Raw genomic sequence first — 57671 nt, forward strand, 5'->3', positions numbered from 1 at the left:
ACGGTCAAGTTGTTAAAGTTGCTTCATGGTATGACAATGAATCAGGCTTTACAGCTCAAATGATCCGTACATTAGAAAAATTTGCAAGCATGCTTTAAGATAAAGCTTGTTAGTAAGTTTTAATTTACGAATTTAAAATCTAAAAAAGATTTTTTAGAGGCGAGAAGAGGGCTTAGCCTCTGCTCGCCTTTTATTATAGTGAAATTAGCTTCAAATGCTGATCTCCACTACCAAAACTATTATTTATGGAGGGTTTTACATATGGCTAAACTTATGGTTTCTGATTTAAAAGATGACCTTAAAGGTAAAAAAGTTTTAGTTCGTGTAGATTTTAACGTTCCTTTGAAGGACGGCGAAATTACAGATGATAACCGGATGACTGCTGCTTTGCCAACAATCAACTACATCATCGATAACGGCGGAAAGGCAATTTTATTCTCACACCTTGGCCGTGTAAAAACAGAAGAAGACAAGAAGGCTTTGACATTAAAACCAGTTGCTAAGCATTTAGCAGAATTATTGAACAAGCCTGTTACATTCGTTCCTGTAACACGTGGTCCTCAATTGGAAGAAGCTATCAACAATATGAAAGACGGCGATGTATTACTTGTTGAAAATACACGTTTTGAAGATTTGGACGGCAAGAAAGAATCAGGTAATGATCCTGAATTAGGCAAGTATTGGGCTTCATTAGGTGACGTTTTCGTAAACGATGCATTTGGTACAGCTCACCGTTCACACGCATCAAATGTTGGAATTGCATCAAATATGGAAAAAGAAGGTAAGAAAGCCGCTGCTGGTTTCTTATTAGAAAAAGAAATTAAGTTCTTAGGTAACGCAGTTGACAATCCAAAACATCCATTTGTTGCAATCTTAGGTGGTGCTAAAGTATCAGATAAGATTGGTGTTATCAACCACTTATTAGACAAAGCCGACAAGATCATTGTTGGTGGTGGGATGGCATACACATTCTATGCTGCTAAGGGCATTAAGATTGGTAATTCATTAGTAGAAAAAGATAAAATCGAATTAGCTAAGGAAATCATGGAAAAAGCTGGCGACAAGTTAGTACTTCCAATCGACAACGTTTGTGCTGAAAAATTCGATAACGATGCTCCAACAAAAGTTGTTGAAGGTGACATTCCTGATGGCTGGATGGCATTAGATATCGGTCCTAAATCAATTGAATTATTCGAAAGTGTCTTGAAAGATGCTAAGACAGTTGTATGGAATGGACCTATGGGTGTATTCGAAATGCCTAACTTTGCTAAAGGTACATTAGCAATTGGTAAGTTCTTAGGTACATTGACAGACGCTACAACAATCGTTGGTGGTGGTGACTCAACAGCTGCTGTTAAGAAATTAGGTGTAGCTGACAAGTTAACACACATCTCAACTGGTGGTGGCGCATCACTTGAATATCTTGAAGGTAAGACATTACCTGGTATTGCCGCTGTATCTGACAAATAATTAAATGATACACAAGAGGTTGGGTTTGTTCACAACCTCTTTTATAATGAAAGGATGAAAAATATGCGTACTCCAATTATCGCAGGAAACTGGAAGTTAAACAAAAATCCAGAAGAAACAGCTGAATTTGTAAATGCTGTGAAAGCACAATTACCACAAAGTACAGATGTTGAAACATTAATCTGTGCTCCAGCAGTTGATTTACCAGCATTAATTGAAAGTGCTAAAGGTTCAGAATTACGTGTTGGTGCTGAAAACTGCTACTTCGAAAATGAAGGTGCATACACAGGTGAAACATCACCAATGGTATTAAAACAAATGGGCGTTGACTATGTAATTATTGGTCACTCAGAACGTCGTGAATACTTCCATGAAACAGATGAAGACATTAACAAGAAAGCTAAAGCAATTTTTGCTAATGGAATGACACCAATTCTTTGCTGTGGTGAAACATTAGAAACACGTGAAGCTGGTAAAGCAGAAGAATTTGTTGAAGGTCAAATCAAAGCTGATGTTGAAGGTTTAACAGCTGATCAAGTTGCTAATTTAGTAATTGCTTACGAACCAATCTGGGCAATCGGTACAGGTAAAACAGCTACTGCTGACCAAGCAGAAGAAATGTGCCGTGCAATCCGTAACACAATTGCTGATTTATATGATGAATCAGTAGCTGAAAAAGTTCGGATTCAATATGGTGGTTCAGTAAAACCTGCTAATGTAAAAGAAATTATGTCAAAAGAAGACATCGATGGTGGTTTAATCGGTGGTGCTTCATTACAACCAGACTCATTCTTACAATTAGCACACTACAAAGACTAATTTTTCAAACAATTTACGTTGAAAGTTAAGCTTAAAACAATTAAAATAGAATCTGAGGACAATTTCTAAATTGTTTATCAAAGTTAAAGGAGAGTAGAAAATATGTCTGCTATTACAGAAATTTATGCTCGCGAAGTCTTAGACTCACGTGGTAACCCAACAGTTGAAGCTGAAGTTTACACAGAAGCAGGTGCTTTTGGTCGTGGAATCGTTCCTTCAGGTGCTTCAACAGGTGAACACGAAGCTGTTGAATTACGTGACGGTGACAAATCACGTTACATGGGTAAAGGTGTTACAAAAGCTGTTGCTAACGTAAACGATGTTATTGCAAAAGAAATCATTGGTTACGAAGTTACAGATCAAGTTGCTATCGATAAAGCAATGATCGCTTTAGATGGTACACCAAACAAAGGTAAATTAGGTGCTAACGCTATTTTAGCTGTTTCAATCGCTGTTGCACATGCTGCTGCAGATGAATTAGAAATTCCTTTGTACAACTACATCGGTGGTTTCAACGCTCACGTTATGCCAACACCAATGATGAACGTTATCAATGGTGGTGCTCACTCAGCAAACAAGGTTGACTTCCAAGAATTCATGATTATGCCAGTTGGTGCAAAATCAATGAAGGAAGCTGTTCGCATGGGTTCAGAAACATTCCATCACTTGCAAGCAATCTTAAAAGAAGCTGGCAAGACAACTGCTGTAGGTGACGAAGGTGGTTTTGCTCCTGACTTTGCAAACAACGAAGAACCATTACAATACCTTGTACGTGCTATCGAAGATGCAGGTTACAAGCCAGGTAAAGACATTGCAATCGCAATGGACGTTGCTGCTTCAGAACTTTGGAACAACGAAGACAAGAAGTACAAGTTACGTTGGTCAACAGGTGAAGAATTCACAACTGCTGAATTTATCAAGTACATCGAAAGCTTAGTTGAAAAATATCCAATCATTTCAATCGAAGACCCAATTGATGAAAACAACTGGGACGACTGGGTAGCAATCACAAGCGAACTTGGTAAGAAAGTTCAATTAGTTGGTGATGACTTCTTCGTAACAAATACAGAATACTTACGTAAAGGTATCAAGATGGGTGCAGCTAACTCAATCTTAATCAAGGTTAACCAAATCGGTACATTGACAGAAACAATGGAAGCTATCGAAATGGCTAAAGAAGCTGGTTACACAGCCATCGTATCACACCGTTCAGGTGAAACAGAAGATACAACAATTGCTGACTTAGTTGTTGCTACAAACGCTGGTCAAATTAAGACAGGTTCAATGAGCCGTACAGACCGGATCGCTAAGTACAACCAATTAATGCGTATCGAAGATCAATTGACAAGCAACGTTGCAGAATATAAGGGTATCAATTCATTCTACAACTTAAGCGAACAAGCTCGTCAAGATATCATCAACAAGTAATGTTGATAAGTGAATAACCATTTGGTTTGTTCACAAAAGAGGTTGCAATTTTAATTGCACCTCTTTTTTTGGTTTTAAAAAAATGCTATAATTTTTTAAATAATGTTAATATGTGAAGAGGAAGAATTGTGTTAAAAAAAAAAGATGAATTTTTAGATTTAACGCGCTTCAAATTTATTGCCAAGGGGTTTATCGTTGGCATTATTGTTGGATTTGTAGTCAGTTTATTTCGATTTATAATTGAATTTGCATTGCACTACGTGTTAACGGCTTACCATTTTATGCGTAGTCATCCCATATATTTATTTCCATGGCTTTTATTAATGCTATTAATTGCTTTGATTAATTCACGATTAATTAAAAAAGATCCTAATATTATGGGGTCAGGAATTCCTCAAGTTGAAGGCCAACTTGCAGGTGAAATGGAAATGAATTGGTGGAGTGTGCTTTGGCGCAAATGGATTGGCGGCGTTTTGTCAATTGCCTCGGGATTGTTTTTAGGAAGAGAAGGACCTTCGATTCAATTAGGAGCAGCCGTTGGTCAAGGCATTGCTGAAAAAACGCATCATCGAGGGGCTGGAAAACGAGTATTGATTGCCGGTGGAGCAGCCGCCGGATTATCTGCTGCCTTTAATGCCCCAATTGCTTCATCATTGTTTGTTTTAGAAGAAGTTTACCATAACTTTTCGCCATTAATTTGGACAACCGCATTAAGTTCAGCGATTGCATCTGATTTTATTTCAATGAACTTTTTTGGATTAACTCCAGTATTACATTTGCATTATTTTGAATCTTTTCCAATTAAATATTATTTTCTTTTGATTTTCTTAGGGGTCTTTTTAGGATTCTTAGGGAAATTATATTCATATATGACGTTAAATATTGATAAAGTATATGCCAAAATTAAATGTTTGTCCCGAAACTTAGATTCAATTATTCCACTTTTATTAGTAATTCCCTTAGGTTTATTTTGGCCTCAAGTTTTAGGTGGCGGTAATAGTGTTGTTTTAGGAATTAGTAATTTTTGGTCAAGTACGTGGCTTTTAATTTTGCTATTTGTTGTGCGTTTAGTTTTTTCAACGATTTCATATGGATCAGGATTGCCTGGAGGAATTTTTCTTCCTATTTTGACATTAGGTGCAATTTTTGGTGCACTTTTTGGGAAAATTTGTGCTGATTTGGGTTTAATGCCAAAATGTTTAATCATTAATTGTGTAATTTATGCAATGGCTGGATATTTTGCATGTATTGGAAAGGCTCCATTTACTGCAATTCTATTGATTACTGAAATGGTGGGATCATTAAGTCATTTAATGCCACTGGCGCTTGTTTCTTTGATTTCATATACAGTTGTTGATATTATGCGTGGACGCCCAATTTATGAAGCGATGCTGGATGCACTTTTACCTGAACCAGAAGAACAAGCACAAACATCTACTTTTCAAGATCGCATCGAAGTGCCTGTTTTTGCAGGGTCATTTTTGCAAGATACTCAAGTACGTGATTTTAAGTGGCCTAAAGAATGTCTTTTAATCGCAATTCGCCGAGGTGAACGTGAACTAATTCCGCATGGTGATACGGTGATTCGAAGTGGTGATACGTTAGTAATTTTAACTTCACATGAAAATCGTGCATGGATTCGTCATCGAATTGAAGAAATTGCAAAAGAAGTTGAAAAAAAGAAACAACTGGAAAAATCAGATAATGAATGATAAAATATAAAGTGGTTTTATATAGCGGAAGAGTGAGGAGGATAAGTGAATTGTATAATACGCTCTTAACGTTACTTGTAATTGTATCAATTTTAATTATTATTTCAGTTATGATGCAACCTGCGAAGACTGATAATGCGTCATCAGCTCTTTCTGGCGGTGCAGCTGATCTTTTCAGTAAGCAAAAGCCAAGAGGATTTGAAGCCTTTATGCAAAAGGTAACTGTAGTTTTAGGAATCTTATTCTTTGCGATTGCTTTAGCTTTGGTTTATATTTCATCAAAGTAGCCCCAAAAAGAAAGGCTGTGACGTAGTTGTCGCGGTCTTTTTTTATGAAAAATAATATTTACGTGAAGATAGATGAGGAAACGAATGGAAAAACAAGAAATTATTAATGCACTATTTAAAAAATTTAACGAAGAACCTGATAAACACTTTACAGTTCAAGAATTAGCTGAATACCTTGATATGAATAAAGGTGCTCAGTTTAAATTTGTAGTACAAGCACTCACCCAAATGGAACATGATGATCAGTTAGGTTTTGATGAGGATGATCGTTTCTTTTTAAAGAAACCAATGCCACATTTTGATGGAGTTTTCCATGCAAATGACCGTGGGTTTGGTTTTGTAACGGTTGATCCAGAAGAACCTGACTTTTTCATCAATCCCCTTAATACGATGTCAGCATTAAATGGGGATGAAGTTGAAATTGAAATGGTGACTCCTGGGGATCCAGCAAAAGAAATTCGCCCAGAAGGTAAAGTTGTTGCGATTAAAGGACATGCTTTAACTCAAGTAGTTGGAGAGTTTAAGGGTGATGATGAACAAAACTTACCTACTGGTATTATTGGAACAATTCATTTAACAGATAAAAAAATGAGTAACTTACAAGTCTTTGTTGAAGACAAAGGTTTACATCCAGTTCCAGGAGAAGTTGTTTTAGCTGATATTACAGCTTATCCAAGTGCTTCATTGCCTGGAATTTTAAAAGTAGTTCCAGTTAAGGTAATTGGGAATGTAAATGATCCAGGTGTAGATATTTTACAAGTTGTGTATAAACATGATATTCCAACTGAATTTCCAGAAGAAGTCATGGAAGAAATTAGTCATATTCCAGATTATGTAACTGATGAAGAAAAAGCTGGTCGAGTAGATTTAACTGATCAAAAATTAGTTACCATTGATAGTATTGAATCAAAAGACTTAGATGATGCAGTTAATGTTTGGCAATTACCAAATGGGAATTTTCATTTAGGTGTACACATTGCTGATGTTTCACATTATGTTACTCCAGGAAGTCCATTAGATAAAGAAGCATTTGAACGGGGCACTTCAGTATATTTGACGGATCGAGTAATTCCAATGTTACCACATAAATTATCAAATGGGATTTGTTCACTAAATCCACATGTGGAACGCTTAGCAATGACTTGTGAAATGGAAATTGATCCAAATGGAAATGTAGTTGCCCACAAGATTTTCCCAAGTGTGATTAAGTCAACAGAACGAATGACCTACGTTGCTGTTAATAAAATTTTAGAATCACATGATGAACAAACTATGGAACGTTATCAAGAATTGGTTCCAATGTTTGAAGATATGGCACAATTACATAAAATTTTACTTAAAATGCGGAAGCGACGGGGCGAAATTGAGTTTGAAGATGATGAAGCAAAAATCATCTTAGATGATGACGGTCATCCAATTGACATTCAATTGCGGCAACGGGGAACAAGTGAACGCATGATTGAATCATTTATGTTAGCCGCAAATGAAACAGTCGCAGCTCACTATAATAATTTAAAAGTTCCATTTGTTTATCGGATTCATGAACAACCTAAAGAAGAAAAAATTACAGTATTCTTAGAAACACTTTCTGCTTTAGGAATTGAAGTGACGGGTCAAAAGGGTGATATTAAACCTAAGATGTTACAAAATATCTTGAAAAAAGTTGCAGGTAAACCAGAAGAAGCCATGGTTTCAACAATGCTTTTACGATCAATGCAACAAGCTAAGTATGATGTTAATCCAATTGGACACTTCGGATTAGCGGCTCGAGATTATACGCACTTTACTTCACCAATTCGGCGTTATCCAGACTTAACGGTTCACCGGTTAATTCGTTACTATGCTGAAAATGGAACTAGTCCAGAAGCACAGGAAAAATATAAAGAAAAACTTCCTGAAGTTACTAAGCATAGTTCTGAAATGGAACGACGGGCAATTGATGCTGAACGGGAAACGGATGATTTGAAGAAAGCTGAATATATGGCTGATCATGTTGGAGAAGAATTTGATGCGGTTGTAAGTTCAGTAACTAAATTTGGAATGTTCATTTCATTACCAAACACAGTTGAAGGATTAATTCATATTAGTGAAATGAAAGATGATTTCTATGTCTTTGTTGAAAAGCAAATGGCATTAGTAGGACGACGTTACAAACGGACTTTTAGAATTGGACAACCCGTACGAGTTAAGTTAATGGATGTAAATGTTGAGTTGCATGAGGTCAACTTCAAATTATTGAATCCAAAAGATGCTCCTAAAACTGATTTACTTGAAGGCGTTGAATTACCAGAATTCAAGAAGAATTTTAACCGGAAAAATGATCGCAATAAACGTGATCATCATAAACGCAACTTTGATCGTAAAGGTGGTAAAGGAAATTCACGACGTCATGATAGTAATCGTAAACGAAATAATCAAAATCGTTTTCACCACTAAAAGGTAAGAGGCGATCATTATGAAAAAACAAGCGAAAGATAATGTGCTTGCACAAAATAAAAAAGCACGGCATGACTATAATATTTTAGAAACGATTGAAGCAGGGTTAGTTTTAACAGGAACAGAGATTAAATCTGTCCGGGCTAGTCGTATTAATTTGAAAGATGGTTACGCTCAAATTCACAATGGTGAAGCTTGGTTAATGAATGTGCATATTTCAGAATATGATCAAGGTAACCGGTTTAACCATGATCCGTTGCGACCACGAAAACTGCTTCTTCATAAAAAACAAATTAATGAACTTACAGGTAAAACAAGTCAACAAGGAATTACCATTGTTCCTTTAAAAGTTTACCTAAAAAATGGCTTTGCAAAAGTTTTACTTGGAATAGCTAAAGGTAAACATGAATATGATAAGCGGGAAACGATTAAACGGCGCGATCAAGAACGCGAAATTCGCAGAACGTTAAAAAATTATGGTTAATAAAAGTAAAAGAGGCTGTGACGTAAGTCCAGCCTCTATTTCTATATCCATATAATCGTGCTCCAAAACAAACGGGCATACCCGTTTCTAGTGTTTTGTCACAACTTCTTGTTTTAGGTACAAATGGGATTTTTATCAAGTGGTGTACTTGGATCTAAAAAGCGAGTTTGTGCCCAGTAATTTAAAATTGCTAAAATGCATAAACATAAAGGTTCATGCTCGACTTGATCGATATTAATGGCTAAACGTTGGGGGACTTCCTTTAACACTTGAGTACGCATGATTTGATGATTAATCGTTGCGATTTTATATGTCATGTGTTTTAAATTTCCCCGAACAATCCAGTTCAATTTTGGTAAATAAAAAATTTCATTAGTGATGTTAAGTGGTCGGATAAAGGTACAAATTCTTTGGTGAGCTTGAATTAATTCAAATTTAGGAAACATTCCAAATTTTAACTGGTTAATGCGTGCAAGCTCATCACCATATACGGAATTGACAACAAATCGGCCATAAGAATTTCCCCAGTGACCAGTGACTAAATATACAACTTGATGATCATTATTTCTAACTGTCAGCGTGCTATTAGCGATTAAAGTTTCTATATTAATATACAATGCACGCATATCAATCACCTGTTTCAAATATTATTTTTGTGCAAGTTGTTCAAGAATTGCTTTACCAACACCATTATTGACATTTGAATCAGCTAAATGATTAGCAATTTGCTTAACTTCATCAGTTCCATTTTGCATTGCATAACTTATACCAGCAACTTTAAGCATGGAAACATCGTTATTATTATCACCAATTGCCATCACATTATCCATTGGAATGTTAAGCATATCAGCATAGCGTTGAAGAGCAATCCCTTTTTGAGCATTGATATGATTAATTTCAATATTACGTTCACCAGAAGAAGTGACGACTAATTCTGGATTGGCATTAAATTTATCTTTAAAAGGAGCTAATGCGGTTTGTCCTTTTGAACTAAAAGCGACAATTTTATAGATTGGATTATGAACATCTTCTAAAATTTCGCGGTAATTTTTAACATAGTGAATGTTAACTAACTCCATTCGTGCGGAAGCTAAACTTACGGCTAATTTAAATGGGGTATCTGGCTGAATTGAAGATAATAATTCAGCAAAGTTTTCAATTCGTTTGGATTTATCATCAGATACTACCCCTTTTTTAGTAACAACTTCAAAGTATAATCCTGCTTTTTTAAATGTTGCCATAATTTGACTAGCAACATCCGTTGGAATTGGGGTGGAATCGATCGTATGACCATCTTGATCTAAAATCAAAGCACCATTAATGGTGATCATTGGACATTTGATATTAAATTTATCAAGTAGTGGTTTTACTTCTGGATATGACCGTCCAGAAGAAACAATGAAGTGAACTCCTTGTTGTTGAGCTTTTTTGATGGCATCAGCGTTGAACTTTGAAATCGTCATTTCGCCATTTAATAATGTTCCATCCATATCAGATGCAATTAATTGAATCATGAAAACAAACCTCACTTTTGCTTATTTATCCATATTTTATCACGGACAAGTAAGGGTGACAAAGACATTTAACGAGAAAAAGAATAGGATCAATTAACATTTCCTATTAGATTATGATTTATGGTAGAATGAAAAATGATAAATGAGGTGAAAAAGATGAAAACGTTAATTCACAATGACTGGCAACAAGTATTGGAATCTGAATTTGAGAAACCATACTATGCAAAATTACGTCAGTTTTTAAAAAATGAATATCAACATCATTTGATTCATCCTGATATGTACCATATTTTTCAAGCATTTGAATGGACACCATTTTCAAAGGTTAAAGTTGTGATTTTGGGTCAAGATCCATATCATGAACCAAATCAAGCTCATGGTTTGAGTTTTTCGGTTTTACCTGGCGTTCCAGTTCCGCCATCATTACAAAATATTTATAAGGAACTGTACAATGATTTAGGAATTAAACCTGTTCATCATGGCTATTTGAAAAAATGGGCAAAGCAAGGAGTATTGTTGTTAAACTCTGTATTAACGGTTCGTGATGGTCAAGCTTTTTCTCATCGAAATAAAGGATGGGAGCAATTAACTGATGTTGCGATCCAAAAATTATCAGAGCGTCCCAAACCAGTAGTGTTTATTTTATGGGGCAAAGCTGCTCAGGCTAAGGAAAAGTATATTGATACTTCTAAAAATATTGTAATTAAGTCTGCACATCCCAGTCCATTGTCAGCCAATCGAGGATTTTTTGGGTCAAAACCATTTTCAAAAGCGAATGCGGCACTTAGAGCAATGGGAGAAAAGCCAATTGACTGGCAATTACCGGAACATGTAGATGCATCTAAAGACTAGGAGGACTAATTTATGGATTTAATTGAAAACTTAAAGGCAAAAATCAAAGGGAAAAAGATTAAAATCGTTTTTCCAGAAGGTAATGATGAAAGAATTATAAAGGCTGCAGTCCGGCTTGCACAAGATGATTTATCTGATCCAATTATTTTAGGAACTAAGGAACAAGTTGAATCAATCTTAAATGCAAATCAAATGAATTTACCTGAAAATATTGAAATCATTGATCCTAAAACTTACCCAGAAGAACAATTCAATGAAATGTTACAAGCATTTCTTGATCGCCGGAATGGTAAGAATACAGCAGAACAAGGTCGTGAATGGTTACGTAACGTAAATAACTATTTTGGCACCATGCTTGTATACATGAAAAAAGCGGATTGCATGGTTTCAGGTGCAAGTAATCCAACTGGTGATACTGTGCGTCCAGCATTACAAATTATTAAAACCAAACCAGGCGTTTCTAAGACAAGTGGTTCATTTATTATGACACGAAATGATGGTAAAGAAACTTATGTGTTCGCAGACTGTGCAATTAACATTGATCCTTCAGCACAAGATTTAGCTGAAATTGCAGTTGAAAGCATTAAGACTGCACGTTTATTTGACATCGATCCTAAAGTTGCAATGTTAAGTTTTTCAACTAAGGGTTCAGCACAATCTTCCGAAGTAGCTAAAGTAATGGAAGCAACTCAAATTGCGCAAAAATTGGCTCCAAATGAAATGATTGATGGTGAACTTCAATTTGACGCAGCCTTTGTTCCAAGTGTTGGTGAAAGTAAAGCACCAGGTTCAAAAGTTGCGGGCCACGCCAATGTATTTGTTTTCCCTGATTTAGAAGCCGGAAATATTGGTTATAAGATTGCGCAACGATTGGGTAACTTTACAGCCATTGGACCAATTTTACAAGGATTAAATCAACCTGTTTCAGATTTATCACGGGGAGCGTCTGAAGATGATGTATACCAAGTAGGAATCATCACTGCAGCACAAACCACAATGGAGTAATTCAATGCTAGAAGTTAAAGTTAATTCGGCAAATGAAACCCAAGCACTTGCTCAACGTCTTGCCAAGTTCCTTCAAGCAGGCGATGTCTTGCTTTTAGATGGAGATCTTGGAGCTGGTAAAACGACTTTTACTAAAGGATTAGCTGAAGGTTTAGGAATTAAACGCAACATTAAAAGTCCTACATTTACAATTATTCGCGAATATCAAGAAGGATGCCTTCCACTTTATCACATGGATGTGTATCGTTTAGAAGAAACTGGTGGGATGGACATGGGATTAGAGGAATACTTCGAAGGTGATGGAGTGTCAGTTGTAGAATGGTCTCAATTTGTTAATAGTGAATTACCAGCAGAGAATTTAGTGATTCACATAAAAAAAGATGAGTATCATGATGATGTGCGTTACTTAATCTTTGAACCCCATGGAAAACGATATGAAGATTTAGTGAGTGCTCTTAAAAAATAAATAATATTCTTAAAAAGATCATAACATTTGTTATGATCTTTTTGATTTTACTAAGAAACTAATCTTCCAACTTTATTCATTTTTTTGTCAAATAATTGAAAAAAGTGCAACTTTTTCATCTTAATAAAAATTTAATATTTGTAAACTATCCAAAATTAATTAGTTTGAAATGGTTAATTTTTATTTTCTAATATCTAACTTGAAGTACTATTTTTATAGTAATATCAATGTTTATACATATAAAAACATTAATTTAATAAATATTTTGAAAATCGAAATAAAGTCAAAATTTTAATATGGTATCTAAAAATATAAATATTTATCACAAAAACTATATTTGTCAACTTTGACGATTTAATGAAAAAGTGGTACTATGCTTCTGAAATTACTCGGGGTGAAAGTAATTTCAAAATTTAATTATTTTATTTTTATTAAAGGAGGAATTGATCATGGCAGGATTAATTAAGATGACACCGGATCAAATGCGTCAATATGCGCAACAATACTCAAACGGCTCACAAACAATCAATGATTTATTAAATCAATTAACAAGTTTGCAAAGCCAAATCGAAGCTGATTGGCAAGGTTCAGGTTTTGATCGTTTCAACGATGAATTCAACCAACTTCGTCCAAAAATTCAACAATTTTCACAATTGCTTGATGAAATCAATCAAAAACTTAATCAATCAGCTCAAGCAATGGAAGACACAGATAGTCAAATTGCTTCACAATTTAACTAATATTGGTTAGTTATCAAGATCATCAGTTGTCAAAGGCTGATGATTTATTACAACTTATAGTTGTTAAAAGGAAAGTAGTAGATTGTGCGGGGTATTTATTATTAAGGAGGGAAATTTATGAGTGCACCGAGAAAACACAATGTGCGCAATGTTATAATTTTGGTGGTAAGTATTGTCTTACTGCTAGTTCTTATACTTTTTGGAAGTCAAAATTTCAAGCAAAAGGCAACAAAATCTAAACACACAGCCCCTTTAAATATGGCGATCGTTAATGAAGATAATGGGGCTACATATCGAAATAAGCATTATTTGCTTGCTAAGGATTATTTGAATGGTTTAAATGTTCCAAAGGATGTCTCAATGGTCGTAGTACCTCGCGGGGTAGCTGAAAGTGGCCTTAAGAATAATACATATCAATTAGTTGTTTACATTCCCACCAATTTTTCAGCTAAAATTGTGGATGTAAATAATCCCGATCCGAAAAAATTAAACATTCAATATAAAATCAATGCTAAGAGTCAAGCGATGAAATCACGGTGTAAAGATGAAGCCCAAGATATTATTCGCGGATTAAATCAAAAGTTAGTTTCTATTTATAATCTTGGAATTATGAGTAATTTATTTGATGCACAAAATCAAGTTGCAGGAATTTACTCACGTCAAGGACAGCTAGCAGCAGCATACCGCAATGGATTGGCAAGTCCAATTTCAACATTAAGTGAAGGTTTCCCAGATTTGCAAAGTGGAACTAATGCAATTATTAGTGAAGGAAAAGCATATCAAGAAGGAATTAAGCAGGCTAATCAAGCAACTGCATTGGCTCAAGCACAACAAAATCAAAGTTTAAATACAACGCTTGCTCAAGTGATGCAAGAACAAGCGCAAAATAATCAAAATAACGCTAAGTTGGTTCAACAAATGATGGAAGTTAGCCAACAAACTACTAATGAAGAAATTCCACAAATTTTAAATACATTATCAGAACGCAATCAACAGTTAAGTCAAAGTGTTGGAAACTCAAAGGATGCTTCTGAACAATTAATCAATGGCTTTGAAGCTTATAGCAAAGGATATGAAGAGAAGATTGCAGCATTGAAGCAAGTCTTAGAAAGTACAGAAGGACAAATTAAGCCTGATGAAATTAAACCAGGTGATAGTTCAAATGCTTCAAGTGCTTCAAGTGATTTTTCTTCAGCTTCATCATCAAGTCAATCAAGTTCAAATAGTGAAATTACATTTGGTGAATATTTGAAACAAAATGATCCTGAATTGTATCAAAAGATAATGAAACAGTTAAATGATGTAAGTGATTTGAATGAACTTTATGCACAGTTATCATTTAATGGCACTATTCCAGATGAAGTGAAAAAGGGATTATCGAATGCGGATTATCAAAAAATTAAACAAAGTATTTCTGAAATTAATAGTGCTAATCGCATTTTAGAAAATAACGGATTAACAGTGAACTTTGATGGTAATTCAACTGAAGCTGATCAATTTAAAGCAGCAGTTGCTGAAGCTGAAAAAGATCAAGGAAGTCAAAGTGACGAAGTTCAAACTCAACAAATTACGTTAAGTAATTTAAATAATGTTGAAGGTGATAAGTTTACAATCGAAGTTCCTAAAAATGTAACGGTTGTCGGTGCAACTCAAGTAGCAAACCAAACTTATGAAGTAACTGGCGGAAATTCTACTTTAGATTTGAAATTGCAATTTAAGCCAAGTGATTTAAAGGGTGAAAATACTCAAATTAAGGTGACTTATAATCATAAGGAAGCTGAACCAAAGAAAGTCACGGTAACAAACCAAACAACTCAGCAAGTTACTCAAACAGTTCAGGCAGCACCAACAGAAAGTTCAAAAACAAATGAAGATTCACAAACTTCACAAGCACAGTCTTCATCAGAACAAAAATCAACTGCAAGTCAACCAGCAGCAACCTCATCGAAGACAGATACTAAAACTGAAACAGAAGAGGTTTCTAATGATAAAGATCGAAGTTTTACAATTACATTTGATTTAGCGGGAGTTTCTGAAAGTGCAATTCCAGGAGATGCTAAAGTTGCTAAAATTACTGGAGAATGGGTTGCACGTTATGAAGATGCAGCTCAAATGGCAAATGCACGCGTAAAATTAATTAAAGCAGGTGGCATTCAAGATTTAATGAATCGCAAGTTAAGTGATGTATTAAGCGATTTAGTTAACCAAGCAAATGATCAAAATAATAAAGATAATCAAAGTTTATTAGCAATTTTGAATGAAAATGAGGAACAGTTGAAACAACAAAAAGCAGAGTATGAAAAGAAACTGCAAGAAATTGGTTCAAATTCTGCTGATACTTTGGATAATGTTGATCAACAATTACAAAGTTTGGAACAGGCTCAAGATCAATTGAAACAGGCTGTTGAAAAAATGCCAAGTGATTCTCAAAATGAGTCAGCAACTTCAGCAAGTGATGATTTAACTTCAGCATTATCTGATTTAGGAAATGATGCAAGTGAAACGAATGCAAGTGCTAATGAAGACGATACAGCATTTGATAGCATTTATACGCAATTAAGTGAATTAAATAAATCACTTGGAAGTGTTCAAAATAGTGGTAAAAGCTTAAATGGTAAATCAATGAATTTACAAAAGGCATTCCAAAATGAATTAGCTAAAAGTGGCGACTTTGCCCAAGCATTTATTAACGTTTTAAATGCTGCATACAAGAACGGAGTACCAAACCAAAAATTATTAAACTTTATTACTAATCCAGTGGGTGAAAACGCAAATGAAGTTATTTCAGAACATACTCAATCATACAATATGGGATTGTGGACATTGGTATTAACAATTTTGTCATGGTTCATTGCATATGCAGTGGAAACAATGAAATATTTCCAAAGTGGCAAGTACTTCTCTAAAGCAAAGACAAAATTAAATGAGCATGCGCGCCGGTTAATTTTCTTAGTAATTAGTAGTTTAGTTACTGGATGGGGATTAGCAAAAATTTCAGTTAAACAGTTCCCAATTATTGATGCTAACCGATTACTTTGGTACTTAAGTTTTATCTTCTTGAGTATATGTATGACATTGATGTTTTACGTAATCATTCATCAAGGAAAGGTTTTCGGAACAAGTCTAATTGTAGCTGCAATTTTGAACTTTATGCTCAATCAAACTCAATTCTTGAAAAATGTAGTTTTGCAAAAACTCAATGTACTTGCATTAGTAGGTAAACAGTTGCTTAATGTTGCAATGTTTAGTTCAAGCAATGCCATTTTAGGATTAGTAGTTATGGGAGTAGTGATCATTGCCAGTGGATTGATGATTCTCTTTTTACCAGATAGAAAGCAGGAACAAATGAATGAACAAGCAATGGTTTAGAATACTTTTAAGTGCTTTGATTTCAATGGTTTTCTTGACAGGAGTAGTAACTGCAGAAACAGTTGAACGAGATCATTACAGTAATCAAAATTTAGATTTACCGCTTGATCAAATGGGGCAACAAGACAAAAAGCAACAAACTAAAAATAATAATAATCAACTTTTTCAAACCAATGAAGTTGGCGATATTGGCAAAGAACGCAGTGAATTAAAAAAGCAAGGTAAGAAAACCGTTTTTCAAAGTAAAAGCAAAAAAGTAAAGTCATATGATCAAAAGGATGTTTTTGTAAAAAAGGTAAAGTCAGCCAAAAAAACAGTTGATTATACTAAGCAAAAGCAAACTAAAAAGAAGTGGCATTTTAGTTACAAATATGTCATTTTGATCGGAATTTTAATTGGCTTAGGAATTACTTTTTGGATGGTAAGGAGCGAAAAGCGTGAACAACGAAATTCAAATCACGATCGAATTACCGAATAAAAATCAAGTTGATATTAGCGTTTCTCCAGAAATTCGCATGGATCAACTAATTGACCAAATTCAAGATATTTATGGATTGGCAAAGCGACCATATACAGTTTTAGTCACTACAAAAAACTTGGTAATTCGCGAAAACCAAACACTCGAGAAACTAAAAATTACAACGGGCGATATTTTACATTTTACGGAGGATCTCAATGAACAGTCAGCGGATTAGTTATCAATTTGATAAACAAGCATACCAATATGAATATAACCAAAAAACAAAATTATTAATTCAAAAGATTAGTCGAGCAGACATTAGTACTCAAGATTTGGATGATTTAATGTTGCTCCAATTAAAGAATGATTTGTTTTTACCAGTTGAATTAGATTGGCAAGAAGATGTTCTTAAGATGAAAAGCGAATTGCCGGTTGGATATTTTGCGCCTGAAGTACGTGAACAAAGTACGAGTCAGAAGTTGAAGTTATTAATGAATTTATTACCTTTGCAACGAATTTTATCTGACGGTAAGATTACTACTTTTGTTCATCCTAATAATATCTACTTAGATTATAATGGTAATCCGAAATTGATTTATCGGGGAATTGTCGGCTTAATGCCAGGAACAACTCCAAGTAACCAAGAACTTTTACGTCAATTGAAGTGTCTTGCGGGCTATTTGTTTACAAAATATTCATTTGATGATTTGTATAATGGATTGTTGCCTGAAATCAGCAAGCAAAGTAAGTTTTTACAAGATTTACTCGCAATTGATGACTTTGCGACTTTAGAGCAATTTTTAACTACGACTTATGCTAAGTTAAGTGCAGAAGAAAAACGTAAAGAAATTAAAGTTCCTCGGAAAAAATTCATGCTTTTTAAACAATTAGCGTTATGGTTAGGAATTGCCTTGATTTTAACTTTGATTCCATTGGGATACTTATTAATTAGTAAAGTTCCTACTGATACGGCATTTTTAAATGCTAACCGTGATTTTTTGGCACAAAATTACGATAAAACCATCACAGATTTAGAACATGTCAAGATTAGCAAACTTGGCAAAACACAAAAATATGAGTTGGCATATTCTTATGTTCAAGGTAAGGGATTTGATAATACCCAACGGAAAAATATTATGAAAAACATTACCTTGCAATCAGATTTAAATTATCTTGATTTTTGGATCATGGATGGACGAGGAGACTTAGATGATGCACTCGCAACAGCTAAGCAATTACAAGATTCAAACTTAATCATGTATGCATTACTTGAAAAAATGGACAGTGTCAAAAATGACAAGAAATTAGATGCAACTAAGCGAGAACAACAACTTGAAAAGTTGCAAAAAGAATATGATAAGTACAATAAAAAGTTAAACAGTAAACAAAATTCAAGCAGTACGACGGCAACAACCCCAAGCGCGGGTGAATAAAATGGAAGGAAAGATAACTGATGAAACTATATGATTTCTTCATTGCGAAAGAATTATATATTGCTAATCAAGTTGGAGCGGATATTCAAGTTGAAGAACCAGTTCAACTTACATTGACACGAAAAGATGTAAAGGATAATTGGACATTACACATTTTAGATGGGGATGTAATTGTTAACTATTTTTATCCTGAAGAAAAGAAAGTTGAATTGGTTTCAGGTTCAATTTTACAACTAGGTGATACGACTTTACGCATTTATCCTGATGAATTGCATGTTGTGGAAGGAAATGTGGAAACAAACTTGACTGAAATTAAAAAATCAAGTCATGTTTTACCAAATGAGTATCCAGATTATCATCGCTCACCTCGGATTATCAAATTGCCACCTGAAGAAAAGGTAACTGTTGAAAATCCGCCAGCACCGATTCAAAAGAATAGTCAAAGTCTTTTAAAGACGATTATTCCACCATTAGTAATGGTTGGAGTCAGTATCGTGATGGCATTAATTCGGGCAAATGCGCTTTTCATGTTGATGTCATTAGCAACAACGACAGTTACAGTAGTTTTTGCAGTTATCGAATACTTTAAAAATAAGAAAAAGTATAAGCATGATACTAAAGAACGGGTTATTAAATACAATGAATACTATGATCAAAAGGTAAAAGAAATTTACCAGTTACAACGAAAACAACGTGAAAATGCTTTTTACCACTATCCATCACCACAAGAATTATTTAAGATGGTGGATCAATTTAGTTCACGAATTTATGAAAAAAAGGCAGATGATTTTGACTTCTTAACTTACCGGCTAGGTTTAGGTGATGTTGAAACTTCAGCTAAAATTACCAATAGTAGTAACGGTTCAATTGATTTAGATGATCCGTTAATGGCTAAAACATATAAATTAATCAATACGCACCAAATTTTACATGACATGCCAATTACTACTGATTTAATGCATCAACCAGTAGGATATATTGGACCTAAAAACTTAGTAATTGAACAGTTGCAATGGATGCTATGCCAACTAGCAACATTTCAAAGTTATCATGATGTACGGTTTATTTCAGTTTTCAATGAAAATGATTTTGAAAAATGGGCATGGTTAAGATGGCTTCGCCAATTTGAATTACCAGAATTAAAAATGCGTGGTTTTGTATTTGATCAAAAGAGTCGTGATACAATCATGAACTACTTAAATCAAGTATTAAAAGACCGCCAAAATGAATTAAACCAAACTAATGAAAATGAACAAAAGAAAATTAAGTTTGCTCCACAATTTGTATTGATTGTTGAAGATGAACAATTAATTTTAGATCACGGTATCATGGAAATTTTAGGTGATGAACCTGAAAAACTAGGTGTTAGTTTAGTTTATGTTAAAGATGTTATGAGTAGTTTGCCAGAAAATATTAAAACCGTAATTGATATTCGCGATCGACATACTGGTGAATTAGTGATGGAACAAGGTAAACTTTTGCAAAAGAAGTTTAAGTTAGATCACTTAACATCAAGTAAACAACGCTTAATGCCACGGCAATTAGCAAGTTTAAATCACTTAGAAACATTAAAGAGTGCTGTTCCTGAAAAGCTAACTTTCATGCAAATGTATGATGTTAAATCAGTTGAAGAGTTACACATTGAACAAAGATGGCAAGAACATTCTCCATATAAAACTTTAGCGGCTCCTTTAGGTGTAAGTGGACCTGATGAAATTGTTGATTTAAACTTGCATGAACGGGCACATGGACCTCACGGATTAATTGCCGGAACGACTGGTTCAGGTAAATCTGAATTGATTCAAAGCTACATTTTAAGTTTAGCAGTTAACTACCATCCATATGATGTCGCCTTTCTTTTAATCGACTACAAAGGTGGGGGAATGGCTAACTTATTTAAAGATTTACCACACTTAGTAGGAACAATTACTAACTTAGATAAAAATCAAAGTTTGCGGGCATTAGAGTCAATCAATGCAGAGTTGAAGAAACGACAACGTTTATTTGCAAAATATGAAGTTAACCACATTAACGCATACCAAAAGAAATTTAAAGAAGGAATTGCTAAAGAACCAATGCCACACTTATTTATGATTTCTGATGAGTTTGCGGAATTAAAATCTAACCAACCAGACTTCATGGATGAGTTAATTTCAACCGCACGGATTGGACGTTCTTTAGGGGTTCACTTAATTTTAGCGACTCAAAAACCAGCTGGGGTTGTTAATGACCAAATTTGGTCAAACTCAAACTTCAAGATTTCTTTGAAAGTTGCTGACCGCGAAGATTCAATGGAAGTTTTGAAAACGCCTGATGCTGCAAGCATTACATTGCCAGGACGGGCATATTTAGAAGTTGGTAATAATGAAATTTATGAATTATTCCAAAGTGCTTATAGTGGAGCGGCTTATCGTCCAGATGAAGACGAAGATAGTAATCAAAGTTTCTTGATTAAAAAAGTTGATCGCATGGGACAAGAACATGTGATTAGTCAAGATTTAAGTGGACTAGATCAAACGGGACATGTTGATAAGGTACCAACTCAATTAGAAGCAGTGGTTGGTCAAGTCAATAAGCTTTTCACTGAAAGCGACGCCCAACCACTTGCACAACCATGGTTGCCACCATTAAGAAAACGAATTAAGTTATCTGATTTACGTGAAATTAAAGAATCAACTGGCAAAAACTTAAAAGTTACGGTTGGACAAGTTGATATTCCAAGTGAACAAGCGCAACGATCAGTTGAAATTGATTTAAGTGAAGACGGTAATATTGGTTTATATTCAGCTTCTGGATATGGTAAATCTACATTCTTACAAACATTAGTTATGGAATTAGTTCGCCAAAATACTCCAGAAGAAGTCAACTTCTATTTACTTGACTTTGGAACAAATGGGTTAATGCCATTGCGGAATTTACCACATGTAGCTGATTTCTTGGCCTTAGGTGAAGATGAAAAGATGCGCAAATTTATTAAACGAATCAATCAAACAATGAAGCAAAGACAAGCAATGCTTGGAAAACATTCAGTAGCTAATATTGAGATGTATCAACAAATGACTGGCGAAATTGTTCCAGAAATTGTAGTAGTTGTGGATAATTTTGATGGTGCAAATGATTCAAAATTTAGTGAACAATTCTTAAATACAATGGTTAAAATGACCCGTGATGGAAATAGTTTAGGAATTCACTTAGTTGCAAGTGCTTCAGCTGCACGAGCAATGCATTCAACTTTAATCAATAACATTAAACGAAGAATTGCACTTAAGCAAAATACAGACGATGATTTATATCAATTAATTGGTAAGACTAGATTAGACATTGATGATATTCCTGGTCGTGGAATGATCGTACTGGATGAACCACGAATTTTCCAAACAGCACTTCCTGTGGATGGAAATGATGATGTTGAAATTATTAGCAATTTACGTAATGAAGTAGATGCAATTAAAGATAATTGGCATGGACAATTACCTGATCCAATTCCAATGATGAAAGATCAGTTATTTGCAAATGACTTCTTTAAACGCAATGATGTGCAAAAAGCATTGTCAGATCAAAAACTACCAATTGGTTTAGATTACGAAGATGTAGAAGCCGTTGTGTATGATCCAGAAGAACATGGAAACTTGTTGTTAATGGGAAATCAAGCTAAGAGATTTAAACCTCTTAAGATGGCAATTGGAGATTCAATGATTAATGGTAGTTCAGTTTGGGGAGCATCAATTATTATTGATAGTGGAAAAATATATTCAGATCGACCAAATGTGTCAGGATTTTATAATAATGATACGGATATTAAAGAATTTAAAGATAACTTGATTGAAATAATTCAAGATGATAATGCTAAAAATATTGATAAATGGTCATATATATTTATAACTGATATGCAAAAATTTGTAGATATTACAGGAATCTTGTCTAAAGATCTTGAGTTTATTTTGAAAAAAGCAAATGATGCACATATTGCTATTATTGTTAGTGCAGATAGTTCATTTATTACAAGTGATTTCACAGGTAATGGAAACATTTTGAAAAACTATATGAAGACAATGGTTTTAGCAATGCGTAAACAAGATCAGCATATTGTTGAAGCAAGATTTGATCAAAATGAAATTGATCCTGAAATTGGTGTTGTTTGGGCTGAATTTGAACGACAATTTACAAAGACAAAAATTATTGATGAGGAGTAGGTAATATGAGTGGAGAAATTAAGGTCAATAAAGAAACATTGCATAACATAGCCAATAGCATTAGGACAGCGTTAAATGACTTAGATTCTTCGGGAATTGTTAAAGATGAGTCAACGACAATTAAAGGAAATTCAAATGCAAAAGATGCTATTGATAAAGTTCCTAAAATTATTAATGACGTAAAAGATGCTTTAGAAAGTTATTCTAAAAATTTAGATGGATATGCAGATGCAATGGAAGAAACGGACAATAACACATATAAGTAATTGAGGTAAAAAATGGATAAAAAGGATATTAGCTTATTGTTAAAAGAAAGACATCAATTAGAAGATTCATATAGTGATATGAAAAAAGAATCTACGGCACTTGATGAATTAATTGATAATAATCAATCCGTTAAAGCGCAACAAATTGAGGGAAATTTGAGAGAAGAAGGAGAACTTCTTCATAGTAGATATTCAAATGAAATATTAAATATTAATAATAAGATACTAGATAATTATAATCAGATAAATAGTGTATTATTTTCACGACAAGAAAGTTTGAAAGAAAAAATTCGTAAAACTAAAAAGGACTTGCAAAATATTAGTGAGCAAATTATAAAGCAAAAAAAGGAGGAAGATAACGATGGTAAAGATGAAACAAGGTGATTCAGACACTCAAGCTAATAGCTGTCTAACAACATGTCAAAATTTGTCAGTAGCATTAGATGGAGTTATACAAACTCTTAATCAAATTGGATCAGCCGATGTAAAGGGGAATGCTGCTGACAGTGCTAAAAGTTTTGCCACAAGTGTTGCTATTCCTTTAGTTGATCAAACTAAAAATTTGTTAAACGTGATTCAGTCAGATGTGCAGGACTTTCCTAATAAATACAGAAGCAAGGTTGATAGCAAAGATTGGTCAACTAGTAAATTACAAAAATTAATTAATAATTGTGAAACGCAAATAATAAAACAACAATTAAGTATGAGTTTAGCAAGTGCAGCTTTTGCTACTAATCCGACACCATCTAAAGATTCAACTAAAGTTTTAGATAGCATGCAAGATAACATTGATGCACTAAAGAAAAAGAAGAAGAAATATCAAAAAATACTGAAAAAATTAAATAAATTTAATGAAAGTTCTCCTTCAATATTTTCCGATGTAAAAGATTTAAATAAAGCAGTTTCACAAGGTTGTGTAGATGTATCTGGAAATTATACTAGTGGAAGTTATCAAACACCTAAAGACTTAGATTGGAAGGATGTAGGAAAAGGAGGAGATAAAGACGTTTATAAGGTAAAGAAAGTTAAAAAGACAAGCGAAAAAAGTACACAAGATATTATTATAGGATTAATTCCTAATAGTGAATCAAAAACAAAGAAAAAAATAAAAACAAAACTTCCGAAAAGTTGGAATAAAGACTGGGATTATAAAAAATTTGAAAGAACTTTTTTTAAAAAAGCCACAAATGATTTAAATGAAATTAATAAAATTGATAAATTTAGTAATATAAGAGATGGATTTGATGAAGTAGTAGGAGGAGTATTTAAACCAGTAAAAGATACTATTAAAATTTTCGATGTTGCTGAGGTAGGTCAAAATTTTAATAAAAGAATAAAAAAGGGAGAACCTGTAGTTGAAGCATTAGGTCGTACAGTGGTTGCATTTGCAGGAACTAAAGTAGCAGACTTAGCAGGAGGAGTTGCTGGAAGAATTGGTGGTGGCGTAATTGGAATGACGATTGGAGGTGTTATTGGATCAGTCGTTCCAGGAGCAGGTACAATGCTAGGAGCAGAAATTGGAGCAGAAATTGGATCTACCATCGGCGGAGTCTGTGGATCTGTTAAAGTTTCTAATGTAGCAAGTAAAGAATTAAATAAGGATATTGAATAATGAAAAATGAAAAAGATTATGTTTTATTAGTATATACAGTATTTGGAATTGAATTATTAATTAATATTTTATTTATGATTTTTTATAAAAAAATATTAAATTGGGATCAATTAACTTTTGATGGTGGTATTGAGTCTAGTATAAAATCAATAGGAATAGGTTTGATTCCCATTGTAATTGTTAGACTTGTTATTGAAATTAGAATTATTAAAGATAAAGTTAACAAGTCCTTAGTATGGTGTTACTTAATTTTAATCTTAATGCTTTGTTGCTTGTATGGTGCTATGTTAGCTGTTGTAGATACAATTTGTAATATAGTAAATTTTAATAATGTTGTAGAATATACTTTTTGGATTACAGTTGTAATTTTTATGGGCATGACTATTGGAGGATATTTTACTCAAAGGAAAAATTATAATCATCCAATTTTAAATAATGTTTTTATAGGTTCGTTTATTATTTTTGTATTTAATATGTTTTGGGGCTGGAATTGGGTGAATATAATAATAGATATTGTAGATTTAGTAATAGTTTCATTATTTATATATTTGGATACAATAAAAATAAAACAACATGCAAAGGAATTAACACAAATTAATAAGACAGGCAGAATACTAAATATATTAAGAGACGCAACTGACATTTATGAAGATTTTATCTTTATATGGATTGATTTAATTGATTTGATATTTGAATCAGCGGATGATTGATATTAAAAAATGCAGTTATGATTGCTGAAAAATTTTTAGTGAAAGTGATTTAGAAGATTATGAAAAATTTGGCATCACTCTTAGTTGAAATACTAGACTATATTACAATCAATTTAGACATAGGTTTTGATACTGCAAGCAAAGAAGGATAAATTAAACAAAAATAATGTATAGTGGAGGAGAACTTTAGAATGTCGAATTTACCAATCGGATCAATAGTTAAATTGAAAAATTTTGACCTATTAGTTATGATTACTGGAAAGTTCCCACTAATCAAAGTTAAGAATAATTATGAATATTATGATTTTCGTGGACAAATATATCCCATCGGAGATATTGGTCAGAAGGAAACGTACTGCTTTAATATTGAAGATGTAGATAAAACAGTCTATAAAGGATATATTTCTGAAGAAAATGTAGTTTTTGATGAATTTTTGCAAAGCTATATTGAATTGTATAACCTAAAGAAAGCTAAAATCGATTATCATGAATTACAAGATGGTGGAGTCTATAGTTTAGATAGAGCCGCCAAGAAAGATAATAATAGTAATAAAAGTTCTATTAATAAATTATTTAATTAGAAAGGAAGATAAAAAATGGAATTTTTACCAATTGGAACAATCGTAACATTGAAAAAAAGAGAAATTAATCGTAAGGCAATGATTATCTCGCGTTTACCATTGATGCAACGTGGCGATGAAGTCGGATATTTTGATTATGGTGCATGTGTTTATCCTGATGGAAAAGCAACGCAGCAGGATTATTTTTTCAATCAAGAAGATATTGATGAAGTTATCTTTAAAGGATATACAGATGATGAGGATAGTCGTTATCAAGAACAACTTAATAAAGGATTGGAAAATGTTCAATATCCTCACTTTCACTTAGATTAATTTCAACATTTAGGAGGAAATGAAGTGAATAAGGTAAATGAAACAGGGAAAATAGGTTTTGATCAAGCATGGAAAGATATGTGGAAAGGATACTTTGATTTTAAAGGAATTTCTACTCGTGCAGGATTTTGGTGGACTGCTTTATTTTATTTAATTGGCATCTTTTTAGCTGGATTTATTGGAGGAAGTTTAATGGGAATTTTTAGTGAGTCAGATATAGGTAAAATAATTTACTATATTTTAGCTATTATGATTATAATTCCATTATTGGCAACAGCAGCTCGGCGATTTAGAGATATAGGATTAAAAGAAGGACTGATTATTGTACTTATTATAGCTTATATAATTCTTAAAGTTTTAATTTATATAAATTACTCGTTGGTATATTTTGGAGTTATCTATAATATTGCAATAATTATTCTTTTATGTATGCCAACAGGAAAATTTAACAAAGAATAGTTAACTTTATGTAATTCTATTTTGATCACAGTTTGAAAAAAATTTAGTGGCTAATATTGTGATATGTCAACAAATGATCAGTAAAATTGTTCTAGAAATTACAGCATTTGTGGATAATCTTAATATTAACTTAGGTGCACTAGTAGACGTAAATGTTTCAATCAAGTATCCATCGATTTGATATTTTGATAAAGACAAACTGTTAAAAACTTTAGTGATAAATTTTGTGCTATAAAATAAAGGATATGAAAAAAATGAAGCAAATTAAATATCGAGGATATATTTACTGGATATTAATGGTTTTAGGAGTATTTATAGGAAATTTATTTGATAAAGTAGATAAAGTAACTTTTTTTGTGCTTTGTTTATAGTTATCTTTGAAATTATAGGAAATGCTATAGGTCAATTAATAATGTGGGTAACTTTAAATAATTCAAAGAAGTTTATAATTATTAAAGGAAAACGAAATTTTTTGATTTTATATATGTTATTGTGGACAGGACTTTTTCCGTTTCCAACTTTTGTTGAAGGACTTCGGCTAAATATTCCAGTCATGTCAATAATTGAAATTCCATTGCTTATATTACTTCTTGTAAATCAATTCAGATGGGTAAATTATTGTATTAAAAAATGGAAAATTGATAATACTATTACGTCATAATTAATAAAATAAATATAAAACATTTAATAATAGCTCAATAGGAATAAATGTAATTAATTCACAAATTAATAAATTACATTTTAAGGATGATGATATTTTTTGATTAAATAGGAAGTATTTTTAGAAATGATCAAGATTTATCAGACTTATCAAGTGATTGGGAGGACACGTCATTTTGCCAATATGTTCTTTAATTGTGGAAACTATTTTAAATATGCTTACTGGGAATCTTTTTGCATTGTTAATAATTCCCATATTTATTATTTTAGTTGATTTTTTTATTAGAATGTTTGCTAAAAATGAAGTTTTCGTAAAAGGTTTTAACAATTTTACAGATAAAGCCTCTTTACTATTTAAATTTATCTGTATCATGCCTAAAATTATTTCAGTTATTTCACTTATTGCACTCTCAGCGCTTTTTAACTACATGACTTTACCATTGGAATTGGCAACACTTGTTTTTATGGCCAATATAATTGTAAATATTTTTACAATCTATTCATGTGTGAAATTATATCATTATGAATTATCTGTATATGATGATACTAAGCGAAATATTATAAATGAAAATAAAGTAGTTCAAGAAAATTTAGATTCAAAGGTAAATCTAGGTGTAGAAAATAAACGTAAGATAGAAAAACAAGAACAAGGAACCTTTGTTCAAGGATGGAGAGACTTTTGGGAGGGGTATTTTGATTTTAGAGGAATTGCTACACAGACAGATTTTTGGTGGGGATTATTAGATTATATTATTACATTGCTTGCTTTTAATATAATAAATGGAATAGTTATAATGATAGCAATTACGACATTAGGTACTGAAAAAATAGTGATCACATCATTATTTATAATAGCAAGTATTATTAAATTTATACTTTTAATCCCTTTGCTAGCGTTAGCAGCACGACGCCTTCGAGATATCGGTATAAAAAATAGTATTATTTTATTTTTAATCATTAGTTATGCTGTGTTACATTTTGCGGCAATTATAAGTCAAATAGCTACAGTCATACTTTTTATATTAGCAATTGTAATAGCTATATATTGTAATATGCCAACAGGAAAATATAGTAAGCAAAAAAGTAGCTATAATGACTTAAAGTAATTGGAGATAGACAAATGAAAGTTATCAAATATCGGCAATATACATATTTACCATTATTATTTTTGTTAACAGGATTATTATATTTAAGCAACTCTATAACTATAAAGTGGTTTGTTTTATTATTAGTAGCTAATGTGACTCCTGCATTAATAGAAGGGTTTTGTCAGATAATTTTGAGTTGCTATAATCCTAATAAATATAAAAATTATAAGATGTATATAGGATTTAAAAGTATTGATATGCAGAAAATATCATTATTTTCAACTAAATTAGCATGTTATATGACTCCTATGGGATTTATACTATTTCCTACATCAGTTCTCACTGAATTATGGATAGATAAAGGTTTAGTAGTTAGGATATGTGTTGCTATTGAAATGTTTATATTAATATTAGGTTATATAGATTATATTTACTGGATTAATTTTAAATATAAAGAAATAAAGATTGATATAAAAGAAAATTAATTTATTAGGAGGAATTTAAATAATGAATAAAATACATGAAACTGGAGAAGTAACATTTGGACAAGCATTGAAAGATTTTTGGAAAGGATATTTTGATTTTAAAGGAATTTCTACACGTGCAGGTTTTTGGTGGGGAATGTTAGGTTCTTTCATTATTTGTTTTGGATGGAATATTATTAATTCAATTGTTGGTTTATACAATAAAACTGTTTTATTTAGTATTGGATTAGATAAAACAATGATTTTTATTACTATGATTTTGAATCTAGTATTACTTATTCCGACTCTAGCAGTTCTTGTACGACGCTTTCGCGATGTAGGATTAAAAGAAGGCGTAATTACTGCTCTTATGGCATCATATATTATATTATTGTTTGCAACAATGATTATTCCTGTTCTTATTCTTTTAGCACTTGTTTTAGTTATTGTATTTATTGTTATTAGTTGCATGCCAACAGGAAAATTTAACAAATCAAATGAAAATTAATATGAAATAGCTAATAATTATAGAAGTAAATTAGAAACATCAAAAGCAATTCATTTTCGAATTGCTTTTTTAGAATAATTATTTTAAACAAGTAATTTGTTACATTCTTAGATGAAATTTGATTAACAAGTTTACTTGTATTATAAAATATTAATATTGAAACAGTTTAAGGAATTTAAATAAATAAGATATATGAAACTGGAGAAGTAACTTCCAGTATGGATAAAGTAAAGTAGTCACAATTATGTAAAACAATTGGGAGATGGATAGATGAAGCCTGTAAAATACCGACAATATATATATGTGCCATTATTATTTTTATTAACAGGATTACTATATTTAAGTAAATTTGCAAATACGGAAGTAGTTACTATGGGATTGGTAGGAAATCTAACATTTTCTTTGATACTATTTATACGAATATTTGCAACTTCACCTCATAGTGTAAAACGTATGTCTACATTGAGTAAAATGTCAACAATATGGAGTAAATATTTTTCTTATATATTTTCTACACTTCTAGTAATTATGACTGAAAGTGTTTTTTTTAGTGCACTAACAGCAAAAAACACTCCAATCGTTGTGATATATGTAGTCGTTGAAACGACTATAGTAGTTTTAAGTTATGTTAATAATATTAAATGGATTAGATATAAATATACAAAAATTCTTAATCAAATGAGTGAGGAAATAAAGCAAAATAATGAAAGTAATATATAAGACTGGAGAAGTAACATTTAAACAAGCATGGAAAGATTTTTGGAAGGGATATTTTGATTTTAAGGGAATTTCTACGCGTGTAGGATTTTGGTGGGGAGTATTAATTTTTGCGATTACTTTGCTTGCTTTTAATATGATAAATGGAGCAATTATAATGGTGATTTTGGCATTAGATAAAGCAGTATATACATCATTATTATTAGTGGCAGTGATCTCAAATATAGCGAAATGGGTTATTTTCATTCCTTTATTAGCATTAGCCACACGCCGTTTGCGTGATGTTGGCATTAAAAAAAGTGCAATCTTATTTTTAATTATTGGATATATTATATTATGTTTCTTAGTAAGTAAGAGTCGATTATTTGAATGGCTACAATTTATATTAGCTATTGTAATAATAGTATATTGTAATATGCCAACAGGAAAATACAGTAAGTCAAGTAGTAATTAGTAGTAAGAAATATAGGTAAATTTTTAGAAAGTAGGATTTTAAATGACAAAAATAAAAGTATCGAATTGGAAATGGATTTTAACGATTTTATTGAGCTTAGGAATGGGAGTTGGAATGCTATCTTTAAGTGATAGTAGCTGGGGGATCATTGCTATATTAATTGGAATTTTGCTTATAGCAGCGACATTATTATTTATTTATGTATATTTAAGACTAGTTGGACGTTCAATCATAACATTTGATACATATGGACTACATTTAAAGTGTATGTCACTTTTTAAAACTTATAATATTGATTTGCAATATGATCAAATAACCAAAATGCGTTGGGTTTACTTAGTAAGTTTTTGTTTATTTTCTGTAACAACTAAAAAAAGAATTAATATTCCTCAAACTATAAAAGGAACTAATACAACCGAAGTTTATTTAGGAATGGTTAATAAAAAAGATGCGGATAAATTAAGAAAATTAGTTGATGATTTTAATCAGCGACATGGAGTAGAAACAGAAACTGATAAAATTGCAAGTCAAAATGATAATATGTAGATTTTTTTATTGAGACATGCTTATATTTTTGAATGACATCTAAAAAAGAATGGGATTAAGGATATGTTTACAAAAAGTATAAGATTCAGAAGATTTACAACTAAAATATGTAATTTTTAGTAAATAAGGATACAAAATAATGAAGCAACAAAGTAATGGAACAACAAAATATATAAAATTAACGTATTTATTATTGGAATAGCAATAATATTTATGGGTATTTATTTTACAGAAAAAATTTTTTCAACTAATTATATTCTTAGTGACGAATTTTTCTGCAAGACAGCAATTGCTATTCTATCTTTATGTATAGTGGATATTATCGTAACAAGACGATTAAGGAATGGAAAAGGTGGATATATTCAACTTTTTATAGTATCTATCTATTTTATTATTTCATATATCTTTTTTGGCATGATTTTTGCGACAGTATATGTTGCATTAAAAGAAGTTCATTTAGGATACATATTTTCATATAGTTTTATAATAGCATCAGCAATTTTTATAGCAACAGTGATGGTCAGCTTTAGTAAAAAAGCGAGGTATAATAATAAACTATATTTTGTTTTGAGCGTCCTTTTAACAGATGTAATTATTATTAGCTTTATTAACTATTTCTTGGGTTGGAATTGGCTTCATATAGTTATTGATATTGTAAGCATTATATTATTTACAGTATTTGTATATTTTGACTCCATTAAACTGAGGATAACTATAAAAGAATATTTAGATAATAGTAAAAATAAAATACAGTTGTACACAGCAATTATATTGATTGCAGATAAATTGCTTTTGGATTTTGCTAATATATGGATATCCATTACAGATCTAATGATACGAGCAGAAATTGATGATGATTAAGAAGATATGTAATTATTTTATAAATAAGGATATGAAATAATGAGACGACAGAATACAAGAAAATATATAGAATTAACATACTTATTGTTTATTGTTGGAATAGCAATAATCTTTATGAGCATCTATTTTACAGAAAAAATTTTTTCAAATAATTATATTCTTAGTGAAGGATTTTTCCGAAATATAGCAATTGCTGTTCTATCTTTGTGTATAGTAGATATTACCGTAAAAAGACGATTAAGGAGTGGAGAAGGTGGATATCCTCAATTTTTAATTATAGTTGTGTATTCTATTATTTTATATATTCTTTGGGGAATGGGATTTGCTATAGTAGATGTTGCTTTAACAGCTATGCATATAGGATATATATTTTCATACAGTTTCATAACAGCATCAGCAATCTTCATAGCAACAGTGATAGTTAGTTTTAGTAAAAAAGCCAAGTATAGTAACAAGACTTATTTTATTTTAAGTCTATTTTTACTAGACATGATAATTATTGACATTATTAACTATTTCTTAGGCTGGAACTGGGTGCATATAATCATTGATATTGTAGGTATTATATTATTTACACTATTTGTATATTTTGACTCAATAAAACTAAGGTTAACTATAAAAGAGTACTTAAATAACAGTAGAAATAAAATACAGTTATACACAGTAATTATATTGAGTGCAGATAAATTACTTTTAGATTTTATTAATATATGGGTATCTATTGCAGATTTGATGATGCGTTCGGAGATTGATAATGATTAAGGTAATAAATAAGGATACAAAATAATGAAGCGACAGGATATAAAAAGATATATAGAACTAACATATGCATTATTTATTATTGGGATTTTAATAATATTCAGTAGCGTATATTTAACAGAACAAATTTTTCCCAATAGCTACATTCTTAGCGAAGATTATTTTTATACTATTGCAATCTGTAGTTTGTCATTATGTATAGTAGACATTAAAGTAAAAAGAAGATTGAGAGAGGGAAAAGGCGGATGTGTTCAATTTTTTATAGTGTCTATTTATTTTATTATCTCATATATTATTTTTGGTATGGGATTTGCAATATTATATGTTGCTGCAAAGAGTGTACATCTATCATATATAATGACATATAGTTTTATAATAGCATCAGCAATTTTTATCTCAACAGTGATAGTCAGTTTTAGAAAGAATGCTAAGTACAATAATAAAACATATTTTATTTTTAACGTCCTTTTAATAGATGTAATTATTATTAGTTTTATCAACTATTTTCTAGGCTGGAACTGGGTGCATATAATCATTGATATTGTAAGTATTATACTATTTACATTATTTGTATATTTTGACTCAATCAAATTAAGGATGATCATTAAAGAATATTTAGATAATAGTAGAAGCAAAATACAGTTATACACAGCAATTATATTGAGTGCAGATAAATTGCTTCTAGATTTTATTAATATATGGGTATCTATTGTAGATTTAATGGTACGGTCAGAGGATGATGATTAGTAAAAATAGATTATGAAATAATGTTTTTTATGTTTACTTTGAATACAACGAAAAAAGGATGGAATTAATTTGTTGAAAAATATGTCTATTAAGAAGAAAGGTATTAGGTTTAAAAAGTTTGCAGAGCAAAAATGTTCCAATGGCATTATTAAATTACTGTACTACGATTGTAAGGAAAAAAAGTTTGCAGTAGCTAAAAATCGACATCGTAAATCAATGAGTTACGTAAGTGTTGCTATTGGATCTAGTATTTTGAGTGAATTTGAACGTGTTTATGGTGATCCTATGAATAGTATCTTTTCTAGTAAATTAAATATATATTTATTGATACTATTACCAATTATAAATATAGTAGTAAATTATATAATTGATTATATTTATAATAATAGAGAGAATGAATTTTCATATTTAAATTTATCAATTGAAGAAGTGAATAGAATTTATAAAAAAAGTTGGATTGATGGTATTATTGGAACATTAGCAGTTTTAGTAGGAATAGTATTATGTTCTTGGGCACCTCTAAGTGGAGGAAGATCTGCAGCTATATATCTTTTAGACATTATGCTTATTAGTGATATTCCTGATTACTTTCAAAAAATGCATACGTATAAAAAAATTCAAAAAGAGATAAGAAGTGAATAGTGTGTCGTTTTTATTGTTTTAGTGATAATTAGGGATATTTAGCAAATAAAGAACACTAAAAGTAATTAAATTATAAATCTAATGTTAGTTGTAGATTAATATATTTGTGCTAATAGTAGAACGAATTAATTTTGTTATGCATAATCATAATTTTCTTGATTATGGATAGATTCTCAAAACAAATGGAATATTTTTGAAGAAGAATTAGATTAACTATGATTAAGAATGTATTTACTAAAAGTATAAGATTTAGAAGATTCACAACTCATAAGTTAAAAGATGGAAGAGAAGAATGGATCTATTATGATTGTCAGAATAATAACTTTGTAACAGGACATAATAGACAATGGAAAAGTTTAGGATTTGTAGGAATGGTAGTCTCAGGATCAATTTACGATAAATTTGTAAATCAGTATGGTGATCCATATGATGCTATTTTTTCTCCTAAAGTAAGAATATCATTACTAATTTTAATACCAGTTTTAGATAGGATCATTACCTTTTTAGTTAGATATATTCGTGATAATAAAGAAAGTAATTTTCATCATTTAGCATTATCAAAAACTGAAGCAATCAAGATATATAAGAAAAATCATTTGAAAGATGCATGGATTGATTTATTAATAATATTGGCTTTTATCACTACAATATTTGAATCTCCAAGTGGAGGAAGAACCATTTGCATTTATTTTTTTGAAGACTTACTTGTTACAGGTGTTCCAGAATATTTTGAAGAAAGAGAAATATACAATAAAGTTCTAAAAAGTAAGAGTTAATGATAATAATTCAAATAAAAATTTTGGGGATTTTATCACCAAAATAAACTGATAAGTATTGGTAGTTTCTGTATATATAACAAGCATTAATCATTATTTAAGAGTGAAATAGAAAATGGATAATAAAAAATACATTAGTCAAGTTTTAATTTGTTTATTTAGCGGAATGATCATTCCGATTTTTATGATATTTATTTCTAAATATTATATTCATAGAGTGGATACTAATTTTATGTGCATGATGGGTTTTTCTGGTTTGATTGGATTTGTTTTGGAAACATCATCCAGTTCAAAATTTGATAAAACTAAGAATAAAATATGGATTCTGGCTCAACTTTTATTTTATCTTTCTTTTTGGGTATTTATAGGAATTTTTTTAGGTACAGTATACATATGTGTAACTGATGCAGGATATATTGTTTTATGCGTGTATGGATTTGCGGTACTTGTGACATTAATTTGTCTGATTATTGGTTTATGTTCTAAGGATATAAAATTTGCAAAAAGAAGAAATATTATTTGGGGACTTATTATAAGTTCTCTAACTATTATTTTTGGAGCAATTACAAAGTCACATAATTATTTTGTAACTCTAGCACTTTTATTCATAGTTTTTTTATGTTGCTATTATTCGGTTAAGCAATTTAATAACTTAAAAGTTGTTAAGCACTTTAATTCTAAATCAGAAAAGTTATCAAATATTATTAATACGTCTATGGATATGGGACTCACATTTATAATGTTAGTACTTGTTATACTAATGATACTTTTTCCATCAAGTGATGACGATGATTAAGGATATGGATCGATTTAATTGATTTGATATTTGAATCAGCGGATGATTAATATTTCTTGGGAAGACTATGAAAAAATTTATGAAATCAATGGATAAGAGGGTAAGATAGTTGAAAAATATATTTACTAGAAATAGATTTCAACGTTTTGCAGAAAAAAAGCAAGATAATGGAATTTCTATCATAATCTATTACGATTCTAAAGAAAAAAGATTTGTTAAATCAAAAAATAGGTATCGTGAAGCCACAAGTGCTGCAACGATTGCTATTGGTTCTTCTGCATTGGATAAATTTGAACAAAAATATGGCGATCCATGGGGAAATATATTTTCAGCTAAAGTGAATATTTATTTGTTGATATTATTTCCACTAATAGACATTGTGATTAATGGTATTTCTAATTATATTGATAATAATAAAGAAAGTGAATTTGCTTATATCCATTTAACCATTGAAGAGGCAAAGAAAATATATTCGAAAAGTTGGATTAAAGATATTTTAATGTCGTTATCTATTATTGCTGATGTAAAAAGATTAGGAGAAGAGTATACAAAGGAAATAGAATTTAATAAAGATATCAATGTTGCTACTAATACATTTGTATTGGCAGTAGATCAAACGGAATTGGTTGTTATGGATTTAATTTTAAATTTTGCATCGATTATTAAGTTGTGGGCAGATTCCCAAGATTAAAGGAAATAGTAAATAATGAGTAATAAATTAGTTAAAGTTAACTATAAGCAAAAATTAGAAGATGAGACAGCACAATTTGTAACCAAAGTGCATAAATTAGTGTGTCTTGAAATTTTGATGATAACTTTATTTTGTTTATTTATATATGGTTTTAATTTAGAAAATTTAATGAGTTTAGAAGTATTAGGAATATCACTTCTAATTCACATGATATTACATCATTTTTTAATATACATAGATGATATTATAAAAGATACGTCAGTCCAAAATATTATTGCCACAATTATATTTTTTTTAAATGTTATTTTTAATGGAATATATATAATTGGAATATTACAAATTTTCGCTAAAACTGGATTATATTTGGGGAATATCGTTCTTTCTGCTGCGATAATTACAATAGGAGTATATTTATATGCAATTTTATATGAAAAAAAGAACAGGAATAAATCCACAAATAAAAAAATAATGGCGATGGTTTCATGGGGCACATGTTTAGCTCTGTTACTTCAGTTAATTATTAAAAATGGTATAGTAATGCTAATTGTGGACATAATAACAGTAATTTTAATGTCATTGTCTGTTATTTTTGATGTGAAGCGATTAGGAGAAGAGTACGAACGATCAATGAGATTAAATAGTAAAACTAATGAATTTGCACTAATGATAAAACAAACAGAAGTGGTTGTTACAGATTTAATTTTAAATTTTGTAGCAATTATCAAATTGTGGTTAGATTCTCAAGATTAAAAGGAAATAGTAAATAATGAGTAATAAATTAGTTAAGATTAACTACAAGCAAAAATTAGAAGATGAGGCAACACAATTTGTAACTAAAGTACATAAATTAGTGTGTCTTGAAGTTTTAATGGTAATGTTATTTTGTTTATTTATATATGGTTTTAATTTAGAAAATTTAATGAGTTTAGGAGTATTATCTATATCAATTTTAATTCATGCCATAACACATATAATTTTAATACATATGGATGATATTATAAAAGATATTTCGGCTCAAAATACTATTGCCACGATTATATATTTTTTGAATGTTATTTTGAATGGGATATATATAATTGGAATATTACAAATTTTTGCAAAGACGGGGCTAGATTTAGGGAACATAACTCTTTCTGCTGCAATAATTACGATGGGAGTATATTTATATGCAATTTTATATGAAAAAAAGAACAGGGATAAACCGACAAATAGGAAAATAATTGAGATGGTTTCATGGGGAAGTTGTTTAGCACTTTTACTTCAGTTACTTATTAAAAATGGCATAGTAATGCTAATTGTGGACATAATAACGGTAATTTTAATGTCGTTATCTATTATTTTTGATGTGAAACGATTAGGAGAAGAGTATAAAGACCTAATGAGGATGGATAATAAAACTAATGCATATGTATTAGCAATAGGTCAAACAGATTTTATTGTTATGGATTTAATTTTAAATTTTGTATCAATTATCAAATTATGGGTAGATTCTCAAGATTAATAGATAAATATAATGTAAAGTAACTCATCTCTGAGTTGCTTTTTATTATATTTCCAGTCATAAGTTAATAAATATGGGAGCAAGATATAAGATGTAGAAAAAGGATAATGTTATTGAAATGACATTGTAAGAAAATCTCATTGTTTGTAGCATGGTTTTAAATATTTGTCAATTTTGACAAACTGAAAGTCAAGATGATAGTATAATGGTGTAATTTTCTAGCGATATTATACTGTAATGGAAATGTTTGATAGAGCATAAAATCTAATACAGTAAAAAGGAGGGAACCAGAATTTTAGGATATTAAATGTTTATTGCAGTTATTATTGCTAAATTATATTACTTTGGATATAAGGAGAACTGTAAAGCATGGGAAATAGTAAATTTCATTTATTGGAAAAGTTAAGAGGGAAAAATCATATTGGCAAAAAGTTAATGACCCTAACATTAATTGGTAGTTCTGTATTAATGTTAACAGCATGTGGAAAGAAATCTGCTGAAGTTAAGGTATCAAGCGGAAGTTATGTGCAAGAAACTGATAAATCTGCTAAAAGTGGTGAAGGCTATCTTGCATTAAAGGTAAATGTTAAAAATACAACTGGAGAAAAACTTGTTGTTTCAAGTGATGACTTTAAGTTGAAGAAGGATGATGAGACAATTTCTCCTGAAACAATGTATCTAGATGGAATGAAGGAACTTAATTATCAAAAAGTAGATAAAGATGATTCAGTAAGTGGTTATGTCTTCTTTAAAGTAGATAAAGACGATAAGTATGAATTGAAGTATACCCCAGAACCAAGTGATTATGAAAAAGACGATAAGCTAAAATCAACTACTACAGAAGTTAATGCAAGTAAGTACAAAGATCCAGGTGAAAGTGCTAAAAAAGCAGCAAAACAATATGTTGAAGCAGTGTTCTTCAATGACCAAAATGCTCAAGAAAAAAATAATTTAGAAAATAATGTTAAAGAAGATGCTAAAAACTACCATGATGAATTTGTTAAGGACTTCCGTGACGAATTAGGTGAAGATGCAGTATCTGATCAACAAGCAGATAAGATTTTCCAAGATTACATAAATGATGGTAAAAAGCGTGATGAAATCTCATATGAAATATATGAAGCTAAACCAAATGAAGTTACCATTGAAGTAAATGCTAAAACAGTTGATATCGGTAACATTGATGTTGACCAATTAATGTCAAACTTCGAAGATGAATTTCTTGATAAACATAAAGATGATGATGAAATCAATGAAGATGAAGTTGTGAAGGAAGCAACTCAGTATCTTATTGACAAATTGCCAGAATTAATTTCAAAAGAAGAAGTTTCAACTGATAGCGACTCAGGCTACCGCCTTAAAATGAAGAAGACAAACGGTAAGTGGGAAATTGAAACAACTGGTTCTGACGCAGATGATTACTCATTGTTGAAAGAACAATTCTTAGGTGGACTTTCATACTAATATGAAAAAGAAAATTATTTTAATTTTAGTTTTAATTGGTGTAGTAGGACTTGGTAGTTGGGGATATTATCACTCAACTACAGCAACCACTAATCGAGCAGTTAAAGCAATTCAAAGTAAAGATATGAAAGCTGTTAAAAAGTATCTTCCTAAATATAGTAATGATTCCAAAATTAGTGAAGATGCTTATCAAGCTTTTGTAGAATCTAATCTTTCAGAAAAACAAATTCGCAAAATTTTAAAAGATGAATGTAAATTTGTTAACAATGGATGGCTCGGTAGCAAGTATTGGGAACCAAAGAAGAGGACTCTTTCTTTTTCAGGATTAGATGATGTAGATGACACAACTGCATCTTTAATAATTAATAAACAAGCAATTTCACTTGGAAAAACTGAAAATCAGCATCAAGACTTCATTCCTGGAAACTATAAGCTGACAATTGATATACATAATTCAGCATATGGAACTGTTAAGAAGAAGGAAAATGTCAATTTAACAAATGAAGATCAAAGCGTTGTTTTTAGTCCCAAAAGTGACTTTGAAAAAAGTGAACAGTTGCATAAAAACTTATTAGCAACATTTTCATCATTTATAATTTCATGGAATAAATCAATTCCAACGATGGACTTTTCTAATTTGAAGTATGCAACTGATAATGAAAAAGAGTTGCTAGATTACACATATAATGAAATCAAAACGATTTTGAGTTCTTATGAAAATGAATTTAGCAAGGTTACAATCGATAACTCATCAATTGAAATTTTAACGTATGAAAAACAACCGACAATCAATTTTACTGCTTATGTCGATCGTAAACAGGCCTTTAAGCTTGATAAAGAAGCGTTAGAAACTGACGAAGATTACAATTTAGCTTCCGATGAAGGTACAGTTAGAGTAAAAATGGTTTATTCAAGTGAGTCCGGCAGTTGGGAAGTTGAAGACGCTAACTTCGATGTTGTGAGTGAAGATCCAAATGATTGGGATGATAAGAGTATATTTGTTATTCCAAAGGATGATCAATACGCTAAATGGAGCAAGTTAGAAGAGCAAACTTCTGATATTTAATAATTAGAAAGCAACCTCGTTTATTAAGCGAGGTTGTTTTTTATAAAGATTTTGAGGTGAAAAATGAATTTTAAAGGTATAAAAAAAGAGTAATAAATTTTTTCAAAGGTTGGTTTAAGATTTCTGGAACAGCAACACACAAAGAATATTTAGTAGGAATTATTATTTACTTTATATTAATTTTCATGATGTATGTAAAATTTAAATCGAATTTAGTAATATTATTCATTTGTGCAGTAATATTATTTTTCCCATACTATTCCTTAGCGAGCAGTGGGATATGAAAAAGTTTTTGGAATTATTTTAGGTGCATCGGTAATAAATCCATTAGTATTGATCATTCCATGTCTTTTAATGCCTCCACAAGATAAGAGAAATGCAAACTCAGGTGATAAGAAAGAATAAAAGAACCTCGATTGCGGGACAACCTAGGCACAGGAATAATATATCGTACATTGTACATAGGGGAATGATATATTATTACATAGATTATTATAAAGAAATATGGTGGGGGAGGGGTCAAGAGCGTAATTGTAGTAGGGAAAATAAAGCATAGTTTATTTTTTAAATTGAAGTTAGTGCAAAGGAATTTTGCATTTAAAAAGGGTTTTCATGATATGATTAAGTATAAGTTAGTTTCTATATGATTGGAGTAAGTATCATGGAAAAAGGATTTAAAAATGGACTAAAATTTGATTTAGAGTATTTAAAAAAAGAATATGACAAGATTTTAAAAAGAATTGACTACTACGAGATTGTGATTTTTGAATGCCAAAAACTTCATCAAGAGTGCCCACTTGATTCTGAAAATCTTACAGAAATTCTCAAAAATTTAAAGAATACAAAACTAGAGATTGAAAATGAAATTCATAAAATTCAGCAAAATTTAACAGAAAATTAAACCTTAAAAGTTAAAACTAAAGTTAGTTATTTTCAAAAAAACAAAGATTTTGTAAAAAATTAACCGAATTAATTCAGAGAAATTACTTCAAATTTATAGATAGTAGTGTTACCATACTATTTGAGGTGAGGGAAAGTGAATAAGAAAAGTAAAGTCACAGATGCTAACTATGTTCCAATTCATGCGATTGGTGGATATCTTTCACAGCTAAAAATTAAAGCTAAGAAAGAACAAGAAATGCATGATGAAGACTAAAAATTAATTTATTAAAATGAGTAAGTTTCAAGAGGTTGTAAAATGACAATCTCTTTTTATTTTGTTCAAAGGTAAGTAAAAGACTGAAAGGATATTTAAATATTCTCTCAGTCCTTTACTATGTAACCTAACTGTAGTTATTTGGATAGCCTGATTTGTGAAGAAGGAATTAAGTTACATACTAAGAATAGTACAAATTGAATTTGTGTTTAAGTGAAAACCCTCCAAAAAGAATATTTTTTTGAAAATAAAAGCAACTTTACTAATTTAATAAAAGCTTAAACTTTAATTTTGAACAATATTTATTTATGTAAAGTGACTTAAAGTTGAATTTACTAATTACTCAAAAACGTTGTAATATAAGCTTTTTTAAGTTTTTTACTAAAAATAAAAAAATCATTAGTTTATTTAGTATGAAGCAAATTTTTATATTAAATTGTCTAAAAAAAGGTTGTGTATCATATGGAAATAAAATGTCAAGTTGAAGCAGTTTTATCTAAATGTTAATATATAGCTGTTTTTAATGTTTATTGAAATATAAAGTATAGGAGGTAAGTTATTGGATTGGATGATTATTTGGGTAGTGATTGCAATCGGAGGGGCGCTTATTGAAGGGTTTACTACTCAATTAATTTCGATTTGGTTTACAATTAGTGCTTTGATTAATGTAGGTTTATATAATGCACACGTTGAATTAAGATGGCAATTAATTCAATTTTTTGTAACTGGAATTGCATTACTATTAATTGGCAGACCAATGATGAAGAAATTCATGCCACAATTTAAACCATTAAATACCGCTGACTCAATTATTGGGAAAAACGGTTTTGTGATTGAAAACCAACCACATCAATTACGAGTCAAGGTTAATGGAATAAGTTGGAAAGCTGAAAGTTCAGAAAAGTTGAACTTAGGTGATCAAATTAAGGTAACGGCACTTAATGGAGTTACTTTATCAGTAAAGAAAATTGAGAAAGGACTTTAGGAATGATTGCACTTATTTTAATAATTATTATTTTAGCGTTGATTATAAGTTCAGTTAAAGTTGTCCAACAATCAGAGGCTTTTGTAATTGAAAGATTAGGAAGCTACTATCAAACGTGGAGTAATGGGATTCATTTTAAGTTTCCGTTTGTTGATAATATTGTTAATAAAATTTCTTTGAAGGAACATGTAATGGACTTACCTGCACAAAGTGTTATTACTAAAGATAATGTTTCAATGAATATTGATACGGTTATGGCAATTGAAATTACTGATCCCAAGTTAGCAACTTATGGTGTTGATAACTTGGAAAATGCTTTAGAAAAATCAGTCGGAACTGCTTTACGCAATGTTGTTGGTGAATTGGAATTAGATCAAACTTTATCAGAACGTGATTCAATTAATATTAAGATGCAAAACTATATGGATGAAATCACTGGTAAATGGGGCGTTAAAGTTAACCGAGTGGAATTAAAAAACATTCTTCCACCAAAAGATATTCAACAATCAATGGAACGGCAGATGAAAGCAGAACGGGAACGCCGGGCACAAATTACTGAAGCTAAAGGAAACAAAGAATCACAAATTTTAAATGCTCAAGCAGAAGCTGAAAGAGCTGAAACTGAAGCACGTGGTTATGCCAATGCTAAAATTGAAGAAGCTCGCGGACGTGCTAAAGCTGAAATCGAAGAATCTGAAGGTAAGGCCCAAGCAATCCTTAACATTCAACAAGCATATGCTGATAGTTTGAAGATGTTAAGTGCAGTGGATGTCAGTGATGCAACATTGAAACTCAAAGCTTTTGAAGCGTTGAAAGATGTTGCTAATGGTCAAGCAACTAAGTTAATCGTTCCAAGCGAGTTACAGGATATCACTACTTTAGGATCAGCTTTAAAAGTTTCAGCTGATAAAAATAAAGAAGAATAATTAGTTAGGAAGTAGACTTCATGAATATTAATGAAAAGGGAAAGGTCAGTTTAAAAGAAGGCGCAATTAATTTTTTTAAAGGGATCTTTAACTATTTAGGAAGAAGTACCCGTCGAGGTTTATGTTGGGGATTATTAGTTGCAATGATTATTTATTCCCAACTAGGAATATGGTTTGAGGGATTGATTCAAGATACTCAATTAACTCAACTTTGCTATATTCTTTTAGCAATTATTACAATTATATTGATGTTAATGTTTTTAGCAGCTTTTTTCCGCAGAATGCGTGATTTAGGAATTAATGGGAGAGCAACAACGGTGTTAGTTATTTTGCAATTAATCATGTTGTTTATTCCAGGATTGAATTTGATTTCAATGTTTTCTATTTTAGTTTTTATAGGATTAGCAATATTTACTCCAACAAATCAATTTGTGCGAAAAGAAGCTGGTAATGGATTTGTAAATTTCATTTTTGTACGGAAATAGAGGGAAAATAGTGATTAAATCAAGAGTTGATCTAAGAAAAGAAGCAGCACTAGCCTTAAATAAAAAAATGAGTAAAATTTTTCTAGTGTATACTACTGCAGTAGGTTTTTCAGCATTACTAGCGTTTCTATTTATTATGGCAGCTGGTGCAACGTTAACGAGTAGTGTCCTATGGATATTTGGCATAATTATGTTATTGGTAGGTCTTTTTGCCATTGGATTAATTTGGATAGGTGTTCGGTATATTTTTTATGATTGGGCAAAAAATTCAGAAGATTCGCGGTGGTTTAGTAAGTTATTTATTTGCTTTAAGTCAAATTATTGCTGGAACGTGATTAAATTAATGGTAGCCAGTGTCTTCTTTATTTACTTATGGAGAATAATCTTTTTTCCAGTGGGAGTCGCTAAAACGTTAGCGTATTCTCAAGCATTTTATATTTTAAAAGAACGAATTGAAAGTGGCCAAAAAATTACAGCACGTGAATGTTTAAAAGAAAGTGCACGGATAATGGAAGGTTATAAGGAAGAACTATATATTTTAGAATGGAGTTTTGCAGGCTGGTATTGTCTTTCAGCGATGATTTCATTTATATTAATTCTATGCTTGTGTATTCCAATTGGAGTGGCAGCTCTTACATTAGGAGTCATTGGCATTGTATTAATGCTCTTATTAATTGTTCTGGCACTCTTTGCATTTTACTGGGTATCAGGATATGCTATGGTTACAACGATTAAGTTTTATTTTAACCTTAAAGAAATTCAAGGTGAATCAACTGTAACTTATTATCCAGATGGCTCAAATCTTAAAGATAAGGGATATTCTAATTCAGCGTTGACGCGCATTAACCTAAGTGCAGCTGGAATTATGCTAGTTGGTTTGATTATATCAGTAATAGCACAATATAATCTTCCAAGTGTAAGTTATGCAATTGGGGATAATACATATAAGGTTAAAATAACATCAACTGATAGTGAGTTAGATGATAAACTTTATGTTCATTTTATGTATGATGATGACACGTATATATCACATTCAGCTAAAAGTGATGCTGATAAAGAAATGTGGCAAGAAATTGAAGATGAAATTGATTACGACTCAACTTCAATTAGTGATGAATTAATTAAGCAAGGAAAAACGTATAGTACTCCAACCGGTAAAAATAAGATTATTTTCAAGCAAAAAAATAAAAAAAGTATGGTTTTCTATGATTTGAAGGTTAAAGATCATGGAGAAAAAATTACAGGTAAAGCCAAAACAGTAGATGGTCTTGAAGGAAAGGTCTCAATGACATTAGAATAAAAATAAAAGCGGCATCATGCCGCTTTTATTTTTAAACTTTTCTTACATAAGGTCTTAATGCAGGGGCTCCTAATTTATGAACTTGTGAAAGTAAGATATTTGCACATGCTTCACAATCATCTAAAGCGTTATGATGATGTTGTAAACTAATATTTAATTCATCACAAATCGTATTGAGTTTATAGTTTGATAGTCCCTTATAAAAAGCACGACTAGTTGCAAGCGTGTCAAGTGATAAAAATTGTGGCACAGGAATATCATAATGTTCAAGGGTCTTTTTTAAGACACTGTTATCAAAACGGGCATTATGGGCAACGACAATTTTTTCAGGTTCAAAAAATCGATGAATATGAGGCCATAGTTCATTAAATTTAGGAGCATCCGCAACCATTTCAGGAGTAATTCCATGAATTTGAATATTACGCCATGAAAATTCAGTTTCTGGCTTAATTAATGAGTACATTTCATCAACAATTTTATTATTTTCTACGACTGTTAATGCTAAAGAACAAGCACTATCACGCTTAGGACTAGCAGTTTCAAAATCGATTGCGGTAAAATTCATCTTTTTTCTCCTAACTTATAGTAATAATTGCATTTATTGTATCATTTTTATACTTAATTATCAGCACAAAAATGGTAAAATGGAATAGACAAAAAGATTTGAGGAATGTTGAAAATGAAATTAGAAAAAATTAATGTAAAAAAACAACTACAAGGAATCGAAATTTATTTTAATGAACCTTTGTTAAAATATACTAATACTAAAACTGGTGGCCCAGCTGATATTTTAGCATTGCCAAAATCAATTGAAGAAGTTAAACAAGTAATTCAATGGACTAATGATCATGATACGGCTTTAACTGTTTTAGGAAATGCTAGTAATTTAATTGTAAAAGATGGTGGTATTCGGGGAGTCGTTATGATCTTAACTCAGTTAAATGAAATTAAGGTTATCAACAATCAAATTTTGGCCCAATCAGGAGCATTATTAGTTGATGTGGCTCAAGTTGCAGGTCAAGAAAGTTTAACAGGAATGGAACCTTTATCAGGAATTCCTGGCAGTGTTGGTGGTGCTGTTTTCATGAATGCAGGAGCGTATGGCGGTGAAATTGCTCAAGTTGTTAAGTCAGTGTTAGTAATTGATCGACAAGGTCAGTTAAAAACATATAGAGGCAATGAATTGCGTTTTGGATATCGGCATAGTCGCTTGCAAGATGAAGATGAAATTGTTTTACAAGCAACTTTTGAATTAAGTTATGGCAATCAAACTGAAATTATTAATCACATGCGTGAATATAGTTTCTTAAGAGCTTCTAAACAACCGCTTGAATATCCTTCATGTGGTAGTGTTTTTAAGCGTCCTCAAGGGCATTATACAGGAAAATTAATTCATGACGCTGGATTACAAGGATTTCAAATTGGTGGGGCACAGGTTTCCAAAAAACATGCTGGCTTTATTGTTAATGTTGATCATGCCACTGCTACTGACTATCAAAATGTTATTCGCCATGTACAAACAGTCATTAAAGATAAATTTAATGTTGAATTAGAAACTGAAGTGCGAATTATTGGAGAAGAATAATAAAGTAAATAAGTATGTATACAAAGAAGTTGTGACAAAACACTAGAAACGGGTATGCTGTAAGGAAAATCCGAACGAATCACGCAGTAAAGATTCGGAGGTTTTTGAACTTACAGGCATGCCCGTTTGTTTTGGAGCACGATTATATGAATATAGAAATAGAGGCTGGACTTACGTCGCAGCCTCTTTTATTGATTATTTGATGAACTTTGTTGAGATGTTGATGATTGCACTGCTGATGATGATTTTTGCGAGCTAAATTGACTACTTGAATAACTCGATTCTTCAGTTTCAGCTATACTACTGCTAGTTTCATTGGAGCTTTCACTCTTATTTGATACGGTAATTTGAACTGTAATTGAACTTGGTGAAACTGCAATGATTCCATTTTGAATGGTATCAATTGGAACAGTTTTAGTAGTATCGCTTGTTACATCATTAATTGGAACAGCTACGTTCAACGAATCTAAACGACTTAATGCTTGTTTAGTCCCTGTAACAGTAACCGTTTTAGTGTCAGTTGATAAACTGTAATTTTTAGAACTATCACCGGTTCCACTTTCAACTAGATGAACGCTAACTTTTTTAGAAGTGGTTGCGGCATAAATTGGGACCGTTGCTTTAACCGACACAGGTTGAATAGCAACATTTAAAGGTTTACCATTTGAATCTAAAGCTTGTAAGGTTACGTTTTGAGAAACACTATGCTCAACTCCTTCAGGTAAACTCACATCAGCTACAACATTAGTAACTTTGTTTACGGTACTTTTAGCACCAGTAACCGTAACTTTTTTATAACTAGATGTTGGAATCCCAGCAGCATATCCATTGCCAATCAAAGTTGAATCAAATCGTACTTGGACGGGAAAGGATTTAGATTTACGTTTACTAATTTTAACGGTAATCGTTTTGGGTTCAACATTAGCCGTTAATTCGCGGTTAATACCACTAGTTTGAAGCTTAACAGTGTGTTTTCCAGGTTTAAGTCCAGTTAAATCAGCATAAACTTGAAAATTTTGAGTATTTTCAGTAGTCTGCACCATTGCGGCTGGACCATTAATTTTAACTTGAACATTTTGAGGATAGCCCTCAACAAAATATTTTGAGCTAACATTAATTTTTAACGGAGCGGTTATTGTTGCTGTTTTTTGTGACATTAAGCCATTTTTATTAGTGTTGTTAGCATTACTTCCCGTATCAGTTGTGACATATCCGAAAAGAAAAAGTGCAAATAAAAGTGAGGTGAGAGCATACATAAATTTTGAATTGAAGATATTATTGAATTTCAATGTTTGCGACCTCCCTTAGGTTTATGTTTTTCAAAGAAACGTACAATGGCATTTTTCTTTTCTGTTTCTTCAGCAGGAATTAATTCGTTACGTAATAGTTTTAAGTAATCTTGGCGAGTTAAATTCCGAATTAATTCATTATTTTTAGTAATCGTAACGCTACCTGTTTCTTCAGAAACAACGATTGTCAGTGCATCAGTTACTTCACTAATTCCAACGGCAGCACGGTGACGTGTTCCTAATTCTTTTGGAATCAAATTACTTTCAGATAATGGCAAATATGCAGCTGCAGCAGCGATGCGATTATCTTTAATAATTACAGCACCATCATGTAATGGTGTATTGGGAATAAAGATGTTAATCAATAAAGCACCGCTAATATCAGCATCCAATGGGATCCCCGTTTCAATGTAATCTTCTAGTCCCGTATTCATTTCAATCGTAATCAAAGCACCAATTCTACGTTTAGACATATACTGAATTGCCTTATCTAATGATTCGATCATTTTTTCTTCAGCTTCATTTTGTTTCTTACTATTATTGAAGAACAGCGATCCGCGACCAAGATGCTCCAACCCACGTCTAATTTCTGGTTGGAAGATCACAATAATTGCGATTATTCCCCAATTAATAATTTGGTCAGTAATCCATGAAACAGTTCGCAATCCTAAATACCAACTAATCAATTTAATTACAATAATGACCAAAACGCCTTTAAAAAGCTGAACGGCTTTTGTTCCCCGCAAAAGTATCATTAATTTATAAGTGGCAAACCACACAACTCCGATATCAATTAAGTTGATGAAGTGTTGCCAAGTAAAGATATTGCTAAAAAAATCCATTTGGCCCTCCTAAATTCAACATATATACACTATGTTTAATTGTATCATGAAAAATAAATCAGCGTGTGACAATAATGGGTAAAAAAGTTAACTATTTAAAAAAAGAATCTTCTAAAATGCAAAGCGTAACTAAAATTGTTACAATGGAAATAATTAATTTAGTGAAAATAAGTTTTAGGTGATTCAAATGGAGAAAAAAGTCCGCTGGATGGTGCGACTAGTATTTATTATTTATATGTTATATATGGCATGTGTAATTAGTTCTAGTCGTGCAGTATACAGTTTTCTATTGCTAAACACATTTTTAGCATATATTCCAATTGAAGTTGCAATGCACATTAACACCAAACAGTCACGGTGGATTTTTATTGTTTTATTTATAATATGGCTACTCTTTTATCCTAATGCACCATATGTTTTAACAGATTTATTCCACTTAGCCCAAATTAATCCATATGATTCTTCAACTGGATTAATGGTCTTTAAACTACGGATTTGGTGGCACTATGGAAATTTAGTATTTAGTGCACTACTAAGTAGTTTGCTTGGAATTTGGAGTTTATCACATGTGTCTGAGGTGATTGCGAAAAGATGTCATCAAACTAATCCATTTTTTAAATTTGGACTGGTACTATTACTGGTTGTAATTTCATCAGTTGGTGTATATGTAGGACGTTTCTTGCGGTTACACACAGTTTACTTATTTATGGATCCAAATGGTGTGATCAATGAATTAATTAAAATGTGGAATGGTCGAATGCTTGCGTTCGTTGTGATGATTGCAGTTTTGCAACTTGTAATTTGGCTTGCAATGAATATTTATCGTTCAAGCATGAACTATGAAAGTAAAGAAGAAAAATAAAAGCGCGATTTATTCGCGCTTTTTGTATTAAAAGATATTATCATTAAATGTAAAAGATAATATTTTCAAATTTAGTCTTTTTTTGTGAACTTAATATGTTAGAATAAAACTATCTATAGGTCATTTTTAATTAATTTAAAAGAATTAATTAAGGTTTCTGAAAAAGAATCTGAAAATGATATAATAAAACTAGTTAGTTTATGAAATGAGGATTAATAATGAAATATTTTGGTACGGATGGCGTTCGGGGAATTGCTAACCAGTCATTAAGTCCAGAGTTAGCTTTTAAACTTGGTCGCTGTGGCGGTTACGTATTAACACAACATGCAAAGGACAAGGATCGTGCTCCCCGTGTTTTAGTTGCACGCGATACACGAATTTCAGGCCAAATGTTAGAACATGCATTAATTGCAGGATTACTTTCAGTTGGAATTGAAGTTTTCGATCTTGGAGTAATTACAACTCCAGGTGTAGCTTACCTTGTACGGTTACAAGATGCTGATGCAGGAGTAATGATTTCAGCATCTCATAACCCAGTTCAAGATAACGGAATCAAGTTCTTTGGTGGTGATGGTTACAAGTTATCTGATGAAAAAGAAGAAGAAATCGAAGCTTTATTAGAAAAAGAAGAAGATACTCTTCCTCGTCCTTCAGCAGAAGGCTTAGGAACAATGAGTGACTTCAAGGAAGGTGCTTTGAAGTATACTCAATTCTTAGAACAAACTATTCCAGATGATTTATCAGGAATGCACATTTGCATTGACGGTGCCAATGGCGCAACTAGTGCTTTAGTTTCACGTTTATTTGCGGATTTAGGAGCAGATTTTGAAACGATGGCAACTAATCCAAATGGGTTAAATATTAACAAAGATGTAGGTTCAACTCATCCAGAAGCACTTGCAAAACTTGTAGTTGAAAAGGGTGCTCAAGCTGGAGTTGCGTTTGATGGTGATGGTGATCGGTGCATTGCAGTTGATGAACTTGGTAACATCATTGATGGTGACAAGATCATGTACATTTGTGGTAAGTACATGAATGAACGGGGACGTTTGAAAAAAGATACAATCGTAACAACTGTTATGAGTAATCTTGGAATGTACAAAGCCATGGAAAAAGCCGGTTTGAAATCAGTAAAAACTAAGGTTGGCGACCGTTATGTAGTTGAAGAAATGTTAAAAGACGGCTACAATCTTGGTGGCGAACAATCAGGTCACGTTGTTTTCTTAGATTTCAACACAACTGGTGATGGAATGTTAACTGCACTTCAATTATTAAACGTAATGAAACAAACGGGTAAGAAATTATCTGAATTAGCAGCTGAAGTTAAAACATATCCACAAGAATTAGTTAACGTTCGCGTAACTGATAAAAAAGCCGCTTTAAATAATGCAGCCATCAAAAAGGTAATTGCCGATGTTGAAGCTAAAATGGATGGTGAAGGCCGAGTATTAGTACGTCCAAGTGGAACAGAAGACTTACTTCGAGTTATGTGTGAAGCTGCTACACCTGAATTAGTTCATGATTACGTAATGGAAATTGTGAATGTTGTTAAAGAACAAATGGGTGCTTAGTTTATTAAGAGAAAGAGACTGTGATAAGGATTATCATGGTCTTTTTTTACATACTTTGGTTAGATTTTTGAAGGGAGAAATTTATAATGAAAAAATTTATTTTAGATGCCAATTTATTTGAAAAGTTTCCAGATGCAGAAATTCAATACTTTACAGTTAATAATATTGATAACCATGAACGCAGTGAAGATCAACAATATTTCAAGCAATTACTTGCAAATGCCAAAGAAGAGTCTAAAAAATATATTCAAGACGAAGTTTTTCGCAAAAATCCAGTAGTTGCTAGTTGGCGAGAAGTGTATCAACAATTTAAGAAAAAGAAAGGAGCACGTTCTTCGATTGAAGCCTTATTAAAGCGCGTTAGTCAAGATCGTGATTTTGATCCTATCTTACCATTAGTGGATTTATATAATAGCATTTCATTGCGATATGGCATTCCCGCAGGAGGAGAAGATGTTGATCAAATTGATGGTGCAATGCATTTAGGTGTAACTGAAGGTGGCGATGAATTTTGGCCTCTGGGAGCAAATGATAGTGAGCCAACTTTACCCGGCGAAGTGTGCTACTATGATCAAACTGGAGCAATTTGTCGGTGTTGGAATTGGCGTGAAGCGAAAAGAACAATGCTAACTGAAAACACTACTCATGCTGTTTTAGTAACAGAAGCAGTCACAAAAGAACAAGCACAAAATTTAACTTTAGCAATGAATGAACTACATGATTTAGTTCAAAACTATTTTAAAGTACAGCCAAGCGGAATTGTAAAATTGAATCGAGATAATCCGGAAGGAGATTTAAAATAAAAATTGGTATAGTTCTATACCAATTTTTATTTTTATATTTGACATTTAATTCTAAAGCCTTTATATTGTTAATTGTGATTGATAGATTAATCATAATTAATCTATACCAATTTTTTAAAATGAAATTGATAAAAGAAAGAAGAATTAAATTATGTGTGGAATTGTTGGAGAAGTTGGAAATGATAATGCAGTTGAATTATTAATTCACGGCTTAAAAAAACTTGAATATCGTGGATATGATTCAGCTGGAATTTATGTAAATGATGAAGAAGGTCATGACTACTTAATCAAAACTAAGGGTCGCATTTCTGAATTAGAAAAGAAGATTGGAAAAGATGTACATGGAAAAATTGGAATTGCACATACACGTTGGGCAACTCATGGAATTCCAAGTGCTGAAAATGCTCATCCTCATGTTTCTGCAGATGGACGTTTTTACATGGTTCACAATGGTGTAATCACTAACTTTAAAGAACTTAAAAAAGAATATTTATCAGATGTTGATTTCAAGAGCGAAACAGACTCAGAAGTTATCGTTCAATTAGTAGGTAAATTTGCTGATGAAGGAATGGATACATTAGATGCCTTTAAAAAAGCTTTAAGTTTACTTGATGAAGGTTCTGCTTATGCTTTATTGATGATTGATCGGGATAATCCAGATACTTTATATGTTGCTAAGAAAAAGTCACCATTATTGATTGGTGTATGTGATGGATTTAATGTAGTTTGTTCTGATGCAATGGCAATGTTAAACGTTACACATGAGTTTATTGAATTACATGATGGCGAAATTGTTGAATTAACTGCTGATGCAATTATGATTCAAGACAAAGATGGTCATCCAGTAGAACGTAAAACATTCCATGTAAGTGAAGATGCCAGTGCTTCTGAAAAAGGTGGCTATGAACACTACATGTTAAAAGAAATTGATGAACAACCTGCAGTAATGCGGAAACTCATTCAAGAATATATTAATGAAGATGGCTCAATGAATATTGATCATGACTTACTTAAAGCAATTGAGGATTCAGATCGCATTTACATTGTGGCTGCTGGTACAAGTTATCATGCTGGTTTAGTGGGACGTGAATTATTTGAAAAATTTGCTAAGATTCCAACCGATGTGTGTGTTGCTTCTGAATTTGCATATAACCGACCATTACTTTCTAAGAAACCATTCTTTGTTTTCTTAACTCAAAGTGGTGAAACTGCTGATAGCCGCCAAGTATTAAATCAAGTTAATGAATTAGGTTACCCAAGCTTAACAATCACTAATGTGCCAAATTCAACATTATCACGTGAAGCAACTTACACATTATTACTTCACGCTGGTCCTGAAATTGCGGTTGCCTCAACTAAAGCATATACTGCTCAAATCGCAGTAGAAGCATTACTTGCAAAAGCTTTAGGCGTTGATATGGGCTATCAAGAAGCACAAGACTTTGATATTCGACAAGAATTAACTAAAGTAGCTAATGGGATGCAAGAATTAGTTGATGAAAAACATCAATTTGAAGAATTAGCTCAAAAATATTTGGCTAAATCACGAAATGCTTTCTATATTGGAAGGGCTATCGATTACGATACAGCCATTGAAGCTGCTTTGAAATTAAAAGAAGTTTCATATATTCAAACAGAAGGATTTGCTGCGGGTGAATTAAAACACGGAACAATTGCTTTAATTGAAAAAGGCACACCAGTAATTTCAATTATTACAGATAAGAAGATTGCTGCTCATACTCGCAGCAATGATGAAGAAGTGGTTGCTCGGGGTGCTAACTTAATTACAATTGTGTCAAAAGACTTAGCAAACGAACATGATCAAATCGTATTGCCAGATGTTTATCCATTATTAACTCCATTAGTTGCAATTATTCCAGCTCAATTACTTGCTTACTATGCAAGTGAACAACGGGGCTACGATGTGGATAAACCACGTAACTTGGCTAAAAGTGTAACAGTTGAATAGCAAAAAAATAGGACATACACATGTCCTATTTTTTTAACTTAGTAAATTTAAAATGTAGTTGATAACTCTAAAAATTAAATAGATAATTCCACAAATTACGAATAAACGTAATCCAAAGTAGATCAGTGGAACATACCACAGTGCGGTACCGAATAAATCATAAATTGGAGCAAAAGTTTGATGCATTCCAGCTTTAGAAAAAAGACTTAATCCAATTTGAATAATTAAGATAATTGACCCCAAAATAATACTTAATTTTAATTGTTTTCGATTAACCATAACTGCTCCTCCTTAGACTTTCAAATTAATTATAATATGAATGACATTGAATTAAAATAGGAGAAAAAGAAGTTACGTGAAAAGTTAAATAAAAAATTAAATTTATTTACATTTTTCTATTGACAGCGTTTACATATAGATATATATTAATCATGTAAGGTATTTAATAATTTACCTTCTAATCAATTCTCTTTCTCTCTTATGCCGAGGTTGTGACATTGTCATGGCCTCTTTTATTTTGACAATTAATTGTTGTCTCAGTAAAATTAAGAAAGAATTTTAATCAGAGGTGTCCAAAATGAAAAGTCATGAAGTTTTAACATTAATTGAAGAAATTACTCGGAATGACGGTTCAAGATATTTTGAAATCTCTAATATTGTCCAAAATGGACGGGCCGAATTAGCTGCTGATCGTGGATTTATTCAACAAGTCCGTATTGTTCAATTAAACATTCCACGTTCTAAAAATGTAATTAAATATGAAGAGTACATTAATCAAAACTTTGAAATGCCCCCAGAAAATTTTGATCATTTTGAAGAGTGGAAACGTACACCCGAAATGGAAAAAATTGTTCAAAATATTCTACATGAAAATCATGTTGCTTAAAAAATTCGATTGTTTTTTCAGAAAATATGAAAAGCCCGTTTCAATAGTCGTTTAAAATGTGGTAAAATAAACCCGTACTCGTAATGAGTAATTTGTAAAAACTTTAGGAGGCTGTTTTAATGTCAGTATTCGTAAACGGTAACGCAATCTACAACGATGCTCGTAAGGGTCACTATGCTGTTGGTGCGTTTAACACAAACAACTTGGAATGGACACGTGCTATTCTTCAAGCTGCTCAAGAAACAAAAACACCTGTTTTAATTCAAGTATCAATGGGTGCTGCTAAGTACATGGGTGACTACAAGTTAGTTAAGAACTTAGTAGAAAATGAAATGCGTGTTATGAACATCACTGTTCCTGTAATCATGCACTTAGACCATGGTAACTATGAAGCTGCCAAGGAATGTATTGAAGCTGGTTACTCATCAGTTATGTTTGATGGTCATGACTTACCATTTGAAGAAAACTTAGAAAAGACAGCAGAAATCGTTAAATTAGCTCATGCTAAAGGCATTTCTGTTGAAGCTGAAGTTGGTTCTATCGGTGGTGAAGAAGATGGAATCATTGGTGCTGGTGAATTAGCTAGCGTTGATGAAGCTAAGCAAATCGCTGCTTTAGGTGTTGACTACTTAGCTTGCGGAATTGGTAACATCCACGGCAAGTACCCAGAAAACTGGCAAGGACTTAACTTCGATCGTTTGAAGGAAATTGCTGACGCTATTGATACACCATTAGTATTACACGGTGGTTCAGGTATTCCTCAAGAACAAATCGAAAAAGCAATCAGCATGGGTGTTTCAAAAGTTAACATTAACACAGAAAACCAAATTGCATTTGCTGAAGCAACTCGCAAATACATTGAAGAAGGCAAAGATCGTGAAGGTAAAGGTTACGATCCTCGTAAATTGCTTGCACCTGGTACACAAGCTATCGTTGACACAGTTAAGGAAATTATCGGCTGGCTTGGTACACCATCAGTTGACTAATTTATTGTTAATTGATTATAAAAAGACTGCGATTAATCGCAGTCTTTTTATTTTGATTTAATTTGTAATTTCATAGATTGAATTAAATATTCACTTATCAGTTTGAATAAAACAGTTTGAATAACAAGATTTAAGGTTAATTCACGTGAAGCTTCTTCATTCACCTTTACATTCAGTTGAAATTCATTTTGGCTTATTTGAGTTAGTGCTTGATTAAATAATGCACTAAAATGATCATATTGTTTCTGGGGATTCTTTAAGATATCCTCATTTAACCAAATTCGAATATCATCTAAAGAATAAGCACGTTTCAAAAGTGTAATTAGCATTAATGAAACGAGATGCTTTTGTGAATATTTTTTCTTTTGGGGTTTGGGAATTAAATTTTTTTTAACATAACTATTGACCATTGAAGAAGTAATTGGATTCTCAGCTAAAGAACCTAAGTAGCGATTTCCTAAGTTAACTAGTTGGTCCATATATAATTCGATATCAGGTAATTCTTGCCATTCAGGAAGTTTGGAAAGTTGGCTTAACCAATCATTAAGTTTCATTAGACAAAAGACCTTTCATAATATTTACTTAATTATATCACAAAATAGTAAATTCTAGATATATAATATAATTTTAAAGAGATTGTTACTATATAAACTAGACTTAGAGTCTAGATTAGATGTATAATTAATATAAATATTAAATGAAAGAGGAGAAAAATTATGCCAAAAAAATACTACGTAACAAATGAAGTTTTAAGTGCATTAACACATGCAATTGGGATTGGACTAAGCGTATGGGGATTAGTTTTATTGATTTTAAAGGGAGTTAAAACAAACTCATCATTAGTCTTACTTTCATTGATTATTTATGGAGTATCATTGGTTGGGTTATATCTTTTTTCAACTCTTTTTCATGCGCTTTATTTCACAAAGGCTAAACGTTTCTTTCAATGTTTAGATCACTGTGGAATTAATTTATTAATTGCAGGCACCTATACTCCATATTGTTTATTAGCAATTAAGGGGAAATTAGGAATTTTTATTTTAAGTTCAATTTGGTTATTGTCTCTTGGAGGCATGTTATATCACTTATTTGCAAAAAATCGTAAACAAATTGTTGAAACAATTTTATATATAGTAATGGGTTGGTTTTGTTTATTAGGAGCTAAACCATTAATTGCAAGTTTAGGAATAGTTGGCTCGATATTACTAGTAAGTGGGGGAATTCTTTTTACATTTGGAGCTTTAATTTACAGTGTTAAGAATTTAAAATTTGCTCATGTTATTTGGCACTTACTAGTAATGGGTGGAACAATCTGCATGTTTATTAGTATTTATATGTTTTTATGATAAAGATGGGAACTTAGGTTGCTATCTTTTTTTATTAGGTTAATTAAGTACAATAAAAAAGGGTAATTTACAAAGAACTTATGAAAATAATAAGTTTAATCTGTAATTCAAATTAAATTGTTAAGGACCATAGGAACGAATTTGACCATTCTAATCGTAGATATTCCCATAAAAAGATGCATTAAATAAGTGTAAACGCTTGCTGATGATAGCCGAAGATGTTATTTTATACGTAGAGTCAGATTTTGAAAGAAGTGGGGAATGATGGTTATTAATAAATTGAATCGGCAGCAAGAAGCAGCACTTAATTCGTTTGAAAGTAGTTTTAGTAT

61 protein-coding genes (1 of these 61 running past the window's edge) are annotated in these 57671 nt (G+C 31.5%); 54 read left to right on the forward strand and 7 right to left on the reverse strand.

Annotated elements, in window-relative coordinates; all coding sequences use genetic code 11:
- The first annotated feature begins 261 nt into the window (after positions 1–261).
- The 7 genes from ACWCL1_RS06365 to smpB all read left to right on the forward strand — a co-directional run bounded on the left by ACWCL1_RS06365 (position 262) and on the right by smpB (position 8636).
- Positions 262–1470, forward strand: a complete 1209-nt coding sequence (locus ACWCL1_RS06365; RefSeq protein WP_454546073.1) for a phosphoglycerate kinase — start codon at positions 262–264, stop codon at positions 1468–1470.
- A 63-nt stretch (positions 1471–1533) separates the two neighbouring features.
- Positions 1534–2289 (forward strand): triose-phosphate isomerase, encoded by a 756-nt coding sequence (gene tpiA, locus ACWCL1_RS06370; protein WP_454546074.1) that lies wholly within the window; start codon positions 1534–1536, stop codon positions 2287–2289.
- A gap of 102 nt (positions 2290–2391) precedes the next feature.
- Positions 2392–3717: a phosphopyruvate hydratase gene (eno, locus tag ACWCL1_RS06375; protein ID WP_454546075.1), complete on the forward strand. Its 1326-nt coding sequence runs from the start codon at positions 2392–2394 to the stop codon at positions 3715–3717.
- Positions 3718–3845: 128 nt separating this feature from the next.
- On the forward strand, positions 3846–5429 hold the full coding sequence (locus ACWCL1_RS06380) for a chloride channel protein (RefSeq protein WP_454546076.1): 1584 nt from the start codon (positions 3846–3848) through the stop codon (positions 5427–5429).
- A gap of 50 nt (positions 5430–5479) precedes the next feature.
- Positions 5480–5716, forward strand: coding sequence for a preprotein translocase subunit SecG (gene secG / locus ACWCL1_RS06385; protein WP_454546077.1), 237 nt, complete (start codon positions 5480–5482; stop codon positions 5714–5716).
- A gap of 84 nt (positions 5717–5800) precedes the next feature.
- The gene (rnr, locus tag ACWCL1_RS06390; RefSeq protein WP_454546078.1) at positions 5801–8152 is read left to right on the forward strand and encodes a ribonuclease R; all 2352 of its coding nucleotides are present in this window, start codon (positions 5801–5803) and stop codon (positions 8150–8152) included.
- 19 nt (positions 8153–8171) lie between these two features.
- Positions 8172–8636, forward strand: a complete 465-nt coding sequence (gene smpB / locus ACWCL1_RS06395; RefSeq protein WP_454546079.1) for an SsrA-binding protein SmpB — start codon at positions 8172–8174, stop codon at positions 8634–8636.
- A 113-nt stretch (positions 8637–8749) separates the two neighbouring features.
- Here the strand turns inward: smpB and ACWCL1_RS06400 are convergent, their stop codons facing one another.
- Together ACWCL1_RS06400 and ACWCL1_RS06405 are read right to left on the reverse strand one after the other, a co-directional pair.
- On the reverse strand, positions 8750–9262 hold the full coding sequence (locus ACWCL1_RS06400; protein ID WP_454546080.1) for a hypothetical protein: 513 nt from the start codon (positions 9260–9262) through the stop codon (positions 8750–8752).
- A 21-nt stretch (positions 9263–9283) separates the two neighbouring features.
- Entirely contained in the window at positions 9284–10150 is an 867-nt protein-coding gene (locus ACWCL1_RS06405) for a Cof-type HAD-IIB family hydrolase (RefSeq protein ID WP_454546081.1), read from the reverse strand.
- Positions 10151–10306: 156 nt separating this feature from the next.
- On the opposite strand from ACWCL1_RS06405, the gene ACWCL1_RS06410 reads away from it, so the two are divergent.
- From ACWCL1_RS06410 to ACWCL1_RS06595, 38 genes are all read left to right on the forward strand, one after another.
- A complete protein-coding gene (locus ACWCL1_RS06410) occupies positions 10307–11002 on the forward strand; it encodes a uracil-DNA glycosylase (protein WP_454546082.1) in 696 nt (231 codons plus the stop codon).
- A 12-nt stretch (positions 11003–11014) separates the two neighbouring features.
- Complete coding sequence (gene pta, locus ACWCL1_RS06415) at positions 11015–12007, forward strand: phosphate acetyltransferase (protein WP_454546083.1); 993 nt, start codon at positions 11015–11017, stop codon at positions 12005–12007.
- A gap of 4 nt (positions 12008–12011) precedes the next feature.
- Positions 12012–12473, forward strand: coding sequence for a tRNA (adenosine(37)-N6)-threonylcarbamoyltransferase complex ATPase subunit type 1 TsaE (gene tsaE / locus ACWCL1_RS06420; RefSeq protein ID WP_454546084.1), 462 nt, complete (start codon positions 12012–12014; stop codon positions 12471–12473).
- A 449-nt stretch (positions 12474–12922) separates the two neighbouring features.
- On the forward strand, positions 12923–13213 hold the full coding sequence (locus tag ACWCL1_RS06425) for a WXG100 family type VII secretion target (RefSeq protein ID WP_454546085.1): 291 nt from the start codon (positions 12923–12925) through the stop codon (positions 13211–13213).
- 117 nt (positions 13214–13330) lie between these two features.
- Positions 13331–16582 carry a type VII secretion protein EsaA gene (esaA, locus tag ACWCL1_RS06430; RefSeq protein WP_454546086.1) on the forward strand — a complete coding sequence of 1084 codons (3252 nt, stop codon included), beginning with the start codon at positions 13331–13333 and terminating at the stop codon, positions 16580–16582.
- Positions 16563–17060 carry a hypothetical protein gene (locus tag ACWCL1_RS06435; protein WP_454546087.1) on the forward strand — a complete coding sequence of 166 codons (498 nt, stop codon included), beginning with the start codon at positions 16563–16565 and terminating at the stop codon, positions 17058–17060. The genes esaA and ACWCL1_RS06435 overlap by 20 nt, the downstream gene beginning before the upstream one ends.
- The gene (locus tag ACWCL1_RS06440; protein ID WP_454546088.1) at positions 17020–17277 is read left to right on the forward strand and encodes an EsaB/YukD family protein; all 258 of its coding nucleotides are present in this window, start codon (positions 17020–17022) and stop codon (positions 17275–17277) included. Before ACWCL1_RS06435 ends, ACWCL1_RS06440 begins: the two co-directional genes overlap by 41 nt.
- Complete coding sequence (gene essB / locus ACWCL1_RS06445; protein ID WP_454546089.1) at positions 17258–18475, forward strand: type VII secretion protein EssB; 1218 nt, start codon at positions 17258–17260, stop codon at positions 18473–18475. The genes ACWCL1_RS06440 and essB overlap by 20 nt, the downstream gene beginning before the upstream one ends.
- A 20-nt stretch (positions 18476–18495) precedes the next feature.
- Positions 18496–22668: a type VII secretion protein EssC gene (gene essC / locus ACWCL1_RS06450; RefSeq protein WP_454546090.1), complete on the forward strand. Its 4173-nt coding sequence runs from the start codon at positions 18496–18498 to the stop codon at positions 22666–22668.
- Between the two features lie 5 nt (positions 22669–22673).
- Positions 22674–22934: a TIGR04197 family type VII secretion effector gene (locus ACWCL1_RS06455; protein ID WP_454546091.1), complete on the forward strand. Its 261-nt coding sequence runs from the start codon at positions 22674–22676 to the stop codon at positions 22932–22934.
- 12 nt (positions 22935–22946) lie between these two features.
- A complete protein-coding gene (locus ACWCL1_RS06460) occupies positions 22947–23318 on the forward strand; it encodes a hypothetical protein (RefSeq protein WP_454546092.1) in 372 nt (123 codons plus the stop codon).
- The gene (locus ACWCL1_RS06465; protein WP_454546093.1) at positions 23296–24546 is read left to right on the forward strand and encodes a T7SS effector LXG polymorphic toxin; all 1251 of its coding nucleotides are present in this window, start codon (positions 23296–23298) and stop codon (positions 24544–24546) included. Before ACWCL1_RS06460 ends, ACWCL1_RS06465 begins: the two co-directional genes overlap by 23 nt.
- A complete protein-coding gene (locus ACWCL1_RS06470; protein ID WP_454546094.1) occupies positions 24546–25256 on the forward strand; it encodes a Bax inhibitor-1 family protein in 711 nt (236 codons plus the stop codon). Before ACWCL1_RS06465 ends, ACWCL1_RS06470 begins: the two co-directional genes overlap by 1 nt.
- A 191-nt stretch (positions 25257–25447) precedes the next feature.
- A complete protein-coding gene (locus ACWCL1_RS06475) occupies positions 25448–25837 on the forward strand; it encodes a DUF4176 domain-containing protein (RefSeq protein ID WP_454546095.1) in 390 nt (129 codons plus the stop codon).
- A gap of 15 nt (positions 25838–25852) precedes the next feature.
- Entirely contained in the window at positions 25853–26149 is a 297-nt protein-coding gene (locus ACWCL1_RS06480) for a DUF4176 domain-containing protein (protein WP_283602251.1), read from the forward strand.
- A gap of 24 nt (positions 26150–26173) precedes the next feature.
- Positions 26174–26608 carry a DUF805 domain-containing protein gene (locus ACWCL1_RS06485; RefSeq protein ID WP_454546096.1) on the forward strand — a complete coding sequence of 145 codons (435 nt, stop codon included), beginning with the start codon at positions 26174–26176 and terminating at the stop codon, positions 26606–26608.
- A gap of 836 nt (positions 26609–27444) precedes the next feature.
- Entirely contained in the window at positions 27445–28374 is a 930-nt protein-coding gene (locus tag ACWCL1_RS06490; protein WP_454546097.1) for a DUF805 domain-containing protein, read from the forward strand.
- Between the two features lie 14 nt (positions 28375–28388).
- Positions 28389–28841, forward strand: a complete 453-nt coding sequence (locus ACWCL1_RS06495) for a hypothetical protein (protein ID WP_454546098.1) — start codon at positions 28389–28391, stop codon at positions 28839–28841.
- Positions 28842–28863: 22 nt separating this feature from the next.
- Complete coding sequence (locus ACWCL1_RS06500) at positions 28864–29328, forward strand: DUF805 domain-containing protein (protein WP_454546099.1); 465 nt, start codon at positions 28864–28866, stop codon at positions 29326–29328.
- A 270-nt stretch (positions 29329–29598) separates the two neighbouring features.
- On the forward strand, positions 29599–30048 hold the full coding sequence (locus ACWCL1_RS06505) for a hypothetical protein (protein WP_454546100.1): 450 nt from the start codon (positions 29599–29601) through the stop codon (positions 30046–30048).
- A complete protein-coding gene (locus tag ACWCL1_RS06510; RefSeq protein ID WP_454546101.1) occupies positions 30032–30499 on the forward strand; it encodes a DUF805 domain-containing protein in 468 nt (155 codons plus the stop codon). Before ACWCL1_RS06505 ends, ACWCL1_RS06510 begins: the two co-directional genes overlap by 17 nt.
- Before the next feature lie 42 nt (positions 30500–30541).
- Positions 30542–31045 (forward strand): hypothetical protein, encoded by a 504-nt coding sequence (locus tag ACWCL1_RS06515; protein WP_454546102.1) that lies wholly within the window; start codon positions 30542–30544, stop codon positions 31043–31045.
- A gap of 192 nt (positions 31046–31237) precedes the next feature.
- Positions 31238–31906, forward strand: a complete 669-nt coding sequence (locus tag ACWCL1_RS06520; RefSeq protein ID WP_454546158.1) for a Bax inhibitor-1 family protein — start codon at positions 31238–31240, stop codon at positions 31904–31906.
- A 39-nt stretch (positions 31907–31945) separates the two neighbouring features.
- Positions 31946–32668 (forward strand): Bax inhibitor-1 family protein, encoded by a 723-nt coding sequence (locus ACWCL1_RS06525; protein WP_454546103.1) that lies wholly within the window; start codon positions 31946–31948, stop codon positions 32666–32668.
- A gap of 24 nt (positions 32669–32692) precedes the next feature.
- Positions 32693–33412 (forward strand): Bax inhibitor-1 family protein, encoded by a 720-nt coding sequence (locus ACWCL1_RS06530; RefSeq protein ID WP_454546104.1) that lies wholly within the window; start codon positions 32693–32695, stop codon positions 33410–33412.
- 72 nt (positions 33413–33484) lie between these two features.
- Entirely contained in the window at positions 33485–34054 is a 570-nt protein-coding gene (locus tag ACWCL1_RS06535; protein ID WP_454546105.1) for a hypothetical protein, read from the forward strand.
- A gap of 215 nt (positions 34055–34269) precedes the next feature.
- Complete coding sequence (locus ACWCL1_RS06540; protein ID WP_454546106.1) at positions 34270–34830, forward strand: hypothetical protein; 561 nt, start codon at positions 34270–34272, stop codon at positions 34828–34830.
- A gap of 115 nt (positions 34831–34945) precedes the next feature.
- A complete protein-coding gene (locus ACWCL1_RS06545) occupies positions 34946–35626 on the forward strand; it encodes a hypothetical protein (protein ID WP_454546107.1) in 681 nt (226 codons plus the stop codon).
- A 109-nt stretch (positions 35627–35735) separates the two neighbouring features.
- On the forward strand, positions 35736–36317 hold the full coding sequence (locus tag ACWCL1_RS06550) for a hypothetical protein (protein WP_454546108.1): 582 nt from the start codon (positions 35736–35738) through the stop codon (positions 36315–36317).
- A gap of 15 nt (positions 36318–36332) precedes the next feature.
- Positions 36333–37067, forward strand: a complete 735-nt coding sequence (locus tag ACWCL1_RS06555) for a Bax inhibitor-1 family protein (protein ID WP_454546109.1) — start codon at positions 36333–36335, stop codon at positions 37065–37067.
- 16 nt (positions 37068–37083) lie between these two features.
- Positions 37084–37818, forward strand: a complete 735-nt coding sequence (locus ACWCL1_RS06560) for a Bax inhibitor-1 family protein (RefSeq protein ID WP_454546110.1) — start codon at positions 37084–37086, stop codon at positions 37816–37818.
- Positions 37819–38187: 369 nt separating this feature from the next.
- Complete coding sequence (locus tag ACWCL1_RS06565) at positions 38188–39282, forward strand: DUF4352 domain-containing protein (RefSeq protein ID WP_454546111.1); 1095 nt, start codon at positions 38188–38190, stop codon at positions 39280–39282.
- Position 39283: 1 nt separating this feature from the next.
- Positions 39284–40348 (forward strand): hypothetical protein, encoded by a 1065-nt coding sequence (locus ACWCL1_RS06570; RefSeq protein WP_454546112.1) that lies wholly within the window; start codon positions 39284–39286, stop codon positions 40346–40348.
- Positions 40349–41009: 661 nt separating this feature from the next.
- Positions 41010–41249, forward strand: coding sequence for a hypothetical protein (locus ACWCL1_RS06575; RefSeq protein ID WP_454546113.1), 240 nt, complete (start codon positions 41010–41012; stop codon positions 41247–41249).
- 823 nt (positions 41250–42072) lie between these two features.
- Positions 42073–42489, forward strand: coding sequence for an NfeD family protein (locus ACWCL1_RS06580; RefSeq protein WP_454546159.1), 417 nt, complete (start codon positions 42073–42075; stop codon positions 42487–42489).
- A 2-nt stretch (positions 42490–42491) separates the two neighbouring features.
- Complete coding sequence (locus ACWCL1_RS06585) at positions 42492–43415, forward strand: SPFH domain-containing protein (RefSeq protein WP_454546114.1); 924 nt, start codon at positions 42492–42494, stop codon at positions 43413–43415.
- Positions 43416–43435: 20 nt separating this feature from the next.
- On the forward strand, positions 43436–43900 hold the full coding sequence (locus ACWCL1_RS06590; RefSeq protein WP_454546115.1) for a DUF805 domain-containing protein: 465 nt from the start codon (positions 43436–43438) through the stop codon (positions 43898–43900).
- Between the two features lie 10 nt (positions 43901–43910).
- A complete protein-coding gene (locus tag ACWCL1_RS06595; protein WP_454546116.1) occupies positions 43911–45200 on the forward strand; it encodes a hypothetical protein in 1290 nt (429 codons plus the stop codon).
- Between the two features lie 31 nt (positions 45201–45231).
- Here ACWCL1_RS06595 and ACWCL1_RS06600 read toward each other — a convergent pair whose 3' ends face one another.
- On the reverse strand, positions 45232–45765 hold the full coding sequence (locus ACWCL1_RS06600) for a 3'-5' exonuclease (RefSeq protein ID WP_454546117.1): 534 nt from the start codon (positions 45763–45765) through the stop codon (positions 45232–45234).
- Between the two features lie 114 nt (positions 45766–45879).
- Here ACWCL1_RS06600 and murB point away from each other — a divergent pair, with 114 nt between their 5' ends.
- Positions 45880–46785 carry a UDP-N-acetylmuramate dehydrogenase gene (gene murB, locus ACWCL1_RS06605; protein WP_454546118.1) on the forward strand — a complete coding sequence of 302 codons (906 nt, stop codon included), beginning with the start codon at positions 45880–45882 and terminating at the stop codon, positions 46783–46785.
- A 188-nt stretch (positions 46786–46973) separates the two neighbouring features.
- Here the strand turns inward: murB and ACWCL1_RS06610 are convergent, their stop codons facing one another.
- The gene (locus tag ACWCL1_RS06610; RefSeq protein WP_454546119.1) at positions 46974–48074 is read right to left on the reverse strand and encodes a CdaR family protein; all 1101 of its coding nucleotides are present in this window, start codon (positions 48072–48074) and stop codon (positions 46974–46976) included.
- Complete coding sequence (cdaA, locus tag ACWCL1_RS06615; RefSeq protein WP_454546120.1) at positions 48071–48916, reverse strand: diadenylate cyclase CdaA; 846 nt, start codon at positions 48914–48916, stop codon at positions 48071–48073. Before cdaA ends, ACWCL1_RS06610 begins: the two co-directional genes overlap by 4 nt.
- Before the next feature lie 187 nt (positions 48917–49103).
- Between cdaA and ACWCL1_RS06620 the strand changes: the two genes are divergently transcribed.
- The 4 genes from ACWCL1_RS06620 to glmS all read left to right on the forward strand — a co-directional run bounded on the left by ACWCL1_RS06620 (position 49104) and on the right by glmS (position 54121).
- Complete coding sequence (locus ACWCL1_RS06620) at positions 49104–49778, forward strand: DUF1361 domain-containing protein (protein WP_454546121.1); 675 nt, start codon at positions 49104–49106, stop codon at positions 49776–49778.
- A gap of 218 nt (positions 49779–49996) precedes the next feature.
- Positions 49997–51349, forward strand: a complete 1353-nt coding sequence (gene glmM / locus ACWCL1_RS06625) for a phosphoglucosamine mutase (protein ID WP_454546122.1) — start codon at positions 49997–49999, stop codon at positions 51347–51349.
- A gap of 86 nt (positions 51350–51435) precedes the next feature.
- Entirely contained in the window at positions 51436–52152 is a 717-nt protein-coding gene (locus ACWCL1_RS06630) for a B3/B4 domain-containing protein (RefSeq protein ID WP_454546123.1), read from the forward strand.
- A gap of 151 nt (positions 52153–52303) precedes the next feature.
- Positions 52304–54121 (forward strand): glutamine--fructose-6-phosphate transaminase (isomerizing), encoded by a 1818-nt coding sequence (gene glmS / locus ACWCL1_RS06635; RefSeq protein WP_454546124.1) that lies wholly within the window; start codon positions 52304–52306, stop codon positions 54119–54121.
- Positions 54122–54154: 33 nt separating this feature from the next.
- Here the strand turns inward: glmS and ACWCL1_RS06640 are convergent, their stop codons facing one another.
- On the reverse strand, positions 54155–54400 hold the full coding sequence (locus tag ACWCL1_RS06640; protein WP_454546125.1) for a hypothetical protein: 246 nt from the start codon (positions 54398–54400) through the stop codon (positions 54155–54157).
- 298 nt (positions 54401–54698) lie between these two features.
- Here ACWCL1_RS06640 and ACWCL1_RS06645 point away from each other — a divergent pair, with 298 nt between their 5' ends.
- The gene (locus ACWCL1_RS06645) at positions 54699–55007 is read left to right on the forward strand and encodes a hypothetical protein (protein WP_454546126.1); all 309 of its coding nucleotides are present in this window, start codon (positions 54699–54701) and stop codon (positions 55005–55007) included.
- 119 nt (positions 55008–55126) lie between these two features.
- The gene (gene fba / locus ACWCL1_RS06650) at positions 55127–55993 is read left to right on the forward strand and encodes a class II fructose-1,6-bisphosphate aldolase (protein ID WP_454546127.1); all 867 of its coding nucleotides are present in this window, start codon (positions 55127–55129) and stop codon (positions 55991–55993) included.
- A 47-nt stretch (positions 55994–56040) separates the two neighbouring features.
- Here the strand turns inward: fba and ACWCL1_RS06655 are convergent, their stop codons facing one another.
- Positions 56041–56547 carry a DUF1836 domain-containing protein gene (locus ACWCL1_RS06655; protein ID WP_454546128.1) on the reverse strand — a complete coding sequence of 169 codons (507 nt, stop codon included), beginning with the start codon at positions 56545–56547 and terminating at the stop codon, positions 56041–56043.
- A gap of 162 nt (positions 56548–56709) precedes the next feature.
- Between ACWCL1_RS06655 and trhA the strand changes: the two genes are divergently transcribed.
- Both trhA and ACWCL1_RS06665 read left to right on the forward strand, forming a co-directional pair.
- The gene (trhA, locus tag ACWCL1_RS06660) at positions 56710–57339 is read left to right on the forward strand and encodes a PAQR family membrane homeostasis protein TrhA (protein ID WP_454546129.1); all 630 of its coding nucleotides are present in this window, start codon (positions 56710–56712) and stop codon (positions 57337–57339) included.
- A 264-nt stretch (positions 57340–57603) separates the two neighbouring features.
- On the forward strand, positions 57604–57671 hold the start of the coding sequence (locus ACWCL1_RS06665) for an ArsR/SmtB family transcription factor (RefSeq protein WP_454546130.1). The gene runs 268 nt beyond the window's last position; the window shows 68 of its 336 coding nt (coding positions 1–68); the start codon lies at positions 57604–57606; its stop codon lies beyond the right edge, outside the window.

This window comes from Ligilactobacillus sp. LYQ135, assembly GCF_053711055.1.

Bases quoted from the DNA above. Each gene is read 5' to 3' on its own strand.
- ACWCL1_RS06540 (WP_454546106.1), top strand. From the start codon at position 34,270: ATGATTAAGAATGTATTTACTAAAAGTATAAGATTTAGAAGATTCACA.
- ACWCL1_RS06530 (WP_454546104.1), top strand. From the start codon at position 32,693: ATGAAGCGACAGGATATAAAAAGATATATAGAACTAACATATGCATTA.
- ACWCL1_RS06645 (WP_454546126.1), top strand. From the start codon at position 54,699: ATGAAAAGTCATGAAGTTTTAACATTAATTGAAGAAATTACTCGGAAT.
- ACWCL1_RS06525 (WP_454546103.1), top strand. From the start codon at position 31,946: ATGAGACGACAGAATACAAGAAAATATATAGAATTAACATACTTATTG.
- ACWCL1_RS06410 (WP_454546082.1), top strand. From the start codon at position 10,307: ATGAAAACGTTAATTCACAATGACTGGCAACAAGTATTGGAATCTGAA.
- ACWCL1_RS06480 (WP_283602251.1), top strand. From the start codon at position 25,853: ATGGAATTTTTACCAATTGGAACAATCGTAACATTGAAAAAAAGAGAA.
- ACWCL1_RS06590 (WP_454546115.1), top strand. From the start codon at position 43,436: ATGAATATTAATGAAAAGGGAAAGGTCAGTTTAAAAGAAGGCGCAATT.
- ACWCL1_RS06465 (WP_454546093.1), top strand. From the start codon at position 23,296: ATGGTAAAGATGAAACAAGGTGATTCAGACACTCAAGCTAATAGCTGT.
- rnr (WP_454546078.1), top strand. From the start codon at position 5,801: ATGGAAAAACAAGAAATTATTAATGCACTATTTAAAAAATTTAACGAA.
- ACWCL1_RS06560 (WP_454546110.1), top strand. From the start codon at position 37,084: ATGAGTAATAAATTAGTTAAGATTAACTACAAGCAAAAATTAGAAGAT.
- esaA (WP_454546086.1), top strand. From the start codon at position 13,331: ATGAGTGCACCGAGAAAACACAATGTGCGCAATGTTATAATTTTGGTG.
- ACWCL1_RS06600 (WP_454546117.1), bottom strand. From the start codon at position 45,765: ATGAATTTTACCGCAATCGATTTTGAAACTGCTAGTCCTAAGCGTGAT.
- ACWCL1_RS06585 (WP_454546114.1), top strand. From the start codon at position 42,492: ATGATTGCACTTATTTTAATAATTATTATTTTAGCGTTGATTATAAGT.
- pta (WP_454546083.1), top strand. From the start codon at position 11,015: ATGGATTTAATTGAAAACTTAAAGGCAAAAATCAAAGGGAAAAAGATT.
- ACWCL1_RS06400 (WP_454546080.1), bottom strand. From the start codon at position 9,262: ATGCGTGCATTGTATATTAATATAGAAACTTTAATCGCTAATAGCACG.
- ACWCL1_RS06515 (WP_454546102.1), top strand. From the start codon at position 30,542: ATGACAAAAATAAAAGTATCGAATTGGAAATGGATTTTAACGATTTTA.
- eno (WP_454546075.1), top strand. From the start codon at position 2,392: ATGTCTGCTATTACAGAAATTTATGCTCGCGAAGTCTTAGACTCACGT.
- ACWCL1_RS06435 (WP_454546087.1), top strand. From the start codon at position 16,563: ATGAACAAGCAATGGTTTAGAATACTTTTAAGTGCTTTGATTTCAATG.
- ACWCL1_RS06630 (WP_454546123.1), top strand. From the start codon at position 51,436: ATGAAAAAATTTATTTTAGATGCCAATTTATTTGAAAAGTTTCCAGAT.
- smpB (WP_454546079.1), top strand. From the start codon at position 8,172: ATGAAAAAACAAGCGAAAGATAATGTGCTTGCACAAAATAAAAAAGCA.
- ACWCL1_RS06425 (WP_454546085.1), top strand. From the start codon at position 12,923: ATGGCAGGATTAATTAAGATGACACCGGATCAAATGCGTCAATATGCG.
- ACWCL1_RS06565 (WP_454546111.1), top strand. From the start codon at position 38,188: ATGGGAAATAGTAAATTTCATTTATTGGAAAAGTTAAGAGGGAAAAAT.
- ACWCL1_RS06580 (WP_454546159.1), top strand. From the start codon at position 42,073: ATGATTATTTGGGTAGTGATTGCAATCGGAGGGGCGCTTATTGAAGGG.
- glmM (WP_454546122.1), top strand. From the start codon at position 49,997: ATGAAATATTTTGGTACGGATGGCGTTCGGGGAATTGCTAACCAGTCA.
- ACWCL1_RS06640 (WP_454546125.1), bottom strand. From the start codon at position 54,400: ATGGTTAATCGAAAACAATTAAAATTAAGTATTATTTTGGGGTCAATT.
- ACWCL1_RS06405 (WP_454546081.1), bottom strand. From the start codon at position 10,150: ATGATTCAATTAATTGCATCTGATATGGATGGAACATTATTAAATGGC.
- ACWCL1_RS06365 (WP_454546073.1), top strand. From the start codon at position 262: ATGGCTAAACTTATGGTTTCTGATTTAAAAGATGACCTTAAAGGTAAA.
- ACWCL1_RS06620 (WP_454546121.1), top strand. From the start codon at position 49,104: ATGGAGAAAAAAGTCCGCTGGATGGTGCGACTAGTATTTATTATTTAT.
- tsaE (WP_454546084.1), top strand. From the start codon at position 12,012: ATGCTAGAAGTTAAAGTTAATTCGGCAAATGAAACCCAAGCACTTGCT.
- ACWCL1_RS06505 (WP_454546100.1), top strand. From the start codon at position 29,599: ATGAAGCCTGTAAAATACCGACAATATATATATGTGCCATTATTATTT.
- trhA (WP_454546129.1), top strand. From the start codon at position 56,710: ATGCCAAAAAAATACTACGTAACAAATGAAGTTTTAAGTGCATTAACA.
- ACWCL1_RS06575 (WP_454546113.1), top strand. From the start codon at position 41,010: ATGGAAAAAGGATTTAAAAATGGACTAAAATTTGATTTAGAGTATTTA.
- ACWCL1_RS06495 (WP_454546098.1), top strand. From the start codon at position 28,389: ATGAAAGTTATCAAATATCGGCAATATACATATTTACCATTATTATTT.
- murB (WP_454546118.1), top strand. From the start codon at position 45,880: ATGAAATTAGAAAAAATTAATGTAAAAAAACAACTACAAGGAATCGAA.
- fba (WP_454546127.1), top strand. From the start codon at position 55,127: ATGTCAGTATTCGTAAACGGTAACGCAATCTACAACGATGCTCGTAAG.
- ACWCL1_RS06545 (WP_454546107.1), top strand. From the start codon at position 34,946: ATGGATAATAAAAAATACATTAGTCAAGTTTTAATTTGTTTATTTAGC.
- ACWCL1_RS06455 (WP_454546091.1), top strand. From the start codon at position 22,674: ATGAGTGGAGAAATTAAGGTCAATAAAGAAACATTGCATAACATAGCC.
- ACWCL1_RS06470 (WP_454546094.1), top strand. From the start codon at position 24,546: ATGAAAAATGAAAAAGATTATGTTTTATTAGTATATACAGTATTTGGA.
- glmS (WP_454546124.1), top strand. From the start codon at position 52,304: ATGTGTGGAATTGTTGGAGAAGTTGGAAATGATAATGCAGTTGAATTA.
- essB (WP_454546089.1), top strand. From the start codon at position 17,258: ATGAACAGTCAGCGGATTAGTTATCAATTTGATAAACAAGCATACCAA.
- tpiA (WP_454546074.1), top strand. From the start codon at position 1,534: ATGCGTACTCCAATTATCGCAGGAAACTGGAAGTTAAACAAAAATCCA.
- ACWCL1_RS06570 (WP_454546112.1), top strand. From the start codon at position 39,284: ATGAAAAAGAAAATTATTTTAATTTTAGTTTTAATTGGTGTAGTAGGA.
- essC (WP_454546090.1), top strand. From the start codon at position 18,496: ATGAAACTATATGATTTCTTCATTGCGAAAGAATTATATATTGCTAAT.
- ACWCL1_RS06460 (WP_454546092.1), top strand. From the start codon at position 22,947: ATGGATAAAAAGGATATTAGCTTATTGTTAAAAGAAAGACATCAATTA.
- ACWCL1_RS06475 (WP_454546095.1), top strand. From the start codon at position 25,448: ATGTCGAATTTACCAATCGGATCAATAGTTAAATTGAAAAATTTTGAC.
- ACWCL1_RS06555 (WP_454546109.1), top strand. From the start codon at position 36,333: ATGAGTAATAAATTAGTTAAAGTTAACTATAAGCAAAAATTAGAAGAT.
- ACWCL1_RS06500 (WP_454546099.1), top strand. From the start codon at position 28,864: ATGAATAAAATACATGAAACTGGAGAAGTAACATTTGGACAAGCATTG.
- cdaA (WP_454546120.1), bottom strand. From the start codon at position 48,916: ATGGATTTTTTTAGCAATATCTTTACTTGGCAACACTTCATCAACTTA.
- ACWCL1_RS06655 (WP_454546128.1), bottom strand. From the start codon at position 56,547: ATGAAACTTAATGATTGGTTAAGCCAACTTTCCAAACTTCCTGAATGG.
- ACWCL1_RS06510 (WP_454546101.1), top strand. From the start codon at position 30,032: ATGAAAGTAATATATAAGACTGGAGAAGTAACATTTAAACAAGCATGG.